Here is a 56199-nt window from a genome sequence, read left to right as displayed (position 1 = left end):
ATGAGCCAGCGCAAGATCCGCCACCTGCCGGTGGTCGAGGGTTCGACCGTCGTGGGCATGCTGTCGATCAGGGACTTGATGGACAACATCATCGCGGACGATGAGCTGACCATCGCTCAGCTCCAAAGCTACATCTACGGCTGACGCGGGCGCAGCCGCGCCCACGCCATCCGGTGGCGTGTTTTCAACCGCCCCAGAACTGCAGTGCGCGATCAGCGCCGTCCTTGGCGGCGCGCGGTTTGGGCGGCTTGTCCGACGGCGCCGGCGTGCCCATCGCGATCCAGCCGAGCAGCGTCTCGCCCGGCTCGCAGAATGCGGCGATCAGACCCGGATCGCGCGCCTTCGCGCCGCTGAGCATCTTTCCGCCGAAGCCTAGTGCCTGGGCGGCGTTCAGGAAGTTCGTCAACGCCCCGCCCACGCAGGCCCACTGCTCGTGCGCCGGCACCTGCGGATGGCCCAGGTCCAGCCTGACGACGACGGCCACCGTCACCGGCGGACGCAGCGCGCGTTCCTCGTCCATCGCCAGGCCGGCGGCGTCCTTGCCCGCGCGGCGCGCAGCCTCGGCGAAGAGCGCCGCCATCGAGCGCTTCGCCTCGCCGCGCACGACCTTGAACCGGAAAGGGACGAGCCCGGCGTGATCGGGCGCGTGCAGCGCGGCATCGACCATCAGGCGCAGGTGCGCGTCGTCGGGCCCGGGTTCGATCAGGTATTTCGGCCCGACCGAAGCACGCGTCAGCAGCAGCTTCAGGGCTTCGTCGTTCATGGCGGCTCACTTCCACGTTGTCTGGCAACGTCTCTCTTCAACGATTCAACTTCCGGCGCGCCGCGTAGGAACAGGCGTCGACCAGCATCACCAGCGCCAGCATCGCCAGCAGCACGGTGCAAGTCTCGCGCATCTGGAACAGGCTGAGGTGCAGGCTCAGCATCTGGCCGAGCCCGCCGGCCCCGACCACTCCCAGCACCGTCGCGGCGCGGATGTTGTTTTCCCACCGGTACAGCGTGTAGCTGAGCAGTTGCGGCGCCGCCTGCGGCAGCGTCGCGAACGCGAAGACCTGCCAGCGCGACGCGCCCGCCCAGCGCAAGGCCTGGGCGGTCTGCGGCGGTGCGTTCTCGAGCGCCTCGGCCATCAGGCGGCCAAGCACGCCCGTCGTGTGCAGCGCCAGCGCCAGCGTGCCCGGCATCGGCCCCAGGCCGGCGGCGACCAGCAGGATCGCCGCCCAGACCAGTTCGGGCACGCTGCGCAGCACATTCAGCAGCAGCCGCGAGGTCCAGCGCAGCAGCCCCGGCGGCCTGCTGGCCAGCAGCGCGATCGCGAGCCCGGCCACCGCCGCCAGGATGCTGCCCAGCGCCGACATTGCCAGCGTCTCCAACGCCCCCTGGCCGACGCGCCCGAGAAAGGCCGGCGCCCCTTGGGGCGGAAAGAACTCCGCGATGAAGCGGCCCATCTGGGCGAGCGCCCCCGCGCCCAGCAATTCGCCCCAGCGCAGCGGCAGCGTCGCGAAGCTCGCGATCAGCAGCGCCAGCAGGCCGATGAGCAGCCCGCGCACGCCCCATCGCGGGGACGGCCGGGCGGCACGGCGGGACGCCTCGGCGCCCTGCCCGGCCTCACGCGCCGGACGCAACCAGGCGCTGATCCGATCGGCCATCGCCACGAGCGCGATGAACACCAGCAGGATGGTCGCGACCTCGGCGCCGGCGAACATCTTGGTCGCGTTGTCGAGCTGCTGGCCGAGCCCGCCGGCGCCGACGAAACCGAGCACGACCGAGGACCGGATCGCGCATTCCCAGCGGTAGACGGTGTAGCTCACGAGCTCGTCGGCACAACCGGGCAAGGTGCCGAAGAGCAGCGCCTGCAGACGTCCGGCGCCACCGCGCAGCAGCGCCTGCGTGGGCGCGGCGTCGGCGCTTTCGAGGATCTCGGCGTAGACCTTGCCGAGCATCCCGCCATAGGACAGCGCGATCGCCAGCACGCCGGCGCCGGGGCCGAGGCCGATCACGCGGACCAGCATCAGCGCCCAGACCAGCTCCGGGACCGAGCGCAGCACGATGAGCACGAGGCGCACGATCCCGCGCAGCGCCGCCGGCCCCGGGCCCATGCGACCCGCCACCGCGGACACCGACAGCCGCGCCGTCGCCAGCAGCGCCATCGGCACGGCGATCACCCAGGCGAGCGCCATCCCCACCGTCGCCATCGCCACCGTGCGCCACGTGTCGGCGGCGAGCATCGTCAGGAACTCGGCGTCCAGTCGCGGGGTCAGGAACTGCGCGCCGAAACGCATCGTCGCGCGCAGGCTGCGTTCGTCGAGCAGCTCCCAAGGCCGGAACTCGCACCAGACGAGGAGCGGCCACAACAGCACGAGCAGGCCGACCGTCAGACCGAGTCGTCGCGTGGCGGCGGGGTCGTGGCGCCACGGGGCGGCGACGGCAGCCGCGGAGCGGCCGACGGCCACAGCGTCGCTGTTCGTGCCGTGTCTGCCGTGCGGGCGATCCGCGCTCATCGACACATCGCCTGAGGCAACGACGTCGGCGGCAACGTGTCCTGCGCCACGGGCGGCGGCTCGTTCAGCAGATCGGCGTAGATCTCGTCCAGCTGACGCGCGCCGAGGTCCCGCGGCGGACCGTCGTAGACGAGGCGCCCTTCGCGCAGCGCGATCACGCGTGGGAACACCCGGCATGCCAGGTCGACCTGGTGCAGACTGCAGATCAGCGTGCGGTCCTGCGCGCGGGCCGTGTCCCGCAGGACCTCGAGCACGCGCTGCGCACGTTGCGGATCCAGCGCCGACAGCGGCTCGTCGGCGAGCCAGAGCCGCGCCTTCGACACCAGCAGCCGCGCGACCGCGACGCGCTGGCGCTCGCCGCCGGAGAGCTGATCGACGCGCGACCAGAGCCGATCGCCGAGCTCCAGACGGTCCAGCGCGTCGAAGGCGAGCCGCGCCTGCGCCTCGGTCGGGTTGAACAGCATGCGCAGGGTCTGCGCCATCGACGCGCCGGGCAACTGCCCGGCCAGCACTGCGGTGACCACGCGCTGGCGCGGCGGCAGCGGCGGATGCTGCGGCGCCAGCATCAGCTCGCGGCGCAGCCAGTGGCGATCGCGGGACGCCAAGGCCCAGGCGTCCTGCCCCGCCAGGCGCATGGTCCCGCCCACAGGTGCCAGCGCCATCGCCATCGCGTGCAGCAGCGAGGTCTTGCCGGCGCCCGACGCGCCGATCAGCGCGACCTGCTCGCCGGTCTCGATGCGCAGCGTCAGCGGCTCGACCAGCGTGCGCGCCCCGGCCCTCAGGTGCAGGCCGTCCAGTTCCAGCAGCGGCATCGCGATCGTCTCAACTCACTTCAGCAGACCGGCGTTCTCGGCGGCGGCCTTGATGCCGGCGTAGTTCTCGGGCTGCGTCGGCACGAACTTCGTCGCGCGCTGCAGGTCGAGGATCTCCTTGCCTTCCGGCGTCGACGGGTTGAGCTTCAGGAACGCGGCCTTGAGCTTCTCCTTCGTCGCGGCGGGCATGTCGGCATGGACGCTCCAGTTGTAGTCGTAGTACGGCGGCGTCGTGAAGAAGACCTTGACGGCGGCGGTGTCGACCTTCTTCTCGGCGACGAGCTTCTCCCAGACGGAGATGTTCAGCGCGCCCGCGTCGACCTTGCCCGAGGACACGGCGGCGACGGTGGCGTCATGCGCGCCGGAGAAGGAGAGGCGCTTCAGATCCGCGTCGGGATTGATCTTCGCGGCCAGCAGGAACGAGCGCGGCATCAGGTGACCCGAGGTCGACGACGCGGAGCCGAAGCTGAGGGTCTTGCCCTTGAGGTCCTCGAGCTTCGTGATGCCGGACTTCGCGTCGGTGATGAAGACGGAGCGGAACTTCTCGTCCTCCTCGCGCTGGACCAGCGGGACGATCTTGCCGCCCGAGCGCACGTTGGCCTGCACGAAGGTGAAGCCGCCGAACCAGGCCAGATCGATCTTCTTGTTGACGACGGCCTCCACGGCGGCGGCGTAGTCGGTGACGGGCGTCCACTCGACCTTCACGCCGAGTTCCTTCTCCAGGTACTTGCCGAGCGGCGCGAACTTGCGGGCCAGCTCGGTCGGCGATTCGTCGGGGATGGCGGTCACGCGCAGCACCTGCTGCGTCTGCGCCATCGCGGGCCCGGACAGGCCCGCGGCAATCAGCGACGTGGCGACGATTCCCTGCAGCGCACGGCTGACATGTCGGAAAAGGCTAGGCATCGAAAGCTCCAGTCAAAACGGTCGAAGTCAAAGAAATTGCCGCCCCGAGGGCGGCCGCAAGAACCAGCGACATCGGATTGCCGAAGCGAGCGGCCCGAGCTTGCGCCGAGGCGCGCAGCCGTACGCCCGTACGGCGAGCACCGCAGGCGCAAGATCGGGACGCGCAGCCGGCAAGCCGATGTTGCTGGCGGAGAGACGTGGGAGTCGAACCCACCCGGCGATGCGTGGCATCACCCACCGGATTTGAAGTCCGGCCGATCCACCAGGATCGTTGTCTCTCCATTGATCGTTGCGCGTTCATGCGGTCTCGACGGCGTCGACGCGCGCGGCCCCGCCACCCTCATGATCGTCGATGAACAGGCGGCTGTCGGTCCGCAGCCGGTGCGCGTCGCCGACGCGCCGCAGCACGCCGACCTTGTCGAAGAACTCCAGCACCTGGATCGCGCGCTTGCGCCCCAGGCCGCTGCGGTCGCGGAACACCGCGGCCTTGACGTCGCCGCCGATGGCCGAGGCCCGCGCGATGCGCGCCAGCTCATGGACCGCCGTCGGCGCGTAGTACAGGTCCTTCACGACCTGGAACAGCTCGCCCCGCTGCGACAGGCGCGCCAGGGTCGTGCGCACCAGCGCTTCGGGCTCGTGCGCGTCCTTGGCCAGGTCGCGCGCCCAGGCGCCTTCGAAGCCCGCCGACAGCAGCCGCGGCATCACCTTCTGCGCGAGGCGCTCGTCCAGCGCCGACAGCTGGATGCCATGCGCCGGCAGATGCGCCGACGCGCCGCTGATGGCCACCTGTCCGGCCGACGCCATCCGCCGCACGAGCGACTGCCACAGCGCCTCCGCCATCCGCGGCGCGGCCAGTCGCCGCCAGCGCGCGAGGTCGGGGCCGAGCTCTTCGGGCTGTTCCTCGTGATACCGCGCCAACCTGGCCAGCGCGACGCCCTCCCACTGCGCCGTCTGCGCGGCGCCGAGCGCCCAGGCCGGTCCGTCGGCGCCGGGCACGATCGTCGATGCGCTGTCCGCCGCCAGCAGGGCCGCGCGCGCGTCGCCGGCCACGCCCTGCCCCGCGGCGAATCGCGCGAGATCGACACCCATCGGCGCCTGCGCCAGCAGGCCGGCCAGCCGTCGCGCGGGCGAGTCCGCCGTCAGCGCGACGAGTTCCGCGAGCCGCTGCGTCGTGCGGCGATAACGTGCCGGCGCGTGCGGATCGAGCACGACCCCGCCGGCGAGCGCGCGCGTCGCGGAGGCGTCGCGCAGCACGACGCGATCCCCGGCCCAGGTACCGATCGGTCGATGCAGCACGAGCTGCACCAAGCCCTCCTCGCCCGGCTGCAGCGCCTCAGCCGGTGCCACAGGGCTCACTCCCTCTCCCGCTTGCGGGAGAGGGCAGGGGTGAGGGCCAGCGACCTGCGCCGTACCGAGGCGTCCGAGCATCGCCACCGACCCGGTGACCGCTTCCGCGCCGACATGCACGTGCACCGGCAGGCCGCTTCGCAGCGCGCGCTCTTCCTCGGGCCACAGCCGCAGCCGCGCATCGAGGCGGTCCGTCCACTGCGCGATCTCCGGCGCGGCCAGCCATTGGCCGCGCTCAACCTCGTCCTTCTCCAACCCGGCAAGGCCGATGGCGACGCGTTGTCCGGCCGACGCGCGCGCCGCCGGCTCGTTCTGCGCATGCAGGCTGCGCACGCGGCCGCGCCGCGGCGACTGTCCCGGCGCGGGCGGCAGCAGCAGGAGTTCGTCGCCGACCGCCACCTCGCCCGCATGCGCGGTGCCGGTGCAGACCGTACCGACACCGGGCAGGCTGAACACGCGGTCCACCGCGAGCCGGAAGGCCTGTCCCGCGACCTCGTGCGGCGGCAGCGCCTTCGCCTCGGCGATCAGGTGCTCGCGCAACGCGCGCACGCCCTCGCCCGCGGTCGCGGCGACGTCGAACACCGGCGCGTCCGCCAGCGGCGTGCCGGCCACCAGCGCGCGGATCTCCTCGCGCCGCTGCGCGCGCGTCGCGACGTCCACGCGGTCGCACTTCGTCAGCGCGATCGTCCCGCGCGCGATCCCCAGCAGTGACAGCAGCGCCAGGTGCTCGCGGGTCTGCGGCATCACGCCATCGTCGGCGGCCACCAGCAGCAGCGCGTGGTCGATGCCGGTCGCGCCGGACAGCATCGTGTGCACGAGGCGCTCGTGTCCCGGGACATCGACAAAACCGATGCGCGGGCCTTCGTTCGCGCGCGTGACGCGATCTGCAGCGGCACCAACACCGGCACCGGCACCGGCACCGGCACCGGCATCGGCGCTGGCATCGGCGCTCGTGCCCGCCGCCAGGAACGCATACCCGAGCGCGATGCTGATGCCGCGCCGCTTCTCCTCGGGCAGCCGATCCGTGTCGACGCCGGTCAGCGCCTTCACCAGCGTCGTCTTGCCATGGTCGATGTGGCCGGCGGTTCCGACGATCACGCGAGCGCCTCCTTCAGCTGCGCGAGCTGCTCAAGGAAGTCGGGCTCCTCGCGCGCCTCGTCCAGGCAGCGCAGGTCCATCCAGAGTTCGTCGGCCTGCACGCGCGCGATGACGGGCAGCGGCAACCCGCGCAAGGCCGTGAGCAGGTCGTCGAGCGCGCGCCCGATCCCCCGCTTGCCGGGCAGCCGCGGCGTCAGCACCAGCCCGGCCGACGGCAGCGTCTCCACCGGCAACGAGCCCGAGCCGATCTGCCCGCGCATCGCGCTGACGCGCGCGTCGAAGCGCGGCGCGACGGCCTCCTCGACGCGGGCCAGCAGCCGCTGCGCCTGCGCCTCGATCTGGTCCACCGGCCGCGTCAGCAGCCGCAGCGTCGGCAGGTCCTGCGTCAGCCGGTCCGGCTGCAGGTACAGCCGCAGCGTCGCCTCCAGCGCGGCCATCGGCAGCTTGGACAGGCGCAACGCGCGCTTCATCGGGAACTTGCGGATCTTCTGCACCAGGTCCTTGCGACCGACGATCAGACCGGCCTGCGGCCCGCCCAGCAGCTTGTCGCCGCTGAAGGTCACGATGTCGCAGCCGTCGGCCAGCATCGCCTGAGGCAGCGGCTCGGCCGGCAGGCCCCATTGCGCCAGGTCGACCAGCGAGCCGCTGCCCAGGTCCGTCATCAGCGGCACGCCCGCGGCCTTCGCGATCGGGGCGAGTTCGGCCTCGCTCACCGACGACGTGAAGCCCTGGATCGCGTAGTTGCTGGTGTGGACCTTCAACAGCAGCGCGGTGTCCGGACCGATCGCGGATTGATAGTCCCGCGCATGCGTGCGGTTGGTCGTGCCGATCTCCACCAGCCGCGCCCCCGCCGCCGCCATCACGTCGGGCATGCGGAACGCCCCGCCGATCTCGACCAGCTCGCCGCGCGACACGACGACCTCCCGGCCGCCGGCCAGCGCGGCGATGCCCAGCAGCACCGCGGCGGCGTTGTTGTTGACGACCGTCGCCGCCTCGGCGCCGGTGATGTCGCAAAGCAGCGATTCGACGAGGCTGTCGCGATCGCCGCGCTCACCGCGCGCGAGGTCGAACTCCAGGTTGTTGGGCGAGCTCATGCAGCTCAGCACATGGCGCAGCGCCTCGTCGGCCAGCAGCGCGCGGCCCAGGTTGGTGTGCAGCACCGTGCCGGTGAGGTTGATCACGCGGCGCATGCGCGGCGCGAGGCGCTCGACGCACAGGCGCTCCAGCTCGGCCGGCAGGTGCTGAAGCTCCTCCGCCGGCAGCGCGCCCGCCAGCGCGCGCTGGCGCCATGATTCGAGCAGGTGTCGCGCCTGCGCGGCGACGAAGGCGTGACCGTGCCGCGCCATCAGGTGCGTCACCGCCGGGTCGCGCAGCAGGCGATCCACGGAGGGAAGGTCCTTCGGGGCCGCGGCCGCAGCGCGCGGCGTGGCGTGGCCGCGCGAGGGAACAGGGCGATCGTCGGGTGCGGCCGGGTCCTGACTGCTGACCGGGGAGCCTGCCGTCGGACCATGAACCATGGATGCCTCGGGCTTCATGCTCAGCGCCCTCCGGGATCGGGCGGCGACGCGCCGGCGGCGCGGCCGGAGGAGCCGGAGGAGCCGGATTCAGGTCCCTCGACGCGATCATCCGACGCCTCGGCCTCGCCGAGGATCAGCAGCGGGTTGAACCCCTGCCGCACGAGGCCGAGTTCTCCCACCAGCAGATCCAGCGTCAGCGTCGCCAGGTCGTCGGCCAGCGGCTCGACCTGCAGGTCCTTTTCCATGTGGACCTGCTTGAGGTAATGCCCGCAGGTCTCGCAGCACTCGGCCGCGACGGCCTCGGACTTGTTGCCGTCGGCGTCGACGAGGCTCTGGAAGGTGATGCCCTTCGTGCCCTGGCAATGCGTGCACTTGATGCGCACGTAGTGCCACTGCGCGCCGCACAGCGAGCAGGCGAGGAAGCGCTGCCCGGACTGTTCCGCCGCGATGCGCGTGATCGAGGCCACCGGTCGCGAGCCGCAGCACGGGCAGACCGTCGGATCGTCGATCATGCCGAAGGGGGCGACGTGCTCGCCCTGGTCGCTGCCGTCGTAGCGCGCCTGCAGCTGCACGACGAGCCGCGCCCAGTACACCTGCAAGGCCGCGGCGATCAGCGGCGCCGCCGCCGGGTCCAGGCCCGGCGCGCCGCCGGCGAGCAATGCGCCCGCCTGCTGCTCCAGCCAGTCGTCGTCGGCTTCGCCCAACTGCGTCACCAGCGCCTTCGCCGGCTCGGGGATCGCCGCCGTCGCCATCGCGCGCAGCAAGGCGCGGAGTTCCTCGCGCCATACCGGATCGCGCCGGAAGGTCGACACGTCGAGCGGCGGCACCCCGCCGACCATCGCGCTGTTGACCAGCACCTCGTCCAGCAGCTTCATCGGCTCGGCGCGCCGGAAGCGCTCATGCTGCGCCTGCGCCAGCTCGGCCACGAACAGCAGGTAGTCCCGCATCGCATGCCCCTCGGCCAATTGGCGCAGGCGCAACGCGCGCTCGGCGAAGAGGCCGGGCTCCGGCACCTTCACCGGCGCGGCGCGTGCGCCGGCGTTGACCGCGATCTCTTCCGGGGTCATGACCCGGACGGGGCTGGGGGATGTCATGCGCGGGGCCGCTCCTTCGCTTCCTTGTGCCACAGCGGGTGATGGTGCGCGGCCCAGGTGTCGGTGACCGTACCACGGGTCATCGCCCGGAACGAGCCCTTGACCCAGATTGCCGCGTAGACATGGATGATGATCGTCAGGATCAGGATCGCCGCCGAGGCCGAGTGCAGCAGCACCGCGATGCGCCGCATCAGGATGTTGCCTTCCGGGAACCAGGCGTGCCAGAACATGAAGCCGGTGACCAGCAGGATGATCAGCGTCACGACCATCACCCAGAACACGATCTTCTGGCCGGCGTTGTACTTGGCCGCGGGCTGGACGCCCTCCTTGCCGGCGCCGGTGATCATGGCGGGGCTCTGCCGCATCCATTGCGTGTCGGCGCCGATCCAGAGGTTGTCCCGCCACATCCGTACCGCCAGGAAGGCGAAGGCGATCACCATGCCCACGCCCAGGTAGGGATGCAGCACGCGCGTCCACGGCCCGCCGCCGAAGAGGTTGCTCAGGAAGTAGAGGCTCGGGTGGAAGAAGGCCAGGCCCGAGAGCCCGGCGCACAGGAACAGCAGCACGATGAGCCAGTGGTTGAGCCGCTGGCTGTCGCGATAGCGTTGCAGCAACATGGTGAGCTCCCGGTGGGTCAGAGGCCGCCGCTGGGCGGGGTGTACGAGCTGCGTTGCGGCTCGCCGCCCGGCGGGCCGTCGGGGCCTTCACCCCGCTTCGCGCGCTCGTAGGCCAGTTCCTCCTCGGGATCCGGCTCGTCGTGCTCCGTCTTCTGCGGGCCGACCTTCATGTAGTGGAAGAAGCCCGCCACCGCCGCGCCGACCATCGCGGCCACCGCCAACGGCTTGGCCGCGCCCTTCCACAGGGACACCAGCGGACTGATCTGCGGATCCTTCGGCAGCCCGTGATACAGCGTCGGCTGGTCCGCATGCTGCAGCACGTACATCACGTGCGTGCCGCCGACGCCCTGCGGGTCGTACACACCGGCGTTCTGGTAGCCGCGCTCCTTCAGGTCGACGATGCGTTCGGCGGCGAACTCGTGCATGTCCTCCTTCGAGCCGAAACGGATCGCGCCGGTCGGGCACGCCTTCACGCAGGCGGGTTCCAGGCCCACGCCGACGCGGTCCGAGCACAGGCTGCACTTGTAGGCCTTGTTGTCGGCCTTGCTGATGCGCGGCACGTCGAACGGACAGCCGGTCACGCAGTTGCCGCAACCGACGCAGTGCTCGGAGATGAAGTCGACGATGCCGTTCTGGTACTTCACGATCGCCCCCGGCGCGGGGCAGGCCTTCAGGCAGCCGGGGTCCTCGCAGTGCATGCAGCCGTCCTTGCGGATCAGCCACTCCAGCTTGTTCTCGACGACTTCCACTTCCGAGAAACGCATCACCGTCCACGACTGCGGGGTCAGGTCGCGCGGGTTGTCGTAGGTGCCGTGGGTCTCGCCGACGTCGTCGCGCAGGTCGTTCCACTGCATGCAGGCGACCTGGCAGGCCTTGCAGCCGATGCACGAGGAGACGTCGATCAGCTTGGCGACTTCCGTCGCCGTGCGCCGCGCGTCGGGGCTGGGCAGCGTCGTCGCGGAGCGCTTGGCGATGTCGAGGGATTGCAATGAAGACATGGCTGAGGCTCCTCAAGCTTTCTCGATGTTGACGGTGAAGCTCTTGAACTCCGGCGTCTGGGTGTTGGCGTCGCCCACGAACGGGGTCAGCGTATTGACCAGATAACCGGGCTTGGCCACGCCGACGAAGCCCCAGTGGTTGGGCAGGCCCACGGTGTGGACCCGCTTGCCGCCGACATCGAGCGACGCCACGCGCTTGGTCACCACCGCCACGGCCTTGATGAAGCCGCGGTTGGAGCTGACCTTCACCTGGTCGCCGTTGCCGATGCCCTTCTCCTTCGCGAGTTCCTCGCCGATCTCCACGAACTGCTGCGGCTGGATGATCGCGCTCGTGCGCACGTTCTTGGTCCAGTAGTGGAAGTGCTCGGTGAGCCGGTAGCTCGTCGCCACGTACGGGAACTTGTCCGGCTTGCCGAACTGCTCGCGGTCGGCCTTGAACACCCGGCCGGCCGGGTTGTTCATCGCCTTGGCGTTGGTCGGGTGCATCGGGTTGACCGTCAGCGGCGACTCGAAGGGTTCGTAGTGCTCCGGCAGCGGGCCGTCGACCATGCCGCTGGGCGCGAACAGGCGCGCCACGCCCTCGGCGGTCATGATGAAGGGCCGCACCGCGTCCTCGTCATTGGGATTGGCGTCCGGCCGGATGTCCGGCACGTCGGAGCCGCCCCACTTGTCGGTGTAGCTGATCAGTCGCCGCTTCGGATTCCACGGCTTGCCGCTGGGGTCGCAGGACGCGGCGTTGTAGAGCACGCGCCGGTTCGCTGGCCAGGCCCAGGCCCAGTTCAGCGTCTGGCCGATGCCCCACGGGTCGCTGTTGTCGCGCCGCGCCATCTGGTTGCCCGCCTGCGTCCACGCGCCGGCGTAGATCCAGCAGCCGCTGGAGGTCGTGCCGTCGTCGCGCAGCAGGCCGAAGCCGGAGAGCTGCTCGCCCGCCTTCGCCAGGACCTTGGTCGGATCCTTCGGATCGGTCACGTCGGCCAGCGCCTTGCCGTTGAACTCCATCGCCAGCTCCTCGGCCGAGGGGCTGTGCGGGATCTTGTACGGCCAGCTCAGGTTGACGATCGGATCCGGATACGCACCGCCGTCCTTCTGGTACAGCGCGCGCAGGCGCAGGAAGATCTCCGCGATGATCTCCGCGTCGCCCTTGGCCTCGCCCGGGGGCTCGGCGCCCTTCCAGTGCCACTGCAGCCAGCGGCCGGAGTTGGTCAGCGAGCCGTCCTCCTCCGCGAAGCAGGTGCTCGGGAAGCGGAACACCACGGTCTGGATCTCTTCCGTCTTCACGTCGTTGTGCTCGCCGTAGTTCTTCCAGAACTCGGCGGTCTCCGTGTTGAGCGGATCGATGATCGCGAGGAACTTCAGCTTGGACAGGCTCTCGACCACCTTCTTCTTGTTGGGGAAGGAGCCCACCGGGTTGAAGCCCTGGCAGATGTAGCCGTTGACCTTGCCCTGGTGCATCAGCTCGAAGGCCTGCAGCACGTCGTAGCCCTTGTCCCACTTCGGCAGGTAGTGGTAGGCCCAGTCGTTCTCCTTGGTCGCGGCCTTGCCCCACCACGCTTTCTGCTGGCTGACGAAGAACTTCGGATAGTTCTGCCAGAAGCTCATCTGGTTGGGACGCAGCGGCTTGAGCGCGCGGGTCTTGTAGTAGGTCTCGAGGTCCTGCTCCGAGTCCCTGGCCAGCGACATGTAGCCCGTCAGCGAGGTCGACAGCAGGCCCAGGTCGGTGAGGCCCTGGATGTTGCTGTGGCCGCGCAGCGCGTTCATGCCGCCGCCGGGCTGGCCGATGTTGCCCAGCAGCAGCTGCACCAGCGCGCCGGTGCGGATGATCTGCGAGCCCTGGCTGTGCTGCGTCCAGCCCAGCGCGTACAGGATCGTCATCACCTTGCCGGGGGCCGAGGTCTCGCCGATCTGGCGGCAGATCTCGATGAACCGGTCCTTGGGCGTGCCGGTGATCTCGCTGACCTTCTCCGGCGTGTAGCGCGAGAAATGCTGCTTCATGACGTTGAGCACGCAGCGCGGGTGCTGCATCGTCATGTCGACCTTGGCGAAGCCCTTCTCGTCCATCTCGTAGGCCCACGACGCGTTGCTGTAGGCGCGCTTGGCCTCGTCGTAGCCCGAGAAGATGCCATCCTCGAACTTGTAGCCCTCACCGACGATGAAGGGGGCGTTCGTGTAGTGCCGGACGTACTCGGTCTGGATCTTGTTGTTGCTCAGCAGGTAGTGGATGACGCCGCCCAGGAAGGCGATGTCGGACCCCGCGCGGATCGGCGCGTAGTAGTCGCTCATCGCGGCCGAGCGCGTGAAGCGCGGGTCGACGACGATCAGCCGGGCCTTGTTGTGATGCTTGGCCTCGATCACCCACTTGAAGCCGCAGGGATGCGCCTCGGCGGCATTGCCGCCCATGATCAGCACGAGATCGGCGTTCTTGATGTCCACCCAGTGGTTGGTCATCGCGCCGCGTCCGAACGTCGGGGCCAGACTGGCCACCGTCGGTCCGTGTCAAACGCGGGCCTGGTTGTCGAACGCGAGCATCCCCATCGAGCGCATCGCCTTGTGGGTGATGTAGCCCGATTCGTTCGAGGACGCCGAAGCGCAGATCATGCCGGTCGAGAGCCAGCGGTTGACGGTCTTCCCGTCGGCGTTGCTGGCGATGAAGTTGGCGTCGCGGTCGGCCTTGAGCAGCTTGACGAAGCGGTTCATCGCCTCGTCCCAGCTGACGCGTTTCCACTCCTTGGCGCCGGCCTCGCGGATCTCCGGGTACTTCAGCCGGTTGGGGCTATGGACGAAGTCCAGCAGGCCCGCGCCCTTCGGGCACAAGGTGCCGCGATTGACCGGATGATCGGGGTCGCCCTCGATGTGGATGATCTCGGAACTGACGTTCTTCGCCTTGTCCCCGAGCGAGTACATGATGATCCCGCAACCGACCGAGCAGTAGGGGCAGGTGTTGCGGGTCTCGGTCGCCCGGGCGAGCTTGAACTGGCGCGTCTCGGCCAGTGCGGCAGTCGGAGAGAACCCCAACGCCACGAGGCTCGAGCCCATCACGGCCGCCCCGCTCACCCGGAAGAAGTGCCTCCGGTTCATGTCCATCTTGTGCCTCCTGGGCTCGGCCTCCGCCAACGAAGACCGACCTGGGTGAAACGCACGGCCGTCACGCGGCCCGTGCGAGCATTTCGGCACAAAGCTCCCGCTTTGTCCAATGGGGACTCACCCTCTGACGCGAGGGAGAACCGCAGGGCGCACCACGATAGGCAATGGGATTTTCTGATGGTCCGGTTTGTGCATTGCAGCGACCGGGCGGCCCGCCGCGCAGGCCGGTGCCCCTCTGCGCTCAATCTCCTCCTCGCCGCTCGGAATTCGCTCCGAGGGGCACCGGCCTGCGCGGCTCCCGTTGCAGTGCAGCACTGCGTCGAGGGACTGCCGCGGGCGGTGGGGTCAGGTGTTTTTCGAGATGGTGATCGTCGGGAATTTCGACGAGTAGTCCTTCGCCTGGCCAGCGAGCTTCACCGCGATCTTGCGCGCGATCTGCTTGTAGGCCTGGGCGTGCGGACCGTCGGGCTCCGCGACGACCGTCGGCTTGCCGCTGTCCGCCTGCTCGCGGATGGACAGAGCCAGCGGCAGGGAGCCGAGCAGCTCCTGGCTGTACTGGTCCGCCATGCGCTGGCCGCCGCCGCTGCCGAAGATGTGCTCGGCATGGCCGCACTGGCTGCAGATGTGGATGGCCATGTTCTCGACGATGCCCAGGATCGGCACGCCGACCTTCTCGAACATCTTCAGGCCCTTCTTCGCATCGATCAGCGCGATGTCCTGCGGCGTGGTCACGATGACCGAGCCGCTCACCGGCACGCGCTGCGACAAGGTCAGCTGGATGTCGCCGGTGCCCGGCGGCATGTCGATCACCAGGTAGTCCAGATCGCGCCAGCGCGTCTGGCGCAGCAGCTGCTCCAGCGCCTGCGTCGCCATCGGACCGCGCCAGACCATCGCCTGGTCGTCCTCGACCAGGAAACCGATCGACATCAGCTGCAGGCCGTGCGATTCCAGCGGCTCCATCGTCTGGCCGTCGGTGCTCTCCGGACGCCCGTGGATGCCCAGCATCAGCGGCAGGCTGGGGCCGTAGATGTCGGCATCCAGCAGGCCGACCGTCGCGCCTTCGGCCGAGAGCGCCAGGGCCAGGTTGGCCGCGGTCGTGCTCTTGCCGACGCCGCCCTTGCCGGACGCCACCGCGATGATGTTCTTCACCCCCGGCAGCAGTTGCACGCCGCGCTGGACGGCGTGGGCGGTGATCTTGGTCGTCACGCCGACGCTGACGTTGCCGACGCCCGGCACCGACCGCGCCGCTTCGACCAGCGCCGTCCGCAGCGCATCGATCTGGCTGGCGGCGGGATAGCCCAGTTCCACGTCGAAGCTGACTGCGTCGCCCTGCACCTTGAGGTTGCGGAGTTGCTTCGTGGAGACGAAATCGCGACCGGTGTTGGGATCGACGACCTGCTGCAGGGCCTGCAGCAGCGGCGCTTCTTGAATCTGGGGAGCTTGGGACATGGGCGAGGGTGATCGTGGCGATCAGAGGAATGTCGACGGGCAGTCTAGCCGAGCGGCCAAAACCCGATACTCGAAGGCGGATGCCGGAATCAGTTTCCGACGCACTTTCCGGGCACATCCGGCGCAGAAAAGGAAAAAGGGGTTGCAGCAGTGCTGCAACCCCTTTGTTCTGGTGGGCCCTGAAGGATTCGAACCTTCGACCAACGGATTAAGAGTCCGCTGCTCTACCAACTGAGCTAAGAGCCCGAAATTCTCTTTGTCTTCTTCTCGTCCTGCTAGTTTCTGTCGAAACTTGCGAAGCCGAGATTATGTCAGATATTTTGTCCTCGTCACACCGGATCCCCTCTGACATCGTTCCGTCGTCCGTGAATCGCACGCAACATCCTGCGCGTCCTTCACTCTGACGATCCGACAAGGATCGGTTGGTGGGCCCTGAAGGATTCGAACCTTCGACCAACGGATTAAGAGTCCGCTGCTCTACCAACTGAGCTAAGAGCCCCCGAGAACATTCAACTGACTGCCATCTGAAGCGATGGTGGGTCGTGCAGGATTCGAACCTGCGACCAACGGATTAAAAGTCCGCTGCTCTACCGACTGAGCTAACGACCCGAAGCCTGCACGCCTAAGCCTGCTTCAAACAGTGAAAGCCGAGTTGCCCCGGCCTCCGCTGCATCGCTTCGAGGTGTTCGCCCCTCAGCAGAGCCTCACATTATAGGACGGTTTTTTGCGGTCGCGCAAGCGCCTTCAGATACCGTTTCACCAGCTCCGCCGCCGCGACCATGCCGAAGCCGGCGGTGACCGCGACACTCGATCCATACCCGTGGCAATTCAGGTTGCCGTCGAGGTCGCAGGCATCGACGCCTTCCGGCCGTGTCACCGGCTCACGCGAGAACACGCAGGTCACGCCCATTGCGCCTTGGCGCGGCGCGGCGTGGAACTTGCGCAGCCGCTGGCGCAGGTTGGCCAGCAGCGGATCATGGGTGGTCTCGGACAGGTCCAGGATCTCGACGTCCTGCGGCCGGTGCTTGCCACCGGCGGCGCCGATGCAGATCTGGGGGAGCTTGAGCGCCCTCGCCCACGCCGCGATCTGCGCCTTGGCGCGGACCTGGTCGCAGGCATCGACGATGCCGTCGACCTGCACGTCGCCGAGCAGCGAGGGCCAGTTCTTGTCGTCGACGAAGTCCTCGATGGTGACGACCTCGCAGCCCGGGTGGATGTCCGCGATGCGCTGTTTGAGCGCTTCCGCCTTGGCCATGCCCAGCGTGCTGCCGAGCGCCTGCACCTGGCGGTTGATGTTGGATTCGGCGACATGGTCGAGGTCGACCAGCACCAGTCGCGCCACCCCCATGCGGGCCAGCGCCTCGACGACCCAGGAGCCCACGCCGCCCAGCCCCACGACGCAGAAACGCGCCGCGCGCAGCCGCGCGTAGTCCCGCTCACCGTGCAGACGGCGCAGACCGCCGAAGCGGCGCTCCGCGTCCGCTTCCAGATCGAGGGGGCCGTGCCCGGTCTCCAGACTCAAGATCGTTGCGCGCCGGAGCGCGTCCTCAGCAGGTCGGCAGGCAGCGGATCAGCGCAGTCCCGCCGCGCGTTCCTTGGCGGCCTTCGCGGCCTCGCTGCCGGGATAGGCCTTCTGCAGGTCTTCCAGCGTCTTGCGGGCGCTCTTGGTGTCCTTGAGCTCGATCTGGCAGTTGGCGATCGCCAGCAGGCTCTCGGCCGCGCGCGGGTGGTCCGGATTCGCGGCGACGAAGGCCTTGAAGGTCGCGATCGCGCCCTTGTAGTCGCGCTTGCCGTATTGCGCGTTGCCCAGCCAGAAGCGCACCGAGTCGGAGAAACCGCTCGCCGGGAAACGCTGCAGGAAGGACGTGAAGGCGGACACCGCCTCGTTGAAGTCGCCGCGGCGGATCAGGCCCATCGCGGCATCGAACTGGCGCTTCTCTTCCGGATCGGCCTGGAATTCCTTGCCGTCCAGGGACACCTTCTGCGGCTCCAGCGGGCGCAGCCGGTTGTCGAGCGTGGCCGACTGGTCGGCCACCTTGCGCTGGGTTTCGGACAGGTCGCGCGCCAGCTGTTCGTTCTGGCCGCGCATCTTGGCCAGGTCCGACTTCAGCGCCTCGATCTGTCCGGACAGGTCCAGCAGACCGCGTCGCGCGGTCTCGAGCTGGCCCTGCAACTCCGTGACACGGGCACGCTGCGCGTCCTCGTTCTGCGCCATCTTCGTCCGCAGGTCGAGGATGGCCTTGCGGGCCTCGTCGTCCTCGAACAGCGCCGCCCGCGCGGGGCCGGCGGCGCTCAGCGCCATCAGCACGCCGATCAGCGCGGCCTTGGCCGCCGACACCGGCGCGAAGGGGAAGGAACGATGGAATCGCAGCATGCTCATGTCACCGGATCACTTGTCGCGCAGTTCGACGCGACGGTTCTTGGCCCACGCCTCTTCGTTGTGGCCCGTGTCGGTCGGGCGCTCCTTGCCGAAGCTCACCGCCTCGACCTGGCCCGAGGACACGCCCAGCAGCGTCAGCGACTTGGCGACGGCTTCCGCGCGCTTCTGGCCCAGGGCCAGGTTGTACTCGCGGCCGCCGCGCTCGTCGGCGTGGCCTTCGAGGCTCAGCTGCAGCGTCTTCTTATTGTTCAGGCGCTTGGCGTGGTTCTCGATCAGGCTGCGGTACTCGTCCTTGACGACGAAGCTGTCGAAGTCGAAGAACACGACGCGCTGGTTGGACACGGCGGCGTCCAGCTGGGCGCCCAGATCGACGGTCTCGACCTTGCGTTGCGCGTTGGCGTTCGGATCGACCTGCGGGCCGCTCGGCTGCGTCACGACCGGGGTCTTGTTCTCGACCGGGGCCGGTTCATCCAGCTTGGTCGAGCTGCAGGCGGACAGGGCTGCGGCGGCCACCAGGCCAAGCATCAGTTTTTCGAATTTCATGGGCATACGCTCCTAGAGGTCAAGCGGGCGGGAGTTACGGTCTGGACATGGCGGTGGACAGCGCCGCCGGTGAAGCCGCGGGGAACAGCAATTGTGAATCATGGGCTAACACATCCGTGGGGCCGGCATGCCGGCGCGGAGAGGTCGTCGAATCGTCGCGGTCGCGCTTCGCACGGGACGGGCGAAGCGCGACGCCAACGTAGGCAATCCATGTGCCCGGCGTTGCGGAATGCTTCGATTTCCCGGACGGGCGAGCGCGCGGCACCTGGGGCCCTCAGTTGCCGAAGGGGCCCCACGCGGGTTCCCGGATGTCCGAGACGCCCGGCGTGGCCAGCTTCGCCTTGACCTTGCCGTCGAGCGTCGTCGTCATCAGGACGTCGCGGCCGCCGGCGCGTGTCGCGTAGACGATCAGCTTGCCGTTCGGGGCGAAGCTGGGGCTCTCGTCGTCGCTGGTGTCGGTGATCTGCTGGACCTGGCCGCCGCCGAGGTCCATCACGCACAGCTTGAAGGTGCCGCCGCCCACGCGCGTGACATAGGCCATCGTGCGGCCGTCGGGGCTGATGGACGGGCTGATGTTGTAGTTGCCGCTGAAGGTGACCCGTTCCGCGTTGCCGCCGCCGGCCGGCATGCGGTAGATCTGCGGCGCGCCGCCGCGGTCGCTGACGAAGTAGATCTGCGCGCCGTCGGGCGAGAAGGTCGCCTCGGTGTCGATGGCGGAGGTCTGCGTCAGGCGCTTCGCGCCCGAGCCGTCCTTGTTGATCAGGTACAGCTGCGAGCCGCCTTCGCGCGAGAGCGTGACCACCAGCTGCTGGCCGTTCGGCGAATACGACGGCGCGCTGTTGGTGCCGCGGAAGTCCGCGACCTTGCGGCGCTTGCCGGTGCGCAGGTCCTGGATCCAGACCACCGCCTTGCGCGACTCGAAGCTGACGTAGGCGACCTCGTTGCCGTCCGGCGACCAGGCCGGCGAGATGATCGCCTCGGGGCTGTTGAGCACGGTCTGCTCGCCCTCGCCGTCCGCGTCGGCGACGCGCAGCGAGTACCGGGGGCCGGCCTTGTTCACGTAGACCAGCCGCGTGGCGAAGACGCCGCGCTCGCCGGTGAGCTTCTGGTAGATCGTGTCGGCGATCTTGTGCGCCGCCAGGCGCAGGTCGCCGGCGACGACGGGCACGCTCTCGCTGCCCAGGTCCGTGCCCTTGACGACGTCCCACAGGCGGTAGCGCACGTCGAAGCGGCCGTCGGCCAGGCGCGTCGCGGAGCCCGCCGCCAGCGCGTCGGCGGCGCGCGCGCGCCAGTCGACGAACTGGGGTTGGGAGGTCTCGCTCATGCCGGTCTGGCCGGGCACGATGCTGAACTGGCCGCTGCGCTCGAGGTCGGCGCGGATGATCGCCGCCAGCGGCTGGCCGGTGGCCGATTCGTTGTTGAAGTCGCTGATCGCGATCGGCAGCCGGGTGGCGCCGACACCGGCGATCTCGACCCGGAACTGCGCGAGCGCCGGCATCGCCAGCCCGGCGGCCATGCCGCCGAGCAGTCCACGGCGCGTCAGCGCGCCGATGCCGGGAGGAAGAAGAGCGGAAGGGGTGGCAATCGTCTTGGTGCTCATCGGCTTGCGGAACGAATGGAGGCCTGATTGTGCCCGAGGCCTGAACGGGTGTTTCGGATCGGCGAGGTTACAAAGGGCAAGGCCCTCGGCAAGCGGCGCGCCAGCCTGCATGGACAAGTTGGCCGACTACTCGAACCAGTTGATTTCAACGGCGAGTTCCATCAATTGCAGTCATGGCGTCGGATCCGCCCTTTTCCCAAAATCACCTCTTTCGCCCGCGCGCCCCGCCGCGACCACCGAAAGGAAGTCATGTCCCTGCCGCCCTCCGTCCATCGCCCGCCCGCCTGGTCCTGGTGGTCCTTCGTTGGCCGCCTGCTTCTGCCGCGCATGGGCGGCACGGTCCAGGCGTGGCTGATCGCCATCGTGTGCCTGGTGTGCATCGGGCTCTACCGGGCCGTACTGGCCCAGACGCTGCCCCCCGCCACGGACACCCGTGAAGGGTCGTTGACGCTGGTGATCCCGTTCAGTGCCGGCAGCGGACCGGACCACGTGGCGCGGACGATGGCCCGGGTCTGGACCGAGCGATCGGCCCAGGCGGTCGAGGTGCGCAATCTCCCGGACCGCGAGGGTTACCTCGCTGCCCGCCAGGTGGCGACCGCGCGACCCGACGGGCAGGTCCTGCTGCTGACCAGCAGCCCCTTGCTGGAACGCCCAGCGCGCCGGGTCGATGATCCGTTCCAGCCCCCGACCGCGTCGGCGGAGGACTTCACCCCGATCGCGCGCGTCGGCCAGCACCCCTTCGTGACCGTGTTCCCGCCCGGCATGTTCGGACGGTGGCTGACTCCCCTGTCGACACCCCTGTCCACAGCCTTGAATGCGCCGCCGTCCTCGGCCGGACCGACCCGCGCCCTCAACGCCGCGATGCCCGATCCACGCTTCGTGTCCGGTGCAGCCCTGGCCGATCCGCCAGACCTCGCGGACTTCGACGCCCTCGACAGGCGCGACGTGCCGACCTGGAACGCGCTGCTCGCCCCGCCGCGCCTGCCCGACGGACTCGCGGCCAGGCTGCGCGCGGACTGGGGTCAGGTCATGTCCGACCCCCGTGTGCGGCTCGCGCTGGCGCAGAGCGGCACGGAACTGTGGGAACGCATCCCCAGGGAGCCCGCGCGATGACCGGCATTTCCTTCAAGCACGTCGTGGCGGCGACCGCGCACTTCCACCGGCTGGTCCGCGCCCGGCTGGTGATCGAGGACGGCCTCGCCCATGCGCAGACGCAGATCCTCGGCGCCGCACGGCTGGCCGGTCTGCTGATGTTCCGCAGTTTCCGCGTCGACATCGCCACGCTCGCGCCGGGCATGCGACTGCCTTCGGAAGAGGCCGAGCTCCACGGGGCCCGGCTGCGCGAGGTCCTGCTGGCAACCCTGCAGCAACTCGGCCATGCGCTCCACCTCGACGAGGTCGATCATCACTGCAAGAGCGCGGCACTGTCCCGGCTGGCGTTCGTCGAAGTGCACGAGCGTCTCACCCTGCCGGTGCTGGCGTATCTGGAGCAGTCGCCGATGAGCGTGCGCGACGCGGCGGTGGCCGCGGCCACCGCGACCGCCGGCGTGATCCATGACCATGCGCCCGCGATGCCCGCGTACCAGGCCACGGCGCTCGCGCTCCACGGCTTCGAGGAAGGATTGACGACGGTGCCCTGGCCCCTGGCGTCGACCTGCGCCGCCGCGATCTTCGGCGGGCCCTCCCGGGCCTACATCAGCACGATGTCGTAGTGCTCGGTCTGGTTCGTCGGCTCGGCGGTCAGCGAGATCGGCTTGCCGATGAAGTCCGACAGCCCGGCCAGATGCTGGTTCTCCTCGTCGAGCAGCATCTCGACGACGTTGGCCGCCGCCACCACGCGGAACTCCTTCGGATTGAACTGCCGCGACTCGCGCAGGATCTCCCGCAGGATCTCATAGCAGATGCTGCGGGCGGTCTTGACCTGGCCGCGGGCCTCGCAGGTCGGGCAAGGCTCGCAGAGCATGCGGGCCAGCGACTCGCGGGTGCGCTTGCGCGTCAGCTCGACCAGCCCCAGTTGCGTGAAGCCGCCGATCGTGACCTTGGTGCGATCACGGCTGAGCTGCTTGCGGAACTCCTGCAGCACCGCCGTCTTGTGCTCCTCGCGGGTCATGTCGATGAAGTCGACGATGATGATCCCGCCCAGGTTGCGCAGCCGCAGCTGGCGCGCGATGGCGCCCGCCGCCTCGAGGTTGGTCTTGAAGATCGTGTCGTCGAAATTGCGCGCGCCGACGAAGCCGCCGGTGTTGACGTCGATCGTCGTCATCGCCTCGGTCTGGTCGATGATCAGGTAACCGCCTGACTTCAGGTCCACGCGCCGCGCCAGCGCGCGGGCGATCTCCGCGTCGATGTTGTTGAGGTCGAAGATCGGGCGCTCGCCGCGATACAGCTCCAGCTTGGCGATCGCCGTCGGCATGTAGGTCTCGCCGAACTGGCGCACCACGTCGTACTGGAGCTTGGCGTCGATCCGGATCGAATTGGTCCGGTCGCTGGCCAGGTCGCGCAGCACGCGCTCGACCAGGCTCAGGTCCTGGAACAGCAGGCTGCCGGGCGGCAGGCTCAAGGACTTCTCGCGGATCGAGTTCCAGGTCTTGCGCAGGTAGCCGATGTCCGCGCCGAGTTCCTCGTCGCTGGCTTCCTCGGCATTGGTCCGCAGGATGAAGCCGCCCGTGTTGCCGTCCTGGACGCCGGCCGACACCAGCGTCTGCATGCGCGCCCGCAGCGCGTCGCGCGCCTCGGGCGAACCGATCTTCTGCGAGATGCCGATGTGGTTGTCCTGCGGCAGGTGCACGAGCAGCCGGCCGGCGATCGAGATCTGCGTCGACAGCCGCGCGCCCTTGGTGCCGATCGGGTCCTTGATGACCTGCACGGTCAAGGCCTGGCCCTCGTAGACCTGGCGCTCGATCGGCACGGCCTGGACGCCGTCCCCGTGTGCGCCGTGATGGGCGCGGGGATTCACGCCGTTCAGGTGCAGGTCCGCGACATGCAGGAAGGCCGCCCGCTCCAGCCCGATGTCGATGAACGCGGACTGCATGCCCGGCAGCACCCGCGCGACCTTGCCGAGATAGACGTTGCCGACGAGGCCGCGTTCCAGCGTCCGTTCGATGTGCAGTTCCTGCACGGCCCCGTTCTCGACCACAGCCACCCGCGTCTCCTGCGGGGTCCAGTTGATCAGGATGTCTTCCATGTTCTTGTACTCCAGCGCTCTCGTCAGCCTCGGGGCTGGCGGCAACGCTCGAGTCGCCTTACGGAAAGCTTTGTCGGTCCAGGGTCCGCTCTTGATGCTTCGTCAGGCTCCGCGCCGCGCTCCGGTCTCAGACAATGACACCGGCCTCCCGCAACAGCTGAGCCGTTTCGAACAACGGCAGGCCCATGATGCCCGAATAACTGCCGGCGATGTGTTCGATCCAGGCGGCGGCCTGACTTTGTATCGCATAGGCGCCGGCCTTGCCCATGGGTTCGCCAGAAGCCACATAGGCGCGCAGGCGCTCGTCGCCGATCTCGGCGAAACGCACCAGCGACACGTTGACCGCGCTCAGCAGGCGGCCGTCCGGCGTGCCGATGGCGACGGCGGTCAGCACGCGGTGCTCGCGGCCGGACAGGCTGGCCAGCATGGCCGACGCATGCGCGGCGTCGTCGGGTTTGCCGAGGATGCGATCGCCCAAGGCCACCGTCGTGTCGGAACACAGCACCGGCGCCGGCGGCAGTGCGCGGCGCTCGCGGCGTTGCAGCGCCGCGTGCAGCTTGGCCGCGGTGACGCGGCGCACGTAGTCGTCGGGCGATTCGCCGTCGATCACGGCCTCGAGCGCTTCGGCATCTTCCTCGGCGCCGGGCAGCAGCAGTTCATGGCGGAGGCCGATCTGTTCCAGCAGTTGCCGGCGGCGCGGGCTCTGGGACGCCAGGTAGACGAAGTCGGACGAAGGGGCGGCGGTCATGTCGTGGCGCTGAAGCGTTGCGGAGGCGATGGCGCGGCGAAGTGGGATCGAGGCCGATCGGCGAGGCGGATCCTCGGAACGGCCCACTCGCGGCGATCATTCGCGGCGATCATTCGCGGTGGTAAGGATGCCCTTCCATGACGGACCAGGCCCGGTAGAGGCCTTCGGCCAGCAGCACGCGGACGAAAACGTGCGGCAGCGTCAGGTCGGACAGGCGCAGCTTCTCGTCGGCGCGCGACTTGATGCTGGCGTCGAGCCCGTCCGGGCCGCCGATGAAGATCGCGACGTCGCGCCCGTCGCCGCGCCAGGTCTCGAGCCGCTGCGCGAGCTGCTTCGAGGTGACGCGCTCGCCGTGCTCGTCGAGCACCACGCGCCGGGCGCCCTTGGGGCAGACGGCGTCGAGGCGCTGGGCCTCGGCCGCCATCAGCTGCTCGGTCGACTTGCCGGTGGTGCGCGGTTCGGCCTTCACCGCCTTGAGCTCCAGCCGCATCTCGGGCGGGAAACGCTTGGCGAAATCCTCATAGGCCTCATCGGCCCAGGCCGGCATCTTCTGGCCGACCGCGCACAACACCAGGCGCACGGGGTCAGGCCTTGGCCTTGGACTTCGTGCCGGTCTTCACCGTCGTCTTCTTGGCGGCGGGCTTGGACACCGACTTGGCCGCCGGTTTCGCCGCCGGCTTTCTCGCCGCGGCCGCCGGCTTGGCGGCGGCGACCTTGGGCGAGACCTTCTTCGTCGCCGGCTTCTTGCTGCCGACCTTCACCGTCTCGACCGGCGCCTTGGTGGCGGCGGGCTTGCGGGCGGTCTTGGCGGCAGGCTTGGCGGCGGCCGCGGTGGTCTTGATGCTCGTCTTCTTGGCGGCAGGCTTGCCAGCCGGCTTGGCGGACTTGGTCGCGGCGGACTTCGCCTGCGCGGCCTTCGTCGCCGACTTCGCGGCGGCCGACTTCGTGCCGGTCGCGCGCGTCGGGGCCTTCCTGGACGCGGCGCCGATCGCCTCGCCGTCGACGGACTTCATCTTGGTGGACTTCTTGTCGGCCTTCTCAGCCTTCTCGGCCTTCTTGTCGGCCTTCTTGTCCGCGGCCTTGTCGGCCTTGTCGGCCTTCTTGGCGGAGGACTTCTTCGCCTTCGGCGCGTCGTCCTCGTCGTCCATCGGCTCGGACGCCTTCACCAGCTTCGTGCCGCTGTTGCCCAGCTTGAGCTTCACCGGCTTGCCGCCCCAGATCTCTTCCAGGTGGTAGTACTGGCGGATCGCCGGCTGCATCAGGTGGACCACGGCGGCGCCGCAGTCGACGATGATCCATTCGCCGTTGTCCTCGCCCTCGGTGCGCATGACCTGCATGCCGCGTTTCTTGACCGTCTCGCGCACGCTGGAGGCCAGCGCCTTGGTCTGCCGGTTGCTCGTGCCCGAGGCGATGATCACGCGCTCGAACAGCGGCGACAGGCGCTCGGTGTCGAAGACCAGGATGTCCTGGCCCTTCACATCCTCAAGACCATCGACGATGGCACGTTCCAGTTTCTTGATGTCCATTCAGTTCTCACTGTAGAGACGGTGCCGGGCAATATAACCCGCCACCTCGTCGCCCACCACGGGCCCTACGTCAGCGCCCTCGGCCGCCAGTCGGCGGGCCTCGGTGGATGACCATTCCAGCGCCGGCATCGTCAGCCGGACCAGCCGATGCGGCCGCTCCAGCAGCGCCGCCGGCGCCTGTACCTTGTCCTGCGCGCGGGCCGCGACTGCCAGCCCCATGCGCTCGACCAGTTCCTCCCAGCCGTTCCAGCTTGGGAAGCCGGCCAACTGGTCCTGCCCGAGGATCAGCCAGAGCGCGTCGTCGGGGCGCTCCTGCTGATACTCGCGCACCGAGTCGAGCGTGTAGCTCGGCCCGGCGCGTTTCATCTCGCGATCGTCGAGGACGAAGCGGGGATCCCCGCCCGTCCCCGCGATCGTCAACCGCACCATCTCGGCGCGGTCCGCGGCGTCCGCCATCTGGCGGTCCGACTTCTGCCACGGGCGCCCGGCGACGATCCAGCGGACCTCGTCCAGCGCCAGCTGGTCGAGCGCCGCGTGCGCCAGCGCCAGGTGCGCGCGGTGCACCGGATCGAAGGACCCGCCGAACCATCCGACCTGTCGTGCCCGGTCCGGGCGGTCCAAGCCGTTCGAAGGCCCCTCGGCAGCGCTGTCGCTCACTCGCGTCCCTTCAGAACCACAGGTGCGTCGGCACTTCGTCCGCCCAGTCGCGGGGGCGGAGGAAGTCGCTGTAGAGCTTCGCCTCGGGCGAGCCTGCTTCCGGCTGCCAGTCGTAGCGCCAGCGCGCGACCGGCGGCATCGACATCAGGATGGACTCGGTGCGCCCGCCCGACTGCAGCCCGAACAGCGTGCCGCGGTCGAAGACCAGGTTGAACTCGACGTAACGTCCGCGCCGGTATTCCTGGAAGTCGCGCTCGCGTTCGCCGTAGGCCAGGCCGTGCCGACGATCGACGATCGGCTCGTAGGCGGGCAGGAACGCGTCGCCGACGGATTGGACCATGCCGAACGCCTTCTCGACGCCGCCCTCGGCGAAATCGTCGAAGAAGATGCCGCCGACGCCGCGCGGCTCGTTGCGATGCTTCAGGTGGAAGTACTCGTCGCACCACTGCTTGAAGCGCGGATAGAGCGCCTCGCCGTGCGGCTCCAGCGCCGCGCGGCAGGTGCGGTGGAAGTGCTGCGCGTCCCGCTCGAAGCCGTAGTACGGGGTCAGGTCCATGCCGCCGCCGAACCAGATGACAGGCTCGCGGTCGGGCGGCAGCGCCGCGAACATGCGCACGTTCATGTGGACCGTCGGCACGAACGGGTTGTGGGGGTGCAGCACCAGCGACACGCCCATCGCCTCGAACGGCGCGCCGGCGAGCTCGGGCCGATGCGCCGTCGCCGACGGCGGCAGCACGCGGCCGCGCACATGCGAGAAGTTGACGCCGCCGCGTTCGAACACGGCGCCGTTCTCGATCAGGCGCACCAGGCCGTCGCCTTCGAGGCGGCCGCCGGGCTCGCGCTGCCAGGCGTCGGTGATGAAGTCCTGACCGTCCAGACGCTCCAGCGTCGTGACGATCCGCTGCTGCAGACCGAGCAGGTAATCGCGCACCAGTTGCGTATTCATCGGGGATCTCCGTCCTTGGCGGCTTCGGGGTGGGATGCGGGGTGGAATGCGGGGTGGGCGGCTGGGAGGGATGCCGGCCGGGGGTCAGTCTTCAACCGGATCGCTCCGGCGTTCCCGGGGTGCTTGCCCTGGCGGCCGCCCAGCACCTCGGCGAACAGCGCGAAGTCCTGCGCCGGATCGCCGCTGACCTCGACGAAGTCGGTGAACAGCACGCGCTTCGTCGCGAAGTCGAACGAGGCCAGCCCGACCGGCACGCCGGCCTGGACGGCGACGTGGTACGCGCCGGACTTCCAGTGATCGACATGGCCGCGCGTGCCCTCGGGCGCCACGATCAGCCAGAAGGATTCGTCGCGCGCCTTGGCCTCGAGCATCTGCTGGACCGTGTCGGCGACCATGCCGTTGGCCGAGCGCCGGTTCACCGGCACGCCGCCGATCGCGCGCATCCAGCGGCCGACGACCGCCGGCTTGAACAGGCTGTCCTTGGCCCAGAACTTCAGCTGGAAGCCCAGGCTCCACTTCGTGAGCACGCCGATCGGGAAGTCCCAGTTCGACGTGTGCGGATAGACCATCACCACCCCCTGCTTCGCCGGCAGGCCGTCGCAGAGGATGCGCCAGCCGAAGGCGCCCAGCACGGCGCGCGCCAACGCGCTGCCGCCGGGCATCGGCGTCAGCGCGCCGGTCCATCGGCGGGGAGCGGAAGGGGACACGTCAGGTCAGCGCTTGATGGCGCGATGGCCGATGTCCTGGCGGTACTGCTTGCCGTCGAACTGGATCGATTGCGCGGTCTGGTAGGCCAGCTGCTGCGCGTGGCGCACGGCCTCGCCCAGCGCCGTCACGCACAGCACGCGGCCGCCGCTGGTCACCAGCTGGCCGTCGTCCTGCATCGTGGTGCCGGCGTGGAAGACCATGGCCTCCTCGCCGTCCTCCGGAAGACCGGAGATCGCGTCGCCCTTGCGCGGCGACAGCGGATAACCGCTCGCGGCCATCACGACGCCCAGCGCCGCGCGGCGGTCCCACTGCAGCTCGACCTGGTCGAGCGTGCCGTCGGTCGCGTGCATCAGCACCTCGAACAGGTCGCTCTTGAGCCGCATCATGATCGGCTGCGTCTCGGGGTCTCCCATGCGGGTGTTGAACTCGACGGTGCGCGGCTGGCCGTGCGCGTCGATCATCAGCCCGGCGTACAGGAAGCCGGTGAACGGGGCGCCGTCGCGGGCCATGCCCTGGATCGTCGGCATGATGATCTCGTGCATCGCCTTGGCGTGGACGTTGGGCGTCACGACCGGCGCGGGCGAGTACGCCCCCATGCCGCCGGTGTTCGGGCCCTGGTCGCCGTCGAGCAGGCGCTTGTGGTCCTGGCTGGTGGCCAGCGGCAGGACGTTGCGGCCGTCGCACAGCACGATGAAGCTGGCCTCCTCGCCTTCGAGGAACTGCTCGATGACGACGCGCGCGCCGCCTTCGTTGTGCACGACACCGAGCTTATTGTCCGCAAGGATCCAGTCGATCGCCTCATGCGCCTCGGCCAGCGTCATCGCGACGACCACGCCCTTGCCCGCCGCCAGGCCGTCGGCCTTGATGACGATCGGGGCGCCCTGCGCGTCGACATAGGCATGCGCCTGGGTCGCGTCGCTGAAGGTCTCGTAGGCGGCGGTCGGGATGCCGTGGCGCTTCATGAACTCCTTGGCGAAGGCCTTGGAGCTCTCCAGCTGCGCGGCGGCCTTGGTCGGGCCGAAGATGCGCAGGCCGCGGGCGCGGAACTCGTCCACGACGCCGGCGGCCAGGAAGGCTTCCGGGCCGACGACCGTCAACGTGATCTTCTGCTCGATGGCGAAGTCGGCCAGCGCCTTCACGTCGGTGATCGGGACGTTCTTCAGCAGCGGGTCGCGCGCGGTGCCGCCGTTTCCGGGGGCCACGAAGACCTGCGTGACACGCTCGCCCTGCGCCAGCCGCCAGGCCAGCGCGTGTTCACGGCCACCATTGCCAAGGACCAGGACCTTCATTCGGACAGGCTCGCGTTGTTGTAGACGTCCTGGACGTCGTCCAGGTCCTCGATCACATCCAGCAGCTTCTGCATGCGGGCGGCATCTTCGCCGGTCAGCTCGATGGTGTTCTCGGCACGCATCGTGACTTCGGCGATTTCGGGCTTCAGGCCGGCGGCCTCGAGCGCGTTCTTGACGGCTTCGTAGTCGGCGGGCGCGGTCAGCACCTCGATGGCGCCGTCGTCGTCGGTCAGGACGTCCTCGGCGCCGGCTTCCAGCGCGACTTCCATGACCTTGTCCTCCGACGTGCCCGGCGCGAACACCAGTTGACCGCAGTGCTTGAACTGGAAGGCCACCGAGCCTTCGGTGCCCAGGTTGCCGCCGTACTTGCTGAACGCGTGGCGGACTTCGGCGACGGTGCGGACGCGGTTGTCGGTCATGCAGTCCACGATGATCGCGGCGCCGCCGATGCCGTAGCCCTCGTAGCGGATTTCCTCGTAGGTCACGCCGTCGAGATTGCCGGTGGCCTTGTCGACGTTGCGCTTGATGTTGTCGGCCGGCATGTTGGCGGCCTTGGCCTTCTCGATGGCCAGGCGCAGGCGGGGATTCATCGCCACGTCGGCACCGCCGGCGCGGGCCGAGACGATGATTTCACGCGTCAGACGGGTCCAGACCTTGCCGCGCTTCTCGTCCTGGCGGCCCTTGCGGTGCTGGATGTTCGCCCATTTGGAATGCCCTGCCATGTCCTCGTTCTCCTGTGACGCGGCCTGGAACAAATTCTCCGGGCCGGCGCGGTGGTTGCTTCGTTAGACTGCGATTTTAGCTTTTTTGCCTCTGGAGACTTCCGCATGGCCGACCCGATCCTGCTGGCCCGCCACGGCGACATCGAGTGCCAGTTGTTGCCCGCGCTGGCCAACCGCCACGGTCTCATCACCGGCGCGACCGGCACCGGCAAGACGATCAGTCTGCAGAAACTGGCCGAATCGTTCAGCCAACTGGGCGTTCCGGTCTTCATGGCGGACGTCAAGGGCGACCTGACCGGCATCTCGCAGGCCGGCGCGCCGTCGGCCAAGCTGCTGGCGGTGCTGAAGGAACGCGGCTTCGAACCGCCGGCGCCCATCGCCTGCCCGACGACGCTGTGGGACGTGTTCGGTGAACAGGGCCATCCGGTGCGCGCGACGGTCTCCGACATGGGACCGCTGCTGCTGTCGCGGATGCTGGGGCTGAACGAGACCCAGGGCGGCGTGCTCCAGATGGTGTTCAAGATCGCCGACGACCACGGCCTGGCGCTGCTGGACCTGAAGGACCTGCGCGCGATGCTGCAGCACGTCGGTGACAACGCCAGCGAGTTCACGACCCAGTACGGCAACGTCTCCGCGGCCAGCGTCGGCGCGATCCAGCGCGGACTGCTGCAGATCGAGGCGCAGGGCGGCGACAAGTTCTTCGGCGAGCCGATGCTCGACATCCACGATTTCATGCAGACATCGGATGGATTGGGCGTCATCAACATCCTGGCCGCGGACAAGCTGATGGCCGCGCCGCGGCTGTACGCGACCTTCCTGCTGTGGATGCTGTCGGAGCTGTTCGAGGCGCTGCCCGAAGTCGGCGACCTGGACAAGCCCAAGCTGGTGTTCTTCTTCGACGAGGCCCACCTGCTGTTCAAGGATGCGCCGGCCGCGCTGGTGGAGCGCATCGAGCTGGTGGTGCGGCTGGTCCGGTCCAAGGGCGTGGGCGTCTATTTCGTGACGCAGAACCCGCTGGACATCCCGGACACGGTGCTGGGCCAGCTCGGCAACCGGGTGCAGCACGCGCTGCGCGCGTTCACGCCGCGCGACCAGAAGGCGGTCAAGGCGGCGGCGGACACGATGCGTCCGAAGCCGGGGCTGGACATCGCGATGGCGATCACCGAGCTGGGCGTCGGCGAGGCGCTGATCAGCCTGCTCGACGAGAAGGGCCGGCCCGCCATCACCGAGCGGGTGTTCGTGCTCCCGCCGGGCAGCCAGATCGGGCCGATCACGCCGGAGCAGCGCAAGGCGCTGATCAAAGGGTCGCTGGTCGCGGGCGTCTACGAGAAGCACGTCGATCGCGAGTCGGCATATGAAAAGCTGACCGGCCGGGCCGCCACGTCCGCCGACGCCGCGCCGCAGCCGTCGCAGGCGGGCTCGCCGCGCGGCGGCGCCGGTGCCGGGTCGATGGCCGACGAGGCGGACCAGGCCTTGCGCCGCGCGCCGACCACGGGCCGCGGCGGGTCGCCCGCCCCCGCGCCCGCGCAGGACGACGGCGGCGGCCTGCTCGGCGGGCTCAAGGACGTGCTGTTCGGCAGCACCGGCCCGCGCGGCGGGCGTCACGAGGGGCTGGCGGAGACGGCGGCCAAGTCCGCGCTGCGCAGCATCGGTTCGTCGGTGGGTCGGGAGATCGTCCGGGGCGTGCTCGGCAGCCTGCTGGGCGGCGGGTCGACCAAGCGTCGACGCTGAGGTCCCCGCTCCAGCGGTAGACCGCCCACCTGCCTCGAGCGGGGCGTAGGCCGCCGAGGTATGGGGCCCCCGCGGCCAGCGCGGAAACCCCACACCTCACCGTCCCCGACCACTGTCGCACTTCCCCGGATCTGCTACCGAGGACTTCGGGTGGCGACGTACGGAGGTCGTTCGCGCCGGTTTTCGGCGCTTCGTCGCCAGACCCTGGGCAAGGGAGCACCGTTTCGGGACAGTCGCGTCCATCGACAACGCCTGCCTCCACCGGAGCCCGCCATGCACCCCACCCCGCTTCAGATCCTCTCCCACATCCCCGGCTTCGTGTGGGCGATCCTCGTGGTGATCCTGTACTTCGGCCTGAAGCAGAGCACCGCCACCGCGGTGCGCGCCAAGCGCCTGATCGTGCTGCCGGCGCTGTGGCTGGTGTTCGGCGCCTGGGGCGTGGAAAAGAGCTTCGGCCTGGACGGCCTGCCGGGCCTGGCCTGGCTGGGCGGCATCGTCGTCGGCGTGCTGGCGCTGCGCGCCCTGCGCTGGCCCGGCAACGTGCGCTACGACGCCACCAGCCGCCGCTTCCTCGTCCCCGGCAGCTGGGTGCCGATGGGGCTGATGCTGGGCATCTTCGTCCTGAAGTTCGCCTCCGGCATGAGCCTGGCGCTGCACCCCGACTACGCCCACAACACCGCCCATGCGATCGGGTTCAGCGCCGCCTTCGGCCTGTTCAGCGGCGCCTTCCTGGGTCGGGCGATCAACATCCTGGGCCACCGTCCCCAGACACCGGGCGCGGTCGCGGCCTGAGTGCCGGCCTGAGTTCCGACCCTCGCCGCGATCGCCGACACTCCGACCCCATGAGCACCCTGCCCCTCTCGCCGCCCGTGCGCTGGATCGTCCGGCATGTGCTCATCGTGCTGACGCTGACCCTGGTGATCTCCCTGGCGCTGACGATCGTGTTCAGCCAGCCCTTCGGCCCGACGCTGATCTACTGCTTCTTCATCTCGCTGTTCTGCGCCGCCAGCATCAACCTGCTGCGCTACGGGCTGGGCTGGATCCGCTGGCGGCTGCTGGACCGCTTCGGCCGCGCGCCGGCCGAGCCCTTCGACTGGCCGGGCTGGCCGCTGATGGTGCTGTGCCTGGTGCTGGGCACGGTCGTCGGCTACAGCCTGGGCGTGGAAGCCGGCAACATGGTGACCGGCCTGCAGGAGAAGAGCCTGCTCTCCAGCCCCTTGCGTCGCGTGCTCAGCGTGATGGTGATCGCGCTGATCCCTGGCTTCGGCGCGACGCTGTTCTTCCTGTCCCGCCACCGCATCGCCGCCGCCGAGGCACGCGCCGAGACGCTGCGCCGCCAGGCCGCCGAGACGCAGCTGCGGCTGCTCGAATCTCAGCTCGAGCCGCACATGCTGTTCAACACGCTGGCCAACCTGCGCGTGTTGATCGGCATGGACGCGGACCGGGCGCAGGCGATGCTGGACCACCTGATCGCCTTCCTGCGCGCGACGCTGTCGGCCTCCCGCGCCGAACGCCATCCGCTGAAGGAGGAGTTCGCCCGCCTGGCCGACTACCTGGCGCTGATGCAGGTCCGGATGGGGTCGCGGCTGCGCTTCGAGTTCGACCTGCCCGAGGCCCTGCGCGAGGTGCCGGTGCCGCCGCTGCTGCTGCAGCCGCTGGTGGAGAACGCCATCAAGCACGGCCTGGAGCCGCACGTCGGCGGCGGCACGCTGCGCGTGCGGGCGGCCGAGGTCGAGGGTCAGTTGTTGCTGGACGTCGAGGACGACGGCGCGGGCTTCGACGCCGCGGCGGCGCGGTCGCCGGAGGGCGGCTTCGGGACGGTGCAGGTGCGCGACCGGCTGGCCGTCGCCTGCGGGCCGCAGGCGCGGCTGGAGCTGTCGCGGCTGGACCTCTCCCGCCCGGCGGGCGGCGGCACGCGGGCGAGGATCCGCATGCCGCTGCCCTCGCCCACGCCCGCATCCGGGGCTGCATCCGGGTCCGCCTCGGAATCGGCGTCCAGGCCCGGCCCCTGCGTCACGCGCTGAATCGATCCGCCCCTTCTGGAGGAAAACATCCATGCCCACCGCCCTGATCGCCGAAGACGAGGAACTGCTGGCCGCGCACCTGCGGCAGGAACTGAAGGCGCTCTGGCCCGAGCTGGAGGTCGTCGCGATGGCCACGCACGGCGAGGAGGCCGTGACGCTGGCGCTGCGGCATCGGCCGGAGGTCTGCTTCTTCGACATCCGCATGCCCGGCATGACCGGCCTGGAGGCGGCGGCGCAGCTCGCCGACGACTGGGACGAGGAAGGACCCGGCGGCGCCGCGTTTCCGCTGCTGGTGTTCGTGACCGCCTACGACCAGTTCGCGCTTCAGGCGTTCGATCGCGCGGCGGTGGACTACGTCCTCAAGCCCGTGCAGCGCGAACGGCTGGGGCAGACGGTCTCGCGATTGAAGACGGCGCTCGCTCAGCGACAACAGCCGCCCGCGGCGCTGGAGTCGGCCATCGAGCAACTGCGCGGGCTGCTGGGCGTCGGAGCGCCCTTGACGGCGGTTGGGGCGACGGCCTCCACGCCGTCCGGCGCGCCTGCCGCGGCCGGGAGCGCGACAGCGACACTGCGCCACCTGCAGGTCGGTGTCGGCGAATCCATCGTGCTGGTGCCAGTCGACGACGTCGTCTACCTGGAGGCCGCGGACAAGTACGTCCGCGTGCTCACCGCCGATCAGGAATACCTGGTGCGGATCTCGCTGCGCGAGCTGCTCCCGCAGCTCGACGCGAACCGCTTCTGGCAGGTGCACCGCGGGCACATCGTGCACGTGGACGCGATCGAACGCGTCCTCCGCGACGACACCGGCAAGCTCACCCTCCGGCTGCGCCGCCGGCCCGAGAAGCTGGCGGTGAGCCGGATGTACGGGCACCTGTTCCGGGCGATGTGAGCCGCCGGACGGCGCAGGCGCGTCCCCGGTGCTCGCCGGAAGGCGCTGGGGTGGACGCGGACTTCGCCGCCTGGTCGACGCCGGCAGCGATGCCGCTGATCGAACATCTGCCCATTGAGAGTGAGCGCACCGGCCCCCACGTAGAATCCACGGCCTTCCTTGAGACTTCATCCACCGATGTCCAGCCACGACAAGACCGCCGGCGCCCCCGCGCCCGACAAGACGGACGCCGCCGTCAAGCCCAGCAACTTCCTGCGCGCCATCATCGAGCGCGACCTGGAACAGGGCTTCCAGCCGGCGCGCCACTTCGGCGGCAGCCCGGGCGACGCGGCGCATCACGCCGCCGGTCCGCTGGACCCGGCCAGGATCCGCACCCGCTTCCCGCCCGAGCCCAACGGCTACCTGCACATCGGCCACGCCAAGTCGATCTGCCTGAACTTCGGTCTCGCGCGCGACTACGGCGGCATCTGCCACCTGCGCTTCGACGACACCAATCCGGAGAAGGAAGAGCAGGAGTACGTCGACGCGATCAAGGAGATGGTCGCCTGGCTGGGCTGGCGCTGGGACGCCGCGGACGCCGGCGGCCACGAGACCAGCCACCTGTTCTACGCCAGCAACTACTTCGACCTGATGTACCGGGGCGCGGAGTACCTGGTGTCGCAAGGCCTGGCCTACGTCGACGAGCAGTCCCCCGAGGACATGCGCGCCAACCGCGGCGACTTCGGCACGCCGGGCAAGAACAGCCCCTTCCGCGACCGCACGCCCGAGCAACACCTGACCCGCCTGCGCGAGATGCGCGACGGCAAGCACCCCGACGGCTCGATGGTGCTGCGCGCCAAGATCGACATGGCGTCGCCCAACATCAACCTGCGCGATCCGGCGCTGTACCGCATCCGCCGCGCGACGCACCACAACACCGGCGACCAGTGGTGCATCTACCCGATGTACACCTACGCGCATCCGATCGAGGACGCGCTGGAGTGCATCACGCACAGCGTCTGCACGCTGGAGTTCGAAGACCAGCGCCCGTTCTACGACTGGCTGGTGGAGCACCTGGCCGAAGGCGGCCTGCTCGCCCGCCCGCTGCCGCATCAGTATGAATTCGGCCGGCTGAACCTGACCTACGTCGTCACCAGCAAACGCAAGCTGCGCCAGCTGGTCGAAGAAGGCCACGTCGACGGCTGGGACGATCCGCGCATGCCCACGCTGGTCGGCATGCGCCGGCGCGGCTACACGCCCGAAGCGATCCGCGCGATGGTCGAGAGCACCGGCGCGTCCAAGACGAACGCCTGGATCGAGTACTCGGTGCTGGACGGCTACCTGCGCGCCGACCTCGAAGGCAAGGCCGCCCGCGCGATGGCGGTGCTGGATCCGGTCAAGCTCAAGCTCGAGAACTACGCGGAGATCTTCGGCTCGACCGATCACCGCGAGCCGTGCTCAGCCCCCGCCCATCCGCATGTGCCGGAACTCGGCACGCGCGCGTTCAGCCTCGGCCCCGAGCTCTGGATCGAGCGCGAGGACTTCATGGAAGTCCCGTCCAAGGGCTACCACCGCCTGTTCCCCGGCAACAAGGCACGGCTGAAGTACGGCTACGTCATCGAGTGCACCGGCTGCGAGAAGGATGCCGACGGCACCATCACCGCGGTGCTCGCGAAGCTGGTGCCGGACACGAAGAGCGGCACGCCTGGCGCGGACGCGGTCAAGGTCAAGGGCGTGATCACCTGGGTCGGCGCGCATGAAGGCATCGCCACCGAGCTGCGCCTGTACGACCGCCTGTTCACCGAGGCCCAGCCCGACGCCGGCGACCGCAACTTCCTGGAGCTGCTGAACCCGGACGCCAAGCGCGTGACGCGCGGCTACCTGGAGCCCTCGCTGAAGGAGGCCGCTCCGGACACCAAGGTCCAGTTCGAGCGGCACGGCTACTTCGTCGCCGATCGCGTCGACCATCGGGCCGACGCGCCGGTGTTCAACAAGATCACCGGGCTGCGGGACAGCTTCGGGAAGTAAGGCCGGGGCGGCGAGCCGCGCCGCTCAGACCACCGGGTAGGCAGGGACGGTGAGCGTGTCCATCACGCTCGCCGTCACGCCACCCGCCGCCACATACGCGAGTTCCGCCGCCTTCTCGACGGCGTGCTCATGCTCGGCCGGTCGGCTGAGGGCCGGCTCCGCCTTGGACCGGCGGAACATGTCGGGCGTTTCCTTGACGAGGATCGGCGGCAGGGGCACCTCATTCACGTCGATGGCATCGACGCCCTTCGTCGAGTGCTGCGCCCGCACCCAGGCGCCCAGTTGGCTCAGCGCCGAGGCGAATGTTTCCAACGCCTGCTCCAGGCGAGGAGCGCCCGCGGCGAAGCCATCCTGGCAGGCGCCCGATCGGACGCCCAGGCCGGTGCAGGGACCGAAGTCCCAGGTCGTCGGCGTGTACGTCGACCAAGGCTCGTACCTGTCGAACCCGTAGCCATGGGAGAACAGGACGGGCATGACCGGCGTGGCCGGCATGAGCGGCATGACCGGCATGACCGGCATGACCGGCATGAATGGGACGGGCGGTCCAAAGAAGAAGTTGTTGAACATGGCGATGCTCCATGCAGTGGGACAAGCCGCCAGTGTCCCGACCGCTCCGGTGACACGCCATCGCGCGAGCATGTCGCGCCCCGAGGCGCGGCTCCCATCGACGGGTCAGCCGATGCCCTGCCCGGGTCGCGGACGTTCGCACGGACACACGAGGTGTCCGGGTCTGTCCACCCAGCGTCCGCTGACTGTCCGCGGACACTGACCCGCGCCGGGTGCCGATCGACAACCCGTTGATTTCAAACGGGAATTCACGGGTCCGCCGTGTGGCACGCCCCTTGCGAACAAGTGGGGCATCGATCACACGGACCACCCTCGGACACCTTCATGATTCGCGACACCTCCGGACAGGACGTTCCCCTCGCCCGCCCCCAGGGACGCCGCCGCCTGTGGCTGGCGCTGGCCGGCGCGGGGCTGCTGATTGCCGCGGTCGCCGCCGCGCCCGCCGTGCAGCGGATGATGGGCAGCGGCAATTCGGTCAGCCTGCAGCGCCTGTCCGTCGCCCCCGTCGAGATCGGCCCGCTGGTGCGCGACGTGGCCGGCGAAGGCAAGGTCGTCGCCGCGATGAGCCCCACCGTCTACGCGCTGCACGGCGGCAACCTGGTGCTCAAGGTCAAGGCCGGCGACAAGGTCGCCAAGGACCAGTTGCTGGGCGTCATCGACAGCCCCGACCTGCGCGCCAAGCTCGCCCAGGAGCAGAGCAACGCCGACGCGCTGCGCACCGAGGCGCTGCGCGCCGAGGTCGACGGCCGCGAGCAGCGCGCCGCCCTGCGCTCCACGTATGAGAACGCGGCCATCGACCTGCAGACGGCCCGCAACGACCTCGACCGCCAGACCAAGGCCTACGAGGCCGGCGCCGTCGCCGGCATGCAGGTCGAGAAGGCCCGCGACGCGATGGAGAAGGCCCGCATCACCGCCGCGCACGCGCAGGCCGGCCTCGGTCTGAAGGACGACAGCCTGAAGTTCGAGCTCCAGTCCAAGCAGCAGGCGCTGCAGCGTCAGCAACTGCTGGTCAAGGACCTGGAACGCCAGGTCGCGGAACTCGAACTGCACTCGCCGGTCGACGGCCAGGTCGGCCAGCTGCTGGTGGCCGAACGCGCCAACGTCGCCGCCGGCACGGGCCTGCTGTCCGTCGTCGACCTGAGCGCGCTGGAAGTGCAGATGCAGGTGCCCGAGAGCTTCGCCCGCGACCTCGCCATCGGCATGCCCGGCGAGATCTCCGGCAACGGCAGGCAGTGGAAGGGCCTGGTCAGCACGGTCTCGCCGGAGGTCGTCAACAACGAGGTCGCCGCGCGCCTGCGCTTCGACGGCGCCACGCCCGACCAGCTCCGCCAGAACCAGCGCCTGTCGGTGCGCGTGCTGCTGGACCGCCGCGACAAGGTGCTCACCGTCGCGCGCGGCAGCTTCGTCGAGGACGGCGGCGGCCGCTTCGTCTACGTCGTGCAGGACGGCCAGGCGGTCAAGCGCCCGATCCGCCTGGGCGCGCAGAGCCTGTCCAAGGTCGAGATCCTGGAAGGCCTCAAGCCCGGCGAGCAGGTCATCGTCTCCGGCACCCAGGCCTTCGAAGGCGCCGAGCGCGTGACGCTCAGCCCATGAGCGCTTGAGCCCTTGAGCCCTCCAGGCATCGCCGCTCCGATCCCCACCCTCCTTCAACGATTCCCACCCCATCACCGCCCCGCGAGGAACCTCATGCTGAAGATGCAATCGCTCTCCAAGGTCTACCGCACCGAAATGATCGAGACCTACGCCCTGCGCGAGTTCAACCTGGACGTGCGCGAAGGCGAGTTCGTCGCGGTGACCGGGCCGTCGGGCTCGGGCAAGACGACCTTCCTGACCATCGCCGGCCTGCTGGAGGCCTTCACCGGCGGCCGCTACCAGCTCGACGGCGTCGACGTCAGCGGCATGGACGACACGCAGCGCTCGCGCATGCGCAACGAGAAGATCGGCTTCATCTTCCAGGCCTTCAACCTGATCCCCGACCTCAACGTGCTGGACAACATCGAGGTCCCGCTGCGCTACCGCGGCATGAAGGCCGCCGAGCGCCAGCAGCGCGCCCGCGACGCGCTGGCCCGCGTGGGGCTGTCCGCGCGCGAGCGCCACTACCCCGCCGAGCTGTCCGGCGGCCAGCAGCAGCGCGTGGCCATCGCCCGCGCGCTGGCCGGATCGCCGCGCCTGCTGCTCGCCGACGAGCCGACCGGCAACCTCGACAGCGCGATGGCGCGCAGCGTGATGGACCTGCTCGAGGAACTGCACCGCGACGGCGCCACCATCGTCATGGTCACGCACGATCCGCAGCTCGCCGCGCGCGCGCAGCGCAACGTGCATGTGATCGACGGCCAGGTCGTCGACATCGCCGCCGAGCTCCACATGGACCCCGAGCTGCTGCGCACCGCCAAGCCCGTCACCCCGACCACGCCGACCTCGGCCTGAGACTCCTCCCGACCCCATCCCGACCCTCATCCCGACCATGAGACTGCCCTTCCCTTGGAGGCGCGCGACGGTGTCGGCGCGTTCGATTCGACCGGTTCCCCCCGTTCGTCCGGAACGCCCGTTGCGTTCGGCGCTGTCGGCGATGGCGCGGATGCCGGCGATCGCGGCGGTCCTGCTCTGCGCGGGCTGCTGCCTGCCGGCCGCGGCCGAGGACCTGCTCGAGATCTACGCGCAGGCCCGCGCCGCCGACCCCGTGCTGGCCGGCGCCCGCGCCGTGCGCGGCGAGCAGCAGGAACTCGCCGTCCAGGCCCGCGCGCAGCTGCTGCCGCAGTGGTCCGCGCAGCTGAGCGAATCCCACACCCGCGACGACGGCCGCCAGCACCAGCTGACGCACAGCCTGAACCAGGTCCTGGTCGACCTGAGCCGGCTGCGCAGCTGGGATGCGGCCAAGACGCTGGTCACCGCCGAAGACGCCCGAGTGCGCGCGGCCGAGGCCGACCTGTGCGCCCGCGTCGCCCGCGCCTACTTCGGCGTGCTGAACGCGCAGGCCACGCTGCAGACCGCGCAGGCGATCGAGGACGTGTACGGCCAGCAGGTCGCGCAGGCGCAGTCGCGCTTCGATGCGCAGCTGTCCGCGTCGCTGGACGTCGAGCAGGGCCGCGCGTACTACGAGCTGGCGCGCGGCAACACGGCGGCGGTGCGCGAGGACCTCCTCGACGCGCGCCAGGCGCTGGCGCAGATCACCGGCCGCATGCCGGGCGAGCTCAAGCCGCTCGCGCCCGACCTCGCGATGCTGATGCCCGATCCGGCCGATCCCGAGGCCTGGGTGACGCAGGCGCTGCGCGACAACCCGTCGCTGCAGGCCGCGGCGCTGGCGGTGAGCGCCGGCGACCAGCGCGTGGCCGCCGCGCGCGCCGCGCACCTGCCGACGCTGAGCGCCGGCCTGGACGGCCAGCGGCTGTCCGGCCCGGCCGTCGCGCCGCAGGATGCCGGCCGCTACACGACGACCGTGGGCCTGCGCCTGACGATCCCGCTCTTCGCCGGCGGCGCGACGGAGTCGCAGAAGCGCCAGGCGATCTTCCAGCGCGAGCAACTGCGCGACGACCTCGAGAGCGCGCGCCGGGCCATGACGCGCGAGACGCAGGCGCAGTACCAGGCGGTGCTGTCCGCGCTGAGCCAGATGCGCACGGCCGGCGCCGCGGTGCAGGCCGCCGAGAAGGCGCTGGCCTCGACGCGCAGCGGCCTGGACCTGGGCCTGCGCACGATGACCGACCTGCTGCTGGCGATCCAGACGCAGAGCAACGCCCGCAACGCCTGGGAGCAGGCGCGCCACCGCTACGTGCTGTCCAAGCTGCTGCTGCAGCAGGCGGCCGGCGCGCTCGGCGAACCCGAGCTGGCGTCCGTGAACACGCTGCTGAATCCCGTGCCCGTCAAGCCGTGAGCTGAGAGAGGACCCCCATGCTGACCTACTACCTCGAACTCGCCCTGCGCGCCATGCGCAGCCACCGCGGCCTGACCGCGCTGATGCTGCTGTCGATCGCGATGGGCGTGGCCGCCTGCATGACGACGCTGACGGTGTTCCACGTCATGTCCGGCGATCCGATCCCGGACAAGAGCGGCCGGCTCTTCAACGTGCAGCTCGACGCCGAGACCAAGCGGGACTGGAAGCCCGGCGACGAACCGGTGCTTCAGCTGACCCGCTTCGACGCGGAATCGCTGCTGCGCGAGAAGCGCGGCGTGCATCAGGTGGTGATGACGGGCGCGTTCCTGGCGATCGACCCCGCCGGCTCCGGCGACGCGGCGCAACCGCCGTTCTTCACCGGGGCGCGATTCACCTCCGCCGACTTCTTCGCGATGTTCGAGACGCCCTTCAAGTTCGGCAACGGCTGGACGGCCGCGGACGACAGCGCCGAGGCGCGCGTGACGGTGATCTCGAACGAGCTCAACGACAAGCTCTTCGGCGGTGCCGACAGCCGCGGCAAGATGCTGCGGCTGCGGGACAAGGACTTCACCATCGTCGGCGTGCTCAAGCCGTGGCGGCCCGCGCCGCATTTCTTCGACCTGACGCTGGGCGCCTACGCCAAGCCGGCGGACGCCTACATCCCGCTGTCCACCTCGCTGGGACTGCGCTTCGGCGGTGCCGGCAACATGAGCTGCTGGGGCGACACCAACGGCCAGGATCCCCGCGCGCTCAACACGCCCTGCGCCTGGCTGCAGTACTGGGTCCAGCTGGACACGCCGCAGCAGCTCGCGGACTACCGGACCTACCTGACGCAGTATTCCAACCAGCAGCGCGAGGCCGGCCGGTTCGAGCGGCCCGCCAATCCGAAACTGAGTTCGGTGATGGACTGGCTGAACCAGCGCAAGGTCGTGCCCAGCGACATCCGGCTGCAGGTGTGGCTGGCCTTCGGTTTCCTGGTCGTCTGCCTGACCAACACCGTGGGCCTGCTGCTGGCCAAGTGCCTGCGCCGCAGCGGCGAGATCGGCGTGCGTCGCGCGCTCGGCGCGCCGCGGCGGCAGATCTTCCTGCAGTTCCTCGTCGAGGCCGGCACGCTCGGCCTGGTGGGCGGCCTGCTGGGCCTGGCACTGACCTGGGTCGGACTGTGGGTGGTGCGGCAGAACCCGTCGGACTACGCCCAGCTCGCGCAGCTGGACTGGGAGATGCTCGCGACCACGCTGGGCGTCTCGTTGGCGGCCAGCGTGATGGCCGGCCTGCTGCCCGCCTGGCGCGCGTGCCAGATCACGCCCGCCATCCAGCTCAAGACGCAATGACGCACTGACGGCGCCGCCGCACGGACGCGCCGCCGCACTACCGACGAGTCAAGGAGACCGCCCCATGGACATCCTGCCCATCCTCTCGACGCTGAAGCGTCACAAGACCGCCGCCGGGCTCATCGTGCTGCAGATCGCGCTGACCTGCGCGATCGTCTGCAACGCCCTGTTCCTGATCGCCCAGCGCATCGAACGCATCTATGCCCCCACCGGCATGGCGGAAGACGCGCTGGTGGTGCTCTCCCTCTCCAGCATGGCCCGGGTCGAGAACCCCGAGCCGCAGACGCAGGCCGACCTCGTCGCGCTGCGGCAGGTCCCGGGCGTGGTGTCGGCCAGCCTGACCAACCAGTACCCGTTCGGCCGCAACTCCAACAACTCCAGCGTGCGCCTGACCGCGGACCGCAATACCTCCAGCCGCGTGGTGGCCGGCCACTACACGGCCGGACCGGGCTTCCTCTCGACGATGGGGCTGCGCCTGGTGGAGGGACGCGATTTCCAGCCTGAAGAATTCGTGCTGGGCTCGACCCTGGACACCAACCCCGACCCGCGCGTGCCGGCGACGATCATCAACAAGCGCATGGCGGAGCGGCTGTTCCCCGGCGAGTCGGCGCTGGGCAAGGCGATCTACGTCTACGGCAACGAGCCGCAACGCATCGTCGGCGTGGTGGAGAACCTGGCTTCGCCGAGCCCGGGTTCGCAGGACGAGAACGCACTGCACACGATGCTGATGCCGGTGCAACCGAGTTTCCGCGGCGGCACCTTCATGATCCGTGTCGCGCCCGGCGCCAACCCCGAGGCCGTGCTGAAGGCGGCGGGCGAGAAGCTGCTCGGCAACAGCCCGGGCCTGCGTCGCGTCATCCGCGAGCAGGAGACCTTCATCAAGCAGCGCAACGACTACTACCGCCAGGACCGCTCGATGATCCAGCTGCTGGCCGGCGTCTGTATCGGACTGCTGGTGGTGACCGCCTTCGGCATCGTCGGCCTGGCCAGCTTCTGGGTGCAGCAGCGCACGCGGATGATCGGCACGCGGCGCGCGCTGGGCGCCACGCGCGGCCAGATCCTGCGCTACTTCCAGACCGAGAACCTGCTGCTGTCCACCGCCGGCATCGTGCTGGGCATGATCGGCGCGTACGGCATCAGCCTGCTGCTGATGCGGAGCTACGAGCTGCCGCGCCTGCCCTTCGTCTATCTGCCGATCGGGGCGCTGGTGCTCTGGGCGCTGGGCCAGATCGCGGTCTTCGCGCCGGCGCGCCGGGCCGCGGCGCTGCCGCCGGTGGCCGCGCTGCGCGGCGGTTGATCGCCCGCGCGATGCCGTCCCACCGCCCCCGTTCCCTCGGGGGCGCCTCTCCGGCGCGAGTCTCTCGCGCCGTTTTCCGCTTTATGCTGCGCCTCCAATGAGAACCGTCCTGATCATCGATGACCACGCCGGTGTCGGCGAGGCGCTGTCGCTGCTGCTCTCGCTGCACGACATCGAGCCGCTCTACGCGGCCTCGCCGGCCGAGGGGCTGGCGCTGCTGGCGCAGCGTCGCGTCGACCTGGTGATCCAGGACATGAACTTCAGCGCCGACACGACCTCGGGCGAGGAAGGCCGCGAGCTCTTCCAGCAGCTGCGCGGACGCCATCCCGACCTGCCCATCATCCTGCTGACCGCCTGGACGCAGCTGGAGCAGGCAGTGGCGCTGGTGAAGGCCGGCGCGGCGGACTATCTCGCCAAGCCCTGGGACGACGCCAAGCTGCTGGCCACGGTCGAGAACCTGCTGGAGCTGGCCGAGAACGGCCGCGCGCTGCGCGAGAGCCGGCACGAGCAGCGCCAGCGCCGCGACGAGCTGCGCCGCCGCTACCGGCTCGACGGTCTGGTCTTCGAGTCGTCGGCGCTGCTGCGCTGCCTGGAGCTCGCCTGCCAGGTCGCGCGCTCGGCGGCGCCGGTGCTGGTCACCGGCCCGAACGGCAGCGGCAAGGAACGCGTCGCGGCCATCGTGCATGCCAACTCGGCGGTGGCCGACGGTCCCTTCGTCGCCATCAATTGCGGCGCGCTGCCGGGCGAGCTGATCGAGGCCGAGCTCTTCGGCGCCGAGAGCGGCGCCTACACCGGCGCGGCGCGCGCCCGCGAGGGCCGCTTCGAGACCGCCGACGGCGGCACCCTCTTCCTCGACGAGATCGGCAACCTGCCGCTGGCCGGCCAGGTGAAGCTGCTGCGCGTGCTGGAGACGGGGCGCTTCGAACGCCTGGGCTCGAGCCGCACGCGGCAGACGACGGTGCGCGTGATCTCCGCGACCAACGCGGACCTGCGCGCGATGGTGCGCGCCGGCACCTTCCGCGAAGACCTCTACTACCGGCTCAACGTGATCGAGGTCGCCCTGCCGGGACTGGCCGAGCGCGTGGCCGACATCCTGCCGCTGGCGGAACACTTCCTGGCCGGCCGCGCGACGCTCAGCGACGGCGCGCGCGAGGCGCTGATGGCGCATCCCTGGCCGGGCAACGTCCGCGAACTGAAGAACGCCATCGAGCGCGCCGCGCTGCTGGCGCCGGGCCGCGTCATCGGGGAGCAAGACCTGGCACTGCCGGCCCTCTCGCCGCTGACCTCGCCGCTGGCCTCGCGCAACCTCGACGAGCCCAGCCGCGAGGCCGTGGTGGCCGCGCTCGCATCGGCCTCGGGCGTGGTCAGCCGCGCGGCGCAGTCGCTGGGGTTGTCGCGCCAGGCGCTGTACCGGCGCATGGAACGCTACGGGCTGGACGCCGGATGAAGGAGGCGCCGCCGGGCCCGACCGGGCACGCCACGGGGCGCGCCAACCGGCACGCGAGCTGGCATCGCTCGCTGCACATGCGGCTGGCGCTGTGCCTGATCGCCGCGGCCGTCGCGGCGGTCTCCATCCACCTGACCCTGACGCTGTGGCCGGTGCCTCAACTGCTGCGGTCCCTGGGCCACGACGCGCCGGAGACCTGGAGTGCCGCCGCGGTCGGACTCACCTTCCTGCTGATGCTCCCCATCGTCTGGGGCCTCGCGAGCCTGCTGCTGATGCCGTTGGCGCGGCTGCTGCGGGCGCTGGAGAGCACGGTGCTCAGCTATCGCGACGGCGAGTTCGGCAGCGGCATTGCCGCCGATCCTCCCGGCGGGCTGGCGGAGCTGTCGACCCTCACGCGGCTGCACAGCGAGCTGGGCCTGGCCCTGCGCGAGCAGCGGCGCCACCTTGCGCAGCGCGAGCTGCTGCTGGACACGGTGGTGCAGAACACGCCGGTGGCGCTGCTCCTGACCGACGCGAACGAGCGCATCGCCTACGCCAACATCGCCGCACGCCAGTTGATGGACCAGGGACGCAGCCTGGCGGGTCGCGGACTCGACGAGCTGCTGGTGGACGCGCCCGAAGACCTCCGCCTGGCCTTCTCGGGCGCGCAGGACGGGCTGTTCAGCGTCATGCAGGATGGGCAGGAGGAACGCTACCACCTGTCGATGCGCGACTTCCGGCTGCAAGGGCAGCCGCACCGCCTGCGCCTGCTGCGCCGCATGACGAAGGAGCTGTCGCGGCAGGAGGTCGCGAGCTGGAAGCGCGTGATCCGCGTGATCAGCCACGAGCTGAACAACTCGCTGGCGCCGATCTCGTCGCTGGCGCACAGCGGCGCGGAGCTGTCGCGGCGCGGCATGCACGAGCGCGTGCCCGGCGTCTTCGCCAGCATCGGCGACCGCGCGAAGCACCTGCACCAGTTCCTGGCCGGCTACGCGAGTTTCGCGAAGCTGCCGGCGCCCGTGCTGGCGCCGGTCGAATGGACGCCCTTCATCGAGTCGCTGGGCGCGCACTACCCGTTCGCCCTGGTGGGCGGGCTGCCCGCGGTGCCGGGGCGCTTCGACGCGGCGCAGATCGAGCAGGCGCTGATCAACCTGCTGAAGAACGCACACGAGTCCGGCAGCGCGCCGGAGGGCGTGAGCCTGAGCGTCGGCGCGGCGCGCGAGGACTGGCGCATCGAGGTCGGCGACCGCGGCCCCGGGATGACCGAGGCGCAGCTGTCGCAGGCGCTGATGCCGTTCTATTCGACCAAGCGTAGCGGGAGCGGGCTGGGCCTGGCGCTCGCGCGCGAGATCGCCGAGGCGCACGGCGGCCGCATCGCGATGGGCAACCGCGAAGGTGGCGGCCTGTGGGTGGCGATCAGCTGGCCGAGAAGCTGATCGTTGGCGTCCTCGATGCGCGGCCGTGCCCGTGAGACGACGTCTCGCGGTATGGGGTGGGGGTTTTCGCGCTGGCCGCGAAAATCTCTACCCCATGCCGGTGCTCGACCGGCGCAGGCGAGTCACTTGTAGAACGCTTCGACCTTGCCCTTGAGCTTGATCATCATCGGCTGGCCCTTGCGGTCCAGCGTCTTGCCGGCGGGGACGCGGATCCAGCCTTCGGAGACGCAGTACTCCTCGACGTCCTTGCGTTCCTTGCCGTTGAAGAGGATGCCGATGTCGTGCTCGAACACGGCGGCGACGTGATGCGGGCTGCGCGGGTCGATGGACAGGTGGTCGGGCAGTTCGGGGCGGGTGGTGTCGCTCATGGTGTCGCTCATCACGGGGGCGTTCTAAGGGAATCGGAAAACGCGGCATTGTCCCGCAGACCGACGCCCTAATATCGCCGGCATGACAGCCAACGCCATGCACTCCTCATCCGTCGCGCCATCGAGCGGCACTTCCAGCGGCACTTCCAGCGCCTCATCCCGCATCCTTTCGAACGACGCGTCCCGATCCGCGGTGGACGCCGTCACCTTGGATGCGCTGGCGGCCTTCCCCGCGCAACTGGCGGCGCACTTCGCGCTCTTCCCGGTTGAAGCGCGCCACTGGGCACCGTCCTCATGGGACGGCGTGCCGAGCGAACCGCTCACCGCGATCGAGCAGGTCTGCCATGTGCGGGACATCGAGATCGACGGCTACCAGCAGCGCATCCGCCGCACGCTGGGCGAAGACGATCCGCTGCTGCCCTCGCTGGACACGGAGGCGCTGGCGCGCGAGCGCCGCTACGGGGAGGATGATGCGGCGGCCGCTCTGGCCGCCTTCGCGGCGGCGCGCCAGGAGACGCTGGCGCTGCTGGCGTCGATCACGCCGGAGCAACTGGCGCGTCGCGCGCGCTTCGAAGGGTATGGTCCGCTGACCTTCAAGTCGCTGATCCACTACCTGTGCAGCCACGACCAGCAGCACCTGGCGGGCCTTCAATGGGTGCTGGGGCAGTACGACGCGGCGCAGCTCAGGGCGCGTTGACCGCCGGGGCCGCCGGGCCGACCGAGCAGGTCGAGCGCATCGAACGCATCGAACGCACTGAGCGCTCTGAGCGCTCTGAGCGCATCGAGCGCATCGACGTCGGTCAAGGACTCAGTCGTCGCAGCGCTGGACCACCGGCGTCGCGTACTCGTGGCCGACGACGGCGCGGGCGAAGAGGTAGTTCTCGCGGGCCTGCTCGCTGAGCTGGTCGAGTGCGACCTGGCCGCGCTCGTCGCACGGGAAGGACAGGCCGCGGCCGGAGTGGAACAACGACTCGAAGCGCAGCAGGTAGCGGCCATGGCCGTGGCCATGGACGTGGGCGTGATTGCTGCGGGAGCCTGATTCGCGCTGGAGCGCACCGAACTGGGAAGGACTCATGGACGGTCTCCGCGGCCCACGGGGAGGTGGGGCCGGACGAGGCAACATTAGGACGCCGCCTCCGGCGCCGCGCGTGCAAACGTCGCAGGTCGCGCGACTGTTTCCAACCCGCCCCCTCACTCGCGTGACGCTATGCGCCCAAGGTCCTGCTCCACGTATCGCCTGACGTCTGCCTGACGTCCGCCCGACGTCTTGCCCGGCGCTCGCGCGGAGCTGCGGCATCATGGATCCATGGACCCTCGCACCGACGACTTCTACCGGCGCTACGCCGGGCGCCTCGCCTCGCAGCCCGAGTCGCGACGCAGCGCGATGCTGCCCGTCGTCGAGGCGGCGCTGCCGCGCGGCAGCCGCGTGCTCGACGTCGGCGCCGGCGCGGGGCGCGATGTCGCCGGCATGCTGGCGGCGGGACTGGACGCCTATGGCGTTGAGCCGATCGCAGAGATGCGCGAACGCGCGCTCGTGCAGTTCCCGGAACTGGCGGGCCGACTGCGCGACGGCGCCCTGCCCGACCTGGGACGCCCCTTCGGCGATGTGGCTCCGGACGGATTCGATGGCGTCGTGTGCAGCGCGGTGCTCATGCACGTCGGCGCGGATGACCTCCCTGGCGCGCTGTCCGCGTTGGCCGCCACGCTGCGGCGCTCGGCCGACGGGCAGCAGGCCGCGGAGGGCGTGGTGATGCTGCTGGCGCTGCCGGAGCAGCTCGACGGCTCGCTGGCCGAAGGCCGCGAGTCGACGGTCGTCGATTCGCGAATCACGCGCCGGAGCGTGTGGCGGCGCTGCTGACACCGATGGGTTTCTCACTCGCCGCGCACACGACGAGCGATGCAATGCTGAGCGCAACGGGGACGCGCTGGCACACAGTCACGTTGCGAAAGTGAGCCCCGCCACATTTCGTCTTGCGACCTTATTTCCCGGTCGCGAAATAAGGGGCGAACGCGAAATATGGCGGACTCAGCCCCCCGCCTTCTTCGGCGCGAATCCCGTCGTCGTCAGCCAGGCCATCACCTTGTCCAGGTGATCGCCCTGGATCTCGATCGTGCCGTCCTTGACGGTGCCGCCGCTGCCGCAGGCGGCCTTCAGCTTCTTGGCCGTCTCCGTGAGCTCCGCCGCCGTCATCGGCAACCCGAGCACCACCGTCACGCCCTTGCCCTTGCGGCCCGCCGTCTCGCGGCGCACCCGCACCTTGCCGTCGCCCAGCACGGCGTTCGCCGCCTGCGCCTTGCAGCGGCAATCGGCCTGCGCCTGCCGGCAGTCCGGGCACACGCGCCCGCCGTTCGTCGAATAGACCAGCGCCATCGCTCCGCTCCTGTCTCGTGAGGCCCGCGCTCAGCGCGCCAGCGTGCGCGCGAAGAAGGCGTCGATCGTCCGGTACAGGTGCAGCTTCGCGCTGCGCCCTGCTATGCCGTGTGCCTTGCCCGGGTAGATCATCAGCTCGAACGGCCGCGCCTCGTTCTGCAGCGCCTCGGTCAGGCGCAGCGTGTGCTCGAACAACACGTTGTCGTCCGCCGTGCCGTGCACGATCAGCAGCGGCTTGGTCAGCAGCTTCGCGCGCGTCACCAGGTTGGACTGGCGGTAGGCGTCGCTTTGGCCGTCCTTGCCGTCCTTGCCGCCCTGCGGCATGCCGAGATAGCGCTCGGTGTAGGCCGTGTCGTAGAGCGTCCAGTCCGTCGGCGGAGCGACCGCCACCGCCGACGCCAGCGGCGTGTCGGCGTCCAGCATCGCGCGTTCCGCCAGGAAGCCGCCGTAGGACCAGCCGAAGAAACCGATCCGCGCCGGGTCCACGCCCGCCACCTGCTTCGGCAGTTGACGCACCGCGGCGAACAGGTCGTTCACGTCCACCGCGCCGAAGGCCAGGCGATGCGCGCGCGTGAACTCGCGGTCGCGGTTCTGCATGCCGCGCGTGTCGAGCGTGAACACGCCGAAGCCGCGCCGCTGCCAGTAGGCGATCAGCGCCGTGTCGCGGCTCCAGTTCCAGTTGGTGGTCGAGGTGCCGGGCCCGCCGTAGGCCATCGTGATCACCGGATGCGGACCGGCCTTGCCGTCCAGCGGCGCGAAGTACAGCGCGTTCAGCGGCGTGCGGCCGTCGGCGGCAGTGATGTCGACCACCGCCGGCTTCGGCACGATGCGCGCCAGCAGCGCGTCAGGCGCATCGCCCGGCAGCGGCAACGGTTTCGCGCCGGCCTTCACCGACTGCAGCGACAGCGCGGGCGGCTCGCCCCACGCGCCGCGCGTGACCAGCACCCGCGCGCAGTCGCCGTCGCCGCGCGCATCCCGCCATTGACGCGGCTGTGCACCGTCCAGCGGCCGGCTCGTGCCGTTCAGGTCGATCGCGAACAGCTCGCGCGAGCGGCCGCGATCGCGCGCCGCCGCGTAGACCACCGTCTTGCCGTCGCTGCACACGCGGTGCGCGACCGGCTCGGGCTCGTTCGTCAGCGGCCGGCGCTCGCCGGTGCGGCGGTCCACCAGCACCAGCTGGCGGCGGCCGGAGGACTCGCTCGACCACAGCAGCGCCGGCTGGCCCGACAGGGTCAGCCCGTCGATCTCCTGCAGGTCGTCGTGCACTTCGACCCAGGCCGGATCGCGTTCGTCGATCACGGTGCGGCCCGGACCGGCGCCGTTCGCGTATTCGGTCAGCGCCAGCTTGTGCTGGTCGCGCGTCAGCGTCTGCAGCCACGGCGTGCCGTCGCCGAACCAGCCAGCACGGGCGATGTATTCGGCGTCCGAAGGCAGCGGCAGCGGCGTCATGCGGCCGTCCGACACCTGCAGCGTCCACGCGGTGACACGGGCGTTGTTCTCGCCGGCACCCGGGTAGCGCTGCTGCGTCATCGTCGTGCGGTCGGAGAAGATCTGCGCCCGCGTCTTCACCGCCACGTCGCGCTCGTCGACGTTCAGCGCCAGCAGTTGTTTGCCGTCCGGAGACCACCAGTAGCCGCGCTGGCGGCTGAGTTCCTCCGCCGCGATGAATTCAGCCAGGCCCCAGAAACGCGTCTCCGTCGCACCCTTCGTCAGCGCGCGCGCGGCGCCGTCGCCGTCGAGCGCCTGCACCCACAGCTCGCCGCCCTTCACGTAGGCGATGCGGCTGCCGTCGGGCGAGCAGGTCGGATCCTGCTCCGGCACCTGCTCGTCGTTGGTGAGGCGCTGCGCCGTCGGCCCCTGGTCGCCGAGGCGCACCAGGTACAGGTCGCCCGACAGCGGGAACAGCAGCGCCTTGCCCGACGGGCCGCACCACTGATAGCCGGTGATGCCGCCCTGCGAGATCCGCTTGCGCTCCAGCGCCATGCGTTCCGCCTCGGTCAGCTGCTGGCTGCGACCGCCGAGCACGTCCGCCGCCGAGACCAGCTTGCGCGGCGCGCCGCCGGCCGACGGCTGCGCCCAGAGTTCGAGCTGCTCGCTGTCGGTCTCCGACGGGCGCAGATAGCTGACCCACGCGCCGTCCGGCGAGATCTCGGCCTGGCGCACCAGACGCCCCTGCAACGGCGGATCGCCGAAGACGCGTTCCAGCGTCAGCGGGACGATGTCCTTGGCGGAAGAGGAGGCAGTCGGGACGGTCGGGGCGGCCGTCGCGGCCGCGGCAAACACCGGCGCCAATGCGGCGGCGAGCGCCAGCAGGCGCGAGGTCAGGCGGTAAGCGGTCATGCGGCGATCAGCGAGTCGCTGTCTTGTTGTTGATCGGGATCGGAGAGGTCTGCGGCGCGCTCGTCCAGGGCACGGTCATCCGCCTCGCAGGCGCTGAAGGCGTCGACGAGCTCGTCCTCCTCCGCATCGGGCGGCGGCGCCGTCGGATCGAGCGGACGGCCGAACAGCGTCATGGCCAGCACGTCCGGCGCGTTGATCGTGCGCACGCGCTGGTAGGTATCTTCCGCCTCGGGATAACGGCGGCGCAGGTAATGCAGCCACTGCTTGAGGCGGCCAGCCTGGTGGCGCGTCGCCACGTTGCGGCGCACCTGGGCGAAGAAGCCCTCCATCAGCGGGATCATGTCCGGCCAGGGCAGCGCGGTGGCGCCGGGCACGTGGTCCCTCGCGTTGCTCTTCGCGGCGTCTTTCGCGTCTCCCTGCGCAGGGCCGAGCGCCGCGCGCACCGCCAGCGCCAGTCCGGGATCGGCCACCATGCCGCGCCCCAGCATCAGCGAGGTGCAGCCGGACTCCTCCAGGCAGCGCAGCGCGTCCTCGACGGTCCACACCTCGCCGTTGGCGACGACGTCGATGCCGACGGCTTCGCGCAGCACGGCGATCTGGTCCCAGTAGGCCGGCGGCTTGTAGCCGTCGCGCTTGGTGCGGCCGTGCACGACCAGCTCCGACGCGCCGGCCGCCTCGATCGCGCGGGCGCAATCGAGCATGCGGCCGCGATCCTCGTTGCCGAGCCGCATCTTGGCCGACACCGGCAGGTGCGCCGGCACCGCGCGGCGCACGGCGGCGACGATCTCGCCGACCAGTTCCGGCTCGTCGAGCAGCACCGCGCCGCCGCGATGCCGGTTCACCGTCTTGGCCGGGCAGCCGAAGTTGAGGTCGATGCCTTCGGGGTCGAGCTCGGCGAGCCGCGCGGCGTTCTCCGCCAAGCACTGCGGGTCGGAGCCGAGCAGCTGCGCCCGCACCGGCACGCCGGCGCGCGTGCGTCCGCCGTGGAGCAGCTCCGGCACGATGCGCGTGAACACGCGGCGCGGCAGCAGCCGGTCGGTGATGCGGATGAACTCGGAGACACAGCGGTCCACGCCGCCGACACGGGTCAACGTGTCGCGCAGCATGTGGTCCAGCAGGCCCTCCATGGGCGCCAGCAGAATCATTGGAGGCAGGGAGCCCGCCGCGCTCGTGGCGCCGCGGGTCGGCGGTCTGGAAAGACCGGGAGCATAGCGGAAGCGCCTATTCCAGGGACTTCCCGGACTGTTCGGCCGGCTTGGCGCCCGCACCCGCGACCGGAGCCGTGCCGGCCTTCGCCAGCTTCTCCTCGCGGTCGCGCACGCTCAGCCACAGGCGCACGTCGAACTCCAGCTGCGAGTAGGCCGGCTCCATGTGGTGGCACAGCGAATAGAACGCCTTGTCGTGCTCCAGCTCCTTCAGATGCGCGAGCTCATGCACGACGATCATCTTCAGGAACTCCGCCGGTGCCTCGCGGAACAGCGTCGCGACGCGGATCTCGCGCCGCGTCTTGAGCCGGTTGCCGTGCACCACGGCCTGCCGCGTGTGGGTGCCCAGCGCGTGCTGGATGACCTTGAGCTTGGCGTCGTAGGCGACGAGCGCCAGCGGCCCCGCGTTGCGCATGAAGCGCTGCTTCAGGTCCTGGGTGTAGTCGAACAGCGCCTTGTCGCTGCGGACCTCGTGCGCCTGCGGGTACTTGCGCGACAGCAGCGGCCCGAGCTCGCCCGCGTCCAGCATCTGCTGCGCCTGCGCGACCAGCGCCGGCGAATAGCCTTGCAGGTACTTCACGACGCGGTCACTGCACGGCGGCGGCGGCTGGCGCCGGCGGCGTCGCGTAGTTCGCGCTGATCCAGTGCTCGAAGCGCTCGAACATCGCCTGCTCCGCCGACGCACCGCCGTCGCCGTTGTCGGCCAGCAGTTGCGCGCCGTGGACCACGCGGACATGCGCATCCAGCGGCGGGCCCTCGTCGGCGCGCTCGCCGCGGCGCTCGGACGCGGCCAGCAGGTCCTGCGCCTTCGCCCAGGCCTGCTCGACGGTCTCGTCGCAAGCCTCGGCCAGATAGCGGGCCGAGAAGCCCTCGCCGGTCAGCCGGCGCAGCGTCGCGTCGTGCGACAGGCTGTTGCCCGGCGCCCAGTAGGCCTGCGCAAGCGCCGGCCCGATCGCAGGGTTGTCGGTGAGGTAGCCGTCGCGCTGCAGGAAAAACGCCCGCGTCTGGTGGACCGCCATGTGCGCGAGCAGGTAGCCCTGATACGACGCCGCCGACTCCTGGTTCAGCAGGTGCGGGATCGCGAGGATTGGCCGCGGCGCGCGATCGACGCCCTGGATGCGGCGCTCCATCGTCCGGGCCAGCGCGAGCACGGCCTCGGGCGTGCGTTCCTCGTCGGACATCGCGTACAACGCCGCCTCGAAGTACGGCACCACGGCGATCGCGCGCTCGTCGAAGGCCCGCATCGGCTGCGCCGAGGCGATGCGGTCGTGGATCAGCTCGTCGGGGATCGACTGCCCGTCGACGGTGCGCGCGTAGCGCTTGAGCCAGTCCGCGTCGCCGAGCAGGCTGTCGCAGAACATCGACTGCGTCTCCGCGTAGGCCATCGAGGTCGGCGCGAACTCCTGCGAGAAGCACGGCGAGTTCTGCGTCACGTTGGCGAAGTGGGCCGCGTGGCCGCCTTCGTGGAACAGCGTCATCATCGCGCGTGCACCGCTGCCGACCTGGTCGGGCTTGGCCTCGGCGGTGAAGTTGATCTCGCCGGCGTGCCAGCGGCCCTGCTCGTCGAACCATGTCGGCAGCGGGCCGTGGCAGAAGCCGTTCTGGTACTTGCCGGGGCGCTGCAGCAGGTCCAGGCGCATCGTCGCGCCGCGGTACTGGATGCCCAGCCGGCGGAAGCTCCGCACCCAGCGCCGCAGCGCCGGACCGAAGGGCATGTACGGGTCCATCCGGCGGGTCACGTCGCCGGCGCTGTGGAAGCGCAGGTTCCACGGCGCCAGCGCGTCCGGGCCGTGCTTCGCGACGAGCGCGTCATGCGCGCGCTGCTGCGCGGCCTCGGTGCGGGCGACGAAGTCGTCGAGCACGCCGAAAAGCTCCGCCTTCGTCATGCGCTCGTTCTTGCGCAGCTTCATCTCGAAGTAGTCCGGGAAGCCGAGCGCGCGCGCCAGCCGGTTGCGCAGCGCGACGATCTCCAGGAAGCCGTTCTCCAGCACCCAGCGCTCGAGGCCGTGCAGCGCCTCGTAGGAACTGCGGCGACGCGATTCGTCCGGGTTGGTGGCCGCATTGGTCGACAGCATCGTCAGCGTGGCGGCCTCGGTCTCGCCGCGGTCGTTGACATGCGTCGGGGCGAAGTCCTTGCGCTTGGCGAAGAGCAGGCGCTCGGCCTCGATCAGCTCGGCCATCAGGCGGCGGCCTTCGTCGTTGTCGACGATGTTGGCCTCGAACACCCCCAGCCAGCCGCGCAGGCCGTGGGCCAGCGCCTGGCGGGCGTCGGCGTCGGCGGCGCCCGGCGCGGCTCCCACCGCGGCCTCGACGGCGGCCAGGTGCGCGCGCGTCGCGCCCAGCTTCTCCGGATCGGAGATGAAGGCCTTGTAATCGGTCTCGGCGCGGCCGAAGCCCTCGTGGTCGTCGCTGGTGGCCATGTAGGTGGCCCAGAACAGGTCTTCCTTGCGCTTGTGGACCGCGACGTAGTCGCGGTTGAGCTGGTCGAAGAAGGCCTGGGCGGCTGGGACGGCCTGGGCGGCCTGGGCGGTGGGCCCGCCGTCCACCGGGGTGGAAGTCGTGACGTGAGGCATCGGGCAAGCTTAGCGCACGGCATGATGGCGGTCATGGATCACGCCCATGAAGCCGCCCATGACGACGCCGAGGACGCCGGCGAGCCTTCCCAGCCCACCCCGGCCGCGCCGGCCGCACCGGCCGTTCACGTCGTCGAACTCCATCCGCAGGGCTGGCGCTTCGACGCGCCCGAGGATCAGACCTTGCTGCTCGCGGCGCTCGACCACGGCCTGCGGCTGCCGCATTCCTGCCGCAACGGCACCTGCCGCGCCTGCATCGCGAAGCTGGCGTCGGGCCGCGTCGAGTACCGCATCGAGTGGCCCGGCCTGTCCCGGGAGGAGAAGGACGAGGGCTGGATCCTGCCCTGCGTCGCCTGCGCGCGCTCGGACCTGGTGATGGACCAGCCGCAGACGATCAACCTCTTCGACGTCCCGCCGCCGCCGGGGCCTCGGCGCTGAACGCATTTCGCACAAGCTGCGGCGATTCACCCACACGCGGGTTCACGACATCGCCTTCCGCGCTTTTGTTCACGGGCCACCCCGCATATCCATCGATCAGTTTTCTCCCCCAACAGGCAGCATCGCGCCATCTGTCAAACCTGCCGGCGACGACACGACAGCCTCCCCGGCGGTCGTCGGACCAAGAAGAAGGACTGTGGAAATGCTGAACTTGAATCGTTGGCGGCTGCGAAGCCGCGTCCTCGCCGGCTTCGCGCTGGTGATCGTGCTGATGGCGGTGGCCTCGGCGGTGGGCGTGATCCGGGTGTCGATGCTGCACCAGCGCATCGAGCGCCTGGTCGAGGTCGACATGCACACGCTGGAGATCTCGCGCCAGTGGTCGGGCCTGACCGAGGGCAACATCCAGCGCCGCATCGTGCAGTTGGTCGTCGACGACGAGAACTTCGTCAAGGCCTTCACCTCGCGCTCGAAGGAACTGTCGGCGCGGATCGACAAGATCCAGAAGGAGCTGGACGACAGCATCACCGAGAAGGACGGCGCCCGCCTGATCGACGAGATCGGCGCGGCCCGCAAGAAGTACCAGGACGCCCGCGAGGCGGCCATCAAGGTCA

Annotated in this window: 50 protein-coding genes, 4 tRNA genes and 1 pseudogene (2 of these 55 running past the window's edge); 19 read left to right on the top strand and 36 right to left on the bottom strand. The window is 69.9% G+C overall.

Annotation, left to right across the window (positions count from 1 at the left end; translation table 11 throughout):
* On the top strand, positions 1–144 hold the final stretch of the coding sequence (locus ACQ4L4_RS00750; RefSeq protein WP_431102336.1) for a CBS domain-containing protein. It extends 285 nt beyond the left edge of the window; 144 of the gene's 429 nt are visible here — the last part of the coding sequence; its start codon lies beyond the left edge, outside the window; it ends in the stop codon at positions 142–144.
* Positions 145–184: 40 nt separating this feature from the next.
* Here the strand turns inward: ACQ4L4_RS00750 and ACQ4L4_RS00745 are convergent, their stop codons facing one another.
* The 19 genes and pseudogenes from ACQ4L4_RS00745 to tolB form a co-directional block, all read right to left on the bottom strand.
* Positions 185–763, bottom strand: coding sequence for a nitroreductase family protein (locus ACQ4L4_RS00745; protein ID WP_431102335.1), 579 nt, complete (start codon positions 761–763; stop codon positions 185–187).
* 37 nt (positions 764–800) lie between these two features.
* A complete protein-coding gene (phnE, locus tag ACQ4L4_RS00740) occupies positions 801–2498 on the bottom strand; it encodes a phosphonate ABC transporter, permease protein PhnE (protein WP_431102334.1) in 1698 nt (565 codons plus the stop codon).
* Positions 2495–3310 (bottom strand): phosphonate ABC transporter ATP-binding protein, encoded by an 816-nt coding sequence (locus tag ACQ4L4_RS00735; protein ID WP_431102333.1) that lies wholly within the window; start codon positions 3308–3310, stop codon positions 2495–2497. Before ACQ4L4_RS00735 ends, phnE begins: the two co-directional genes overlap by 4 nt.
* A gap of 15 nt (positions 3311–3325) precedes the next feature.
* Positions 3326–4213, bottom strand: a complete 888-nt coding sequence (locus ACQ4L4_RS00730; protein WP_431102332.1) for a putative selenate ABC transporter substrate-binding protein — start codon at positions 4211–4213, stop codon at positions 3326–3328.
* Between the two features lie 185 nt (positions 4214–4398).
* A tRNA-Sec gene (locus ACQ4L4_RS00725) sits at positions 4399–4494 on the bottom strand.
* Positions 4495–4510: 16 nt separating this feature from the next.
* On the bottom strand, positions 4511–6658 hold the full coding sequence (gene selB / locus ACQ4L4_RS00720) for a selenocysteine-specific translation elongation factor (protein ID WP_431102331.1): 2148 nt from the start codon (positions 6656–6658) through the stop codon (positions 4511–4513).
* Positions 6655–8067 (bottom strand): annotated as a pseudogene (gene selA, locus ACQ4L4_RS00715) (L-seryl-tRNA(Sec) selenium transferase); the annotation flags it as partial. The pseudogene selA and the gene selB, both read right to left, overlap by 4 nt.
* Before the next feature lie 128 nt (positions 8068–8195).
* Positions 8196–9269, bottom strand: a complete 1074-nt coding sequence (fdhE, locus tag ACQ4L4_RS00710) for a formate dehydrogenase accessory protein FdhE (protein ID WP_431102330.1) — start codon at positions 9267–9269, stop codon at positions 8196–8198.
* Positions 9266–9886 (bottom strand): formate dehydrogenase subunit gamma, encoded by a 621-nt coding sequence (locus tag ACQ4L4_RS00705; protein ID WP_431102329.1) that lies wholly within the window; start codon positions 9884–9886, stop codon positions 9266–9268. The genes fdhE and ACQ4L4_RS00705 overlap by 4 nt, the downstream gene beginning before the upstream one ends.
* 17 nt (positions 9887–9903) lie before the next feature.
* On the bottom strand, positions 9904–10884 hold the full coding sequence (gene fdxH, locus ACQ4L4_RS00700) for a formate dehydrogenase subunit beta (RefSeq protein ID WP_431102328.1): 981 nt from the start codon (positions 10882–10884) through the stop codon (positions 9904–9906).
* Positions 10885–10896: 12 nt separating this feature from the next.
* Complete coding sequence (gene fdnG, locus ACQ4L4_RS00695) at positions 10897–13965, bottom strand: formate dehydrogenase-N subunit alpha (RefSeq protein ID WP_431102327.1); 3069 nt, start codon at positions 13963–13965, stop codon at positions 10897–10899.
* Positions 13966–14310: 345 nt separating this feature from the next.
* The gene (gene apbC, locus ACQ4L4_RS00690) at positions 14311–15414 is read right to left on the bottom strand and encodes an iron-sulfur cluster carrier protein ApbC (RefSeq protein ID WP_431102326.1); all 1104 of its coding nucleotides are present in this window, start codon (positions 15412–15414) and stop codon (positions 14311–14313) included.
* Positions 15415–15584: 170 nt separating this feature from the next.
* A tRNA-Lys gene (locus ACQ4L4_RS00685) sits at positions 15585–15660 on the bottom strand.
* A 177-nt stretch (positions 15661–15837) separates the two neighbouring features.
* A tRNA-Lys gene (locus tag ACQ4L4_RS00680) sits at positions 15838–15913 on the bottom strand.
* Positions 15914–15947: 34 nt separating this feature from the next.
* Positions 15948–16023, bottom strand: a tRNA-Lys gene (locus ACQ4L4_RS00675).
* A gap of 100 nt (positions 16024–16123) precedes the next feature.
* Entirely contained in the window at positions 16124–16936 is an 813-nt protein-coding gene (locus ACQ4L4_RS00670) for a tRNA threonylcarbamoyladenosine dehydratase (RefSeq protein ID WP_377156628.1), read from the bottom strand.
* A gap of 48 nt (positions 16937–16984) precedes the next feature.
* On the bottom strand, positions 16985–17794 hold the full coding sequence (gene ybgF, locus ACQ4L4_RS00665; RefSeq protein ID WP_377156630.1) for a tol-pal system protein YbgF: 810 nt from the start codon (positions 17792–17794) through the stop codon (positions 16985–16987).
* A 9-nt stretch (positions 17795–17803) separates the two neighbouring features.
* The gene (gene pal, locus ACQ4L4_RS00660; protein ID WP_431102325.1) at positions 17804–18337 is read right to left on the bottom strand and encodes a peptidoglycan-associated lipoprotein Pal; all 534 of its coding nucleotides are present in this window, start codon (positions 18335–18337) and stop codon (positions 17804–17806) included.
* A gap of 274 nt (positions 18338–18611) precedes the next feature.
* The gene (gene tolB / locus ACQ4L4_RS00655) at positions 18612–19937 is read right to left on the bottom strand and encodes a Tol-Pal system beta propeller repeat protein TolB (protein ID WP_431102324.1); all 1326 of its coding nucleotides are present in this window, start codon (positions 19935–19937) and stop codon (positions 18612–18614) included.
* Positions 19938–20186: 249 nt separating this feature from the next.
* On the opposite strand from tolB, the gene ACQ4L4_RS00650 reads away from it, so the two are divergent.
* Both ACQ4L4_RS00650 and ACQ4L4_RS00645 read left to right on the top strand, forming a co-directional pair.
* Entirely contained in the window at positions 20187–21050 is an 864-nt protein-coding gene (locus tag ACQ4L4_RS00650; RefSeq protein ID WP_431102323.1) for a hypothetical protein, read from the top strand.
* Positions 21047–21649, top strand: coding sequence for a hypothetical protein (locus tag ACQ4L4_RS00645; RefSeq protein WP_431102322.1), 603 nt, complete (start codon positions 21047–21049; stop codon positions 21647–21649). The genes ACQ4L4_RS00650 and ACQ4L4_RS00645 overlap by 4 nt, the downstream gene beginning before the upstream one ends.
* On the opposite strand, the gene rng is transcribed toward ACQ4L4_RS00645, so the two are convergent.
* The 9 genes from rng to ACQ4L4_RS00600 all read right to left on the bottom strand — a co-directional run bounded on the left by rng (position 21628) and on the right by ACQ4L4_RS00600 (position 29717).
* Positions 21628–23121: a ribonuclease G gene (gene rng / locus ACQ4L4_RS00640; RefSeq protein WP_431102321.1), complete on the bottom strand. Its 1494-nt coding sequence runs from the start codon at positions 23119–23121 to the stop codon at positions 21628–21630. The two genes, ACQ4L4_RS00645 and rng, sit on opposite strands and share 22 nt — an antisense overlap.
* 127 nt (positions 23122–23248) lie before the next feature.
* Positions 23249–23869, bottom strand: coding sequence for a Maf family protein (locus ACQ4L4_RS00635; RefSeq protein WP_431102320.1), 621 nt, complete (start codon positions 23867–23869; stop codon positions 23249–23251).
* A gap of 109 nt (positions 23870–23978) precedes the next feature.
* Entirely contained in the window at positions 23979–24449 is a 471-nt protein-coding gene (rlmH, locus tag ACQ4L4_RS00630) for a 23S rRNA (pseudouridine(1915)-N(3))-methyltransferase RlmH (RefSeq protein WP_431102319.1), read from the bottom strand.
* A 4-nt stretch (positions 24450–24453) separates the two neighbouring features.
* Positions 24454–25395: a ribosome silencing factor gene (gene rsfS / locus ACQ4L4_RS00625; protein WP_431102318.1), complete on the bottom strand. Its 942-nt coding sequence runs from the start codon at positions 25393–25395 to the stop codon at positions 24454–24456.
* Positions 25396–26052 carry a nicotinate-nucleotide adenylyltransferase gene (nadD, locus tag ACQ4L4_RS00620; protein WP_431102317.1) on the bottom strand — a complete coding sequence of 219 codons (657 nt, stop codon included), beginning with the start codon at positions 26050–26052 and terminating at the stop codon, positions 25396–25398.
* Positions 26053–26062: 10 nt separating this feature from the next.
* Positions 26063–26998, bottom strand: a complete 936-nt coding sequence (gene hemF, locus ACQ4L4_RS00615) for an oxygen-dependent coproporphyrinogen oxidase (protein WP_431102316.1) — start codon at positions 26996–26998, stop codon at positions 26063–26065.
* Positions 26995–27705, bottom strand: a complete 711-nt coding sequence (locus ACQ4L4_RS00610) for a 1-acyl-sn-glycerol-3-phosphate acyltransferase (protein ID WP_431102315.1) — start codon at positions 27703–27705, stop codon at positions 26995–26997. The genes hemF and ACQ4L4_RS00610 overlap by 4 nt, the downstream gene beginning before the upstream one ends.
* Positions 27706–27711: 6 nt before the next feature.
* Complete coding sequence (gene purD, locus ACQ4L4_RS00605) at positions 27712–28995, bottom strand: phosphoribosylamine--glycine ligase (RefSeq protein WP_431102314.1); 1284 nt, start codon at positions 28993–28995, stop codon at positions 27712–27714.
* Complete coding sequence (locus ACQ4L4_RS00600) at positions 28992–29717, bottom strand: YebC/PmpR family DNA-binding transcriptional regulator (protein ID WP_377156647.1); 726 nt, start codon at positions 29715–29717, stop codon at positions 28992–28994. Before ACQ4L4_RS00600 ends, purD begins: the two co-directional genes overlap by 4 nt.
* Before the next feature lie 105 nt (positions 29718–29822).
* On the opposite strand from ACQ4L4_RS00600, the gene ACQ4L4_RS00595 reads away from it, so the two are divergent.
* From ACQ4L4_RS00595 to ACQ4L4_RS00575, 5 genes are all read left to right on the top strand, one after another.
* Positions 29823–31448, top strand: coding sequence for a helicase HerA-like C-terminal domain-containing protein (locus tag ACQ4L4_RS00595; RefSeq protein ID WP_431102313.1), 1626 nt, complete (start codon positions 29823–29825; stop codon positions 31446–31448).
* Between the two features lie 273 nt (positions 31449–31721).
* Positions 31722–32240: a DUF6622 family protein gene (locus tag ACQ4L4_RS00590; protein ID WP_431102312.1), complete on the top strand. Its 519-nt coding sequence runs from the start codon at positions 31722–31724 to the stop codon at positions 32238–32240.
* 50 nt (positions 32241–32290) lie between these two features.
* Positions 32291–33472 (top strand): sensor histidine kinase, encoded by a 1182-nt coding sequence (locus tag ACQ4L4_RS00585; RefSeq protein ID WP_431102311.1) that lies wholly within the window; start codon positions 32291–32293, stop codon positions 33470–33472.
* A gap of 31 nt (positions 33473–33503) precedes the next feature.
* The gene (locus ACQ4L4_RS00580) at positions 33504–34361 is read left to right on the top strand and encodes a LytR/AlgR family response regulator transcription factor (RefSeq protein ID WP_431102310.1); all 858 of its coding nucleotides are present in this window, start codon (positions 33504–33506) and stop codon (positions 34359–34361) included.
* Between the two features lie 177 nt (positions 34362–34538).
* Complete coding sequence (locus ACQ4L4_RS00575; protein WP_431102309.1) at positions 34539–36368, top strand: glutamine--tRNA ligase/YqeY domain fusion protein; 1830 nt, start codon at positions 34539–34541, stop codon at positions 36366–36368.
* Positions 36369–36392: 24 nt separating this feature from the next.
* Here ACQ4L4_RS00575 and ACQ4L4_RS00570 read toward each other — a convergent pair whose 3' ends face one another.
* Positions 36393–36935: a hypothetical protein gene (locus ACQ4L4_RS00570; RefSeq protein ID WP_431102308.1), complete on the bottom strand. Its 543-nt coding sequence runs from the start codon at positions 36933–36935 to the stop codon at positions 36393–36395.
* 324 nt (positions 36936–37259) lie between these two features.
* Between ACQ4L4_RS00570 and ACQ4L4_RS00565 the strand changes: the two genes are divergently transcribed.
* The 7 genes from ACQ4L4_RS00565 to ACQ4L4_RS00535 all read left to right on the top strand — a co-directional run bounded on the left by ACQ4L4_RS00565 (position 37260) and on the right by ACQ4L4_RS00535 (position 46293).
* Complete coding sequence (locus ACQ4L4_RS00565; RefSeq protein ID WP_377156657.1) at positions 37260–38528, top strand: efflux RND transporter periplasmic adaptor subunit; 1269 nt, start codon at positions 37260–37262, stop codon at positions 38526–38528.
* A gap of 93 nt (positions 38529–38621) precedes the next feature.
* The gene (locus ACQ4L4_RS00560; RefSeq protein WP_431102307.1) at positions 38622–39362 is read left to right on the top strand and encodes an ABC transporter ATP-binding protein; all 741 of its coding nucleotides are present in this window, start codon (positions 38622–38624) and stop codon (positions 39360–39362) included.
* A 121-nt stretch (positions 39363–39483) separates the two neighbouring features.
* On the top strand, positions 39484–40803 hold the full coding sequence (locus ACQ4L4_RS00555; protein WP_431102306.1) for a TolC family outer membrane protein: 1320 nt from the start codon (positions 39484–39486) through the stop codon (positions 40801–40803).
* A gap of 17 nt (positions 40804–40820) precedes the next feature.
* A complete protein-coding gene (locus ACQ4L4_RS00550; RefSeq protein WP_431102305.1) occupies positions 40821–42134 on the top strand; it encodes an ABC transporter permease in 1314 nt (437 codons plus the stop codon).
* Between the two features lie 64 nt (positions 42135–42198).
* Entirely contained in the window at positions 42199–43431 is a 1233-nt protein-coding gene (locus tag ACQ4L4_RS00545) for an ABC transporter permease (RefSeq protein ID WP_431102304.1), read from the top strand.
* Positions 43432–43528: 97 nt separating this feature from the next.
* Complete coding sequence (locus tag ACQ4L4_RS00540) at positions 43529–44878, top strand: sigma-54-dependent transcriptional regulator (protein WP_431102302.1); 1350 nt, start codon at positions 43529–43531, stop codon at positions 44876–44878.
* Positions 44875–46293, top strand: a complete 1419-nt coding sequence (locus tag ACQ4L4_RS00535) for a sensor histidine kinase (protein ID WP_431102300.1) — start codon at positions 44875–44877, stop codon at positions 46291–46293. The genes ACQ4L4_RS00540 and ACQ4L4_RS00535 overlap by 4 nt, the downstream gene beginning before the upstream one ends.
* 122 nt (positions 46294–46415) lie before the next feature.
* Here the strand turns inward: ACQ4L4_RS00535 and ACQ4L4_RS00530 are convergent, their stop codons facing one another.
* On the bottom strand, positions 46416–46661 hold the full coding sequence (locus ACQ4L4_RS00530; protein WP_431102299.1) for a DUF3297 family protein: 246 nt from the start codon (positions 46659–46661) through the stop codon (positions 46416–46418).
* Between the two features lie 97 nt (positions 46662–46758).
* Between ACQ4L4_RS00530 and ACQ4L4_RS00525 the strand changes: the two genes are divergently transcribed.
* Positions 46759–47358, top strand: a complete 600-nt coding sequence (locus ACQ4L4_RS00525) for a DinB family protein (protein ID WP_431102298.1) — start codon at positions 46759–46761, stop codon at positions 47356–47358.
* A gap of 111 nt (positions 47359–47469) precedes the next feature.
* Here the strand turns inward: ACQ4L4_RS00525 and ACQ4L4_RS00520 are convergent, their stop codons facing one another.
* Complete coding sequence (locus ACQ4L4_RS00520) at positions 47470–47736, bottom strand: hypothetical protein (RefSeq protein WP_377156671.1); 267 nt, start codon at positions 47734–47736, stop codon at positions 47470–47472.
* A 231-nt stretch (positions 47737–47967) separates the two neighbouring features.
* On the opposite strand from ACQ4L4_RS00520, the gene ACQ4L4_RS00515 reads away from it, so the two are divergent.
* Positions 47968–48519 (top strand): class I SAM-dependent methyltransferase, encoded by a 552-nt coding sequence (locus tag ACQ4L4_RS00515; RefSeq protein WP_431102297.1) that lies wholly within the window; start codon positions 47968–47970, stop codon positions 48517–48519.
* 168 nt (positions 48520–48687) lie between these two features.
* Here the strand turns inward: ACQ4L4_RS00515 and ACQ4L4_RS00510 are convergent, their stop codons facing one another.
* The 5 genes from ACQ4L4_RS00510 to ACQ4L4_RS00490 all read right to left on the bottom strand — a co-directional run bounded on the left by ACQ4L4_RS00510 (position 48688) and on the right by ACQ4L4_RS00490 (position 55150).
* Positions 48688–49032, bottom strand: a complete 345-nt coding sequence (locus ACQ4L4_RS00510) for a translation initiation factor Sui1 (RefSeq protein WP_431102296.1) — start codon at positions 49030–49032, stop codon at positions 48688–48690.
* Between the two features lie 30 nt (positions 49033–49062).
* Positions 49063–51372 (bottom strand): DPP IV N-terminal domain-containing protein, encoded by a 2310-nt coding sequence (locus ACQ4L4_RS00505; RefSeq protein WP_431102294.1) that lies wholly within the window; start codon positions 51370–51372, stop codon positions 49063–49065.
* On the bottom strand, positions 51369–52499 hold the full coding sequence (locus ACQ4L4_RS00500) for a tRNA dihydrouridine synthase (RefSeq protein ID WP_431102292.1): 1131 nt from the start codon (positions 52497–52499) through the stop codon (positions 51369–51371). The genes ACQ4L4_RS00505 and ACQ4L4_RS00500 overlap by 4 nt, the downstream gene beginning before the upstream one ends.
* Positions 52500–52593: 94 nt before the next feature.
* A complete protein-coding gene (locus ACQ4L4_RS00495; RefSeq protein WP_431102290.1) occupies positions 52594–53157 on the bottom strand; it encodes a YgjP-like metallopeptidase domain-containing protein in 564 nt (187 codons plus the stop codon).
* A 7-nt stretch (positions 53158–53164) separates the two neighbouring features.
* The gene (locus ACQ4L4_RS00490; protein ID WP_431102289.1) at positions 53165–55150 is read right to left on the bottom strand and encodes a M3 family metallopeptidase; all 1986 of its coding nucleotides are present in this window, start codon (positions 55148–55150) and stop codon (positions 53165–53167) included.
* 33 nt (positions 55151–55183) lie between these two features.
* Between ACQ4L4_RS00490 and ACQ4L4_RS00485 the strand changes: the two genes are divergently transcribed.
* Both ACQ4L4_RS00485 and ACQ4L4_RS00480 read left to right on the top strand, forming a co-directional pair.
* The gene (locus ACQ4L4_RS00485) at positions 55184–55588 is read left to right on the top strand and encodes a 2Fe-2S iron-sulfur cluster-binding protein (RefSeq protein ID WP_431102288.1); all 405 of its coding nucleotides are present in this window, start codon (positions 55184–55186) and stop codon (positions 55586–55588) included.
* Positions 55589–55790: 202 nt separating this feature from the next.
* Positions 55791–56199, top strand: partial view of a methyl-accepting chemotaxis protein gene (locus tag ACQ4L4_RS00480; RefSeq protein ID WP_431102286.1) — the 5' portion only. Its footprint extends 1136 nt past the window's final position; only the first 409 of its 1545 coding nucleotides appear in the window; it begins with the start codon at positions 55791–55793; the stop codon falls past the right edge of the window.

This window comes from Roseateles noduli (assembly GCF_050626985.1).
In the GTDB taxonomy this organism is placed as follows: Bacteria; Pseudomonadota; Gammaproteobacteria; order Burkholderiales; family Burkholderiaceae_C; genus Roseateles; species Roseateles noduli_A.
The sequence above is the reverse complement of the archived record's forward strand: the minus strand, read 5'-3'. Positions and strand labels throughout refer to the sequence as shown.

Bases quoted from the DNA above. Each gene is read 5' to 3' on its own strand.
- tolB (WP_431102324.1), bottom strand. From the start codon at position 19,937: ATGAGCACCAAGACGATTGCCACCCCTTCCGCTCTTCTTCCTCCCGGC.
- ACQ4L4_RS00505 (WP_431102294.1), bottom strand. From the start codon at position 51,372: ATGACCGCTTACCGCCTGACCTCGCGCCTGCTGGCGCTCGCCGCCGCA.
- fdxH (WP_431102328.1), bottom strand. From the start codon at position 10,884: ATGTCTTCATTGCAATCCCTCGACATCGCCAAGCGCTCCGCGACGACG.
- ACQ4L4_RS00590 (WP_431102312.1), top strand. From the start codon at position 31,722: ATGCACCCCACCCCGCTTCAGATCCTCTCCCACATCCCCGGCTTCGTG.
- ACQ4L4_RS00565 (WP_377156657.1), top strand. From the start codon at position 37,260: ATGATTCGCGACACCTCCGGACAGGACGTTCCCCTCGCCCGCCCCCAG.
- ACQ4L4_RS00580 (WP_431102310.1), top strand. From the start codon at position 33,504: ATGCCCACCGCCCTGATCGCCGAAGACGAGGAACTGCTGGCCGCGCAC.
- ACQ4L4_RS00550 (WP_431102305.1), top strand. From the start codon at position 40,821: ATGCTGACCTACTACCTCGAACTCGCCCTGCGCGCCATGCGCAGCCAC.
- ybgF (WP_377156630.1), bottom strand. From the start codon at position 17,794: ATGAGCATGCTGCGATTCCATCGTTCCTTCCCCTTCGCGCCGGTGTCG.
- ACQ4L4_RS00745 (WP_431102335.1), bottom strand. From the start codon at position 763: ATGAACGACGAAGCCCTGAAGCTGCTGCTGACGCGTGCTTCGGTCGGG.
- fdhE (WP_431102330.1), bottom strand. From the start codon at position 9,269: ATGACATCCCCCAGCCCCGTCCGGGTCATGACCCCGGAAGAGATCGCG.
- purD (WP_431102314.1), bottom strand. From the start codon at position 28,995: ATGAAGGTCCTGGTCCTTGGCAATGGTGGCCGTGAACACGCGCTGGCC.
- phnE (WP_431102334.1), bottom strand. From the start codon at position 2,498: ATGAGCGCGGATCGCCCGCACGGCAGACACGGCACGAACAGCGACGCT.
- ACQ4L4_RS00600 (WP_377156647.1), bottom strand. From the start codon at position 29,717: ATGGCAGGGCATTCCAAATGGGCGAACATCCAGCACCGCAAGGGCCGC.
- pal (WP_431102325.1), bottom strand. From the start codon at position 18,337: ATGAAATTCGAAAAACTGATGCTTGGCCTGGTGGCCGCCGCAGCCCTG.
- ACQ4L4_RS00645 (WP_431102322.1), top strand. From the start codon at position 21,047: ATGACCGGCATTTCCTTCAAGCACGTCGTGGCGGCGACCGCGCACTTC.
- ACQ4L4_RS00530 (WP_431102299.1), bottom strand. From the start codon at position 46,661: ATGAGCGACACCACCCGCCCCGAACTGCCCGACCACCTGTCCATCGAC.
- ACQ4L4_RS00730 (WP_431102332.1), bottom strand. From the start codon at position 4,213: ATGCCTAGCCTTTTCCGACATGTCAGCCGTGCGCTGCAGGGAATCGTC.
- ACQ4L4_RS00525 (WP_431102298.1), top strand. From the start codon at position 46,759: ATGCACTCCTCATCCGTCGCGCCATCGAGCGGCACTTCCAGCGGCACT.
- ACQ4L4_RS00595 (WP_431102313.1), top strand. From the start codon at position 29,823: ATGGCCGACCCGATCCTGCTGGCCCGCCACGGCGACATCGAGTGCCAG.
- rsfS (WP_431102318.1), bottom strand. From the start codon at position 25,395: ATGGACATCAAGAAACTGGAACGTGCCATCGTCGATGGTCTTGAGGAT.
- rng (WP_431102321.1), bottom strand. From the start codon at position 23,121: ATGGAAGACATCCTGATCAACTGGACCCCGCAGGAGACGCGGGTGGCT.
- ACQ4L4_RS00515 (WP_431102297.1), top strand. From the start codon at position 47,968: ATGGACCCTCGCACCGACGACTTCTACCGGCGCTACGCCGGGCGCCTC.
- ACQ4L4_RS00535 (WP_431102300.1), top strand. From the start codon at position 44,875: ATGAAGGAGGCGCCGCCGGGCCCGACCGGGCACGCCACGGGGCGCGCC.
- ACQ4L4_RS00705 (WP_431102329.1), bottom strand. From the start codon at position 9,886: ATGTTGCTGCAACGCTATCGCGACAGCCAGCGGCTCAACCACTGGCTC.
- ACQ4L4_RS00585 (WP_431102311.1), top strand. From the start codon at position 32,291: ATGAGCACCCTGCCCCTCTCGCCGCCCGTGCGCTGGATCGTCCGGCAT.
- ACQ4L4_RS00575 (WP_431102309.1), top strand. From the start codon at position 34,539: ATGTCCAGCCACGACAAGACCGCCGGCGCCCCCGCGCCCGACAAGACG.
- apbC (WP_431102326.1), bottom strand. From the start codon at position 15,414: ATGTCCCAAGCTCCCCAGATTCAAGAAGCGCCGCTGCTGCAGGCCCTG.
- ACQ4L4_RS00735 (WP_431102333.1), bottom strand. From the start codon at position 3,310: ATGCCGCTGCTGGAACTGGACGGCCTGCACCTGAGGGCCGGGGCGCGC.
- ACQ4L4_RS00650 (WP_431102323.1), top strand. From the start codon at position 20,187: ATGTCCCTGCCGCCCTCCGTCCATCGCCCGCCCGCCTGGTCCTGGTGG.
- ACQ4L4_RS00500 (WP_431102292.1), bottom strand. From the start codon at position 52,499: ATGGAGGGCCTGCTGGACCACATGCTGCGCGACACGTTGACCCGTGTC.
- ACQ4L4_RS00570 (WP_431102308.1), bottom strand. From the start codon at position 36,935: ATGTTCAACAACTTCTTCTTTGGACCGCCCGTCCCATTCATGCCGGTC.
- ACQ4L4_RS00485 (WP_431102288.1), top strand. From the start codon at position 55,184: ATGGATCACGCCCATGAAGCCGCCCATGACGACGCCGAGGACGCCGGC.
- ACQ4L4_RS00490 (WP_431102289.1), bottom strand. From the start codon at position 55,150: ATGCCTCACGTCACGACTTCCACCCCGGTGGACGGCGGGCCCACCGCC.
- ACQ4L4_RS00545 (WP_431102304.1), top strand. From the start codon at position 42,199: ATGGACATCCTGCCCATCCTCTCGACGCTGAAGCGTCACAAGACCGCC.
- ACQ4L4_RS00560 (WP_431102307.1), top strand. From the start codon at position 38,622: ATGCTGAAGATGCAATCGCTCTCCAAGGTCTACCGCACCGAAATGATC.
- ACQ4L4_RS00540 (WP_431102302.1), top strand. From the start codon at position 43,529: ATGAGAACCGTCCTGATCATCGATGACCACGCCGGTGTCGGCGAGGCG.
- ACQ4L4_RS00520 (WP_377156671.1), bottom strand. From the start codon at position 47,736: ATGAGTCCTTCCCAGTTCGGTGCGCTCCAGCGCGAATCAGGCTCCCGC.
- ACQ4L4_RS00635 (WP_431102320.1), bottom strand. From the start codon at position 23,869: ATGACCGCCGCCCCTTCGTCCGACTTCGTCTACCTGGCGTCCCAGAGC.
- hemF (WP_431102316.1), bottom strand. From the start codon at position 26,998: ATGAATACGCAACTGGTGCGCGATTACCTGCTCGGTCTGCAGCAGCGG.
- ACQ4L4_RS00510 (WP_431102296.1), bottom strand. From the start codon at position 49,032: ATGGCGCTGGTCTATTCGACGAACGGCGGGCGCGTGTGCCCGGACTGC.